The following is a 56,538-nucleotide window of genomic DNA, read 5'->3' as shown; positions in this document are numbered from 1 at the left end:
GCCGGCGGCGCGGGATCAAGCGGGTCGGCCGTGGGCGCAGGGCCGGGTGCGTCGGCAGGAGACACGGCGGCGATGCTCGCCACGGACCTGTCGTCGCTGCTCGACCGGTTCCTGCCGTTGGCGCTGCTCGTGGCGCTGGTGGCAGGCGCGGCCCACGCCTGCGCCCCTGGCCACGGCAAGACGCTGACGGCCGGCTACCTCCTCGCCGGCCACGCCCGTCCCCTGGACGCCGTCCGGCTGGGCGGCGTGGTGGCACTCATGCACACGGTGTCGGTGGCCGCACTGGCACTGGTGTGGTGGGTAGCCATGGAAAACGCCCCCGACCTGGGGATGGTGACCCGATGGCTACAACTGGCCGGAGCCGTCGCCGTACTGGCGGTCGGCGCCACCCTGGCCTACCGCCACCTCACCAACCGAGGCCACGGCCACGGCCACGGCCACGGCCACGGCCACGGCCACGGCCACGGCCACGGCCACGGCCACGGTCACGGTCACGGTCACGGTCACGGACACGAGCATGGCCACGGACACGGCCACGCACCTGGCCATGGCCTTGGAGGTGACCACAGCCAGATACGCGAACAAGGCCACACCTCTGACCAGGGCCACACCCTTGACCACAGCCACGGACCTGACCAGGGTCACATCTCTGACCAGGGTCACACCCCTGACCACAGCCACACCCCTGACCACGGCCACACCCCTGACCACGGCCACACCCCTGACCACGGCCACACCCCTGACCACGGCCACACCCCTGACCACGGCCACACCCCTGAGCACGGCCACACCCCTGAGCACGGCCACACCCCTGAGCACGGCCACACCCCTGAGCACGGCCACACCCCTGAGCACGGTCACATACGTGAACACGGCCACGGACCTGGCCGCGACGCCGACAGCTCAACCCACCCCAGCTCTGCTCCCCAGGGCACCCTCCTGTCCAGACGCGGCCTGGTCGTGCTCGGGATGTCCGGTGGGCTGCTGCCGTCCCCGTCCGCGTTCCTGCTGCTCCTGGCCGGGCTGTTGTCCGGGCGGGCGGTGACCGCGCTGGTCCTGGTGGGGGCGTTCGGGGTGGGGATGGCCGTGACCTTGTCGGTCGTGGGCCTGGCGGTGATGCGTGGGCGCGACCTGCTGGGAGTCGTGACGAAGCGCCGCTGGACCAGGCATCTGCCGCTCGTGGCGGCGATGACCGTGGTGGCCGGTGGCGTGTGCACGACCGGCCTCGCCGTACTCGATCTTGTCAGGGGCGGGTGACGTCCAGGGGCGGGAGGGCGGCGGTGGCCTCGTCGTGGTCGATGCCGGTGGCCTGGAGGAGATCGACCACGATCGAACGGAGCTGGGCCAGGATGACCTCGGCGGAGAAGCCGAGCCGCTCGGGACGCTGGCGGGCGGCCACCGCCGTCAGCGCCTGCCTGGCCAGTTGGGGTTCGCGGCCGGCGCCGAGTTCGAGCTGGAGCAGGAGGGCCGCTTCCGACACCTCGCGCAGGGAGGTGGCCAGCGTCGTGGGGGGTGTGGCCGTCTCGCCCAGGGCGGCGAGGGTACGGCGGGCCAGGACGCGGGCGTTGCGCAGCGCGTGGTCCACGGGGACGGCGGCCGTTTCGTAGCGGGCCAGCCGGGTTCGCCGGTGCCAGTGCAGGGGTGAGATGGTGGCGATCTCCCGGCTGGTCTCCAGCGCCTGCTCGAACTCCTCGATGACGTCCTGGGTGCCGCGGGCCTCTTCCAGGGCCTCGGCGGCGAGGTCGGCGTCCCGCGTCTCGATCGCGACGGCGCACTTCTCGAGGACGGTGGACAGGGCGTCCAGTACGCCGGAGGCATGCTTGGCCGCGATGGCGAACGGGCTCGCGGGCAGCAACGCCACGGCGGCGATGCCGACGAGGCCGCCGGTGAGCGCGTCGAGCATGCGGTCCAGGCCGCCGGTGTCCCCGGGCGGCAGCAGGGTGGCGACGAGGACGGCGGAGGATCCGGCCTGGGCGACGAAGAGGGTGCCGCTGTCCAGGAGCACCGCCGCGGACATGGCCAGGCCGACGACCAGCGCGATCTGCCAGGGTCCCGAGCCGATCCAGGACACGAGCAGGTCCCCGACCCCGACGCCGAGGCTGACACCGACGACCAGTTCGGCGACCCGGCGCAGTCGTTGCCCGAGGCCGACGCCGACGCAGATGATCACCGCGATCGGGGCGAAGAACGGGCGTGCATGGCCCAGAAGCTGGGTGGCGATGAGCCAGGCCAGGGCGGCGCCGACCGCGCACTGGGCGACAGAGGGGGCCGTCAGCCCGAACGTGCGCAGCCGCTCCCGCATGTGCTCGCCGAGCTTCGTACCCACTTTCCCTACCTTGGCGGATCTTTGTGACATTCCGGTCACATGCTCCCCAAGTCCCCACAGTGGTCGTCAAGGGCATGACAACGGCACCGGAAACCGGAAGGCGGCACCCCGAAGGCAAGAGGGGAGGGAAGCGGTAGGAGCGGGGACCGGGAGGCGGAGGCCGAAGGGGGAGCCGAAAGGCGGAGAAGGAAGCCGGAAGGCGGGAGGAGAATCCCGAGGGCGAAGGGGAGAAGAGGCAGGAGACTGAGGCGGGGCCGGGGGAACTCGAAGGCGGCAACCGGAAGGCGGGGCGGGACCCGGAGGCGGAAGCCGGAGGGGCGGGAAATCGGAGGGGCGGAAATCGGAGGCGGAAGCCGGAGGGGCGGGGAATCGGAGGCCGGAGGGGAAACCGGGAGGCCGGGAGGCGGGTCAGGAGGGCAGGAAGGCGTCGACCGTCCTCAGGAACTCCGCTCGCGCGTCCATGTGGATCAGGTGGCCGACGTCGATCGTGGCCAGGTGGGCGCCGGGGATCATGCCGGCCAGCGGTTCCGCCCTGATGGCGCTGCTGGGCCCGCCCGAGATCACCAGCGTGGGTACGGCGATGCGGGCGAGCCCCTCGGCCCAGGCGGGGTCGGGGTCGACGAGCTGACGCTCGGTCTGCACGATCATCTCCCAGTCGAACCCGGTCGAGTCATCACGCACCGGCGCCGGCCGTCCCGTCATGGGCAGGGGCGCCGCCGGGTCCTCCAGCACGAGGCGTTCCACCAGCTCCGGATGCCCCATGGCCAGGTGGTAGGCCACCACTCCGCCGAGCGAGTGGCCGACCACGGTGGCCCGCCGCCCGTCGAGCAGCGCGGCTATGTCCGCGGCCATGTCGGGCACGGCGTAGTGGCCGGGGTAGTCGCTGGCCCCATGCCCGCGCAGGTCGGGGGCGAGCACGTGGTAGCGCCGGGCGAAGTGCTGGGTGATGCCGTTCCAGTCGTTGTGGTTGGCGGTCCTGCCGTGGAGCAAGACCAGGAGCGGGGCGTCGGGGGAGCCTTCCTCCCGGTAGTGGATTTTCAACCCGTTCGCGGTGGTGTCATGAAGCATGAGGTGACTTTACGCGGCGGAGAATGCCGTACATCTTGGTTCGCCGTAGGCAGACATTGCCCATGAATGCCGCTGATCGGCTCGGCTAGCGTCGCCTGCGTGGGGGAACGCCTGCTCATCGCCCTCGGCGGCAACGCCATGACCGCTCCGGACGGCAGCGCCGCGCCCGGGCACCAGCGCGCCGCGGTCGAGGAGGCGATGCGCCACGTGCGCACGCTGCTCGAGGCCGGCCACCGGGTGATCCTCACGCACGGCAACGGCCCCCAGGTGGGCAATCTGCTGCTGAAGAACCAGCTCGCCGCCGCGGTGGTGCCGCCGGTGCCCCTCGACTGGTGCGGCGCCCAGACGCAGGCCACGATCGGCACCCTGATCATGAACGCGCTCGGCCCCCGCGTGGCGACCGTGGTCACCCGCACCCGGGTCGACCCGGACGACGCGGCCTTCACCGATCCGGTCAAGCCGATCGGCCGCTACTTCACCGAGCAGGAGGCGCGCCGCTTCGAGAAGCTGGGCCAGACCTGGCGGAGCTTCGGCCAGGGCTGGCGCCGGGTGGTGGCCTCGCCGGACCCGCTGGAGATCCTCGACGCGGACGCGGTGACCACGCTCATGGACGCCGGCTTCACGGTCGTGGCCGCGGGCGGCGGGGGAGTCCCGGTGGTACGGCAGGCCGACGGCGCCCTGATCGGCGTCGAAGCGGTGATCGACAAGGATCTGGCGGCGGCTCTGCTGGGCCGTGCCGTACATGCGAACGTTTTAATCATCGCGACGAACGTTTCCAACGCCATGGTCGGGTACGGCGGGCCGGCTCCTCGCCCGATCGGCCGGATTTCCGTGCCCGAGCTGCGTGTCCTGCACGCCGCCGGGCACTTCGCCGGGGGGAGCATGGGACCGAAGGTGGAGGCTGCGCTGCGTTTCGTCGCGGCGGGCGGGGAACGGGCGGTGATCACCTCGCTCCCCGAGATCGCCGCCGCCCTCGACGGAGATGTCGGTACACAAGTGGAGAAGAGGCTGTAGATGCCGGACCCGATCGAGGTACGCAAGGTGCCGATCGAGAGCGTGACGGATGCCTCCGGGCTCGAACGGCTGATCGCGGACGGGGTCATCGAGGCCCGCCGGGTGCTCGCCGTCGTCGGCAAGACCGAGGGCAACGGCGGCGTGAACGACTACACCCGAATCCTGGCCGACCGCGCCTTCCGCGAGGTGCTGGACAAGTACGGGCATCCGGCGCCCGAGTCGGTGCCGCTGGTGTGGTCCGGCGGCACGGACGGCGTCCTGAGCCCTCATGCCACGATCTTCGCCACGACCGCGGACGCGCCCGCCTCCGACGAGCCGCGCCTGTCGGTGGGCGTGGCCATGAGCGAGGTCATCCTGCCGGAGGACATCGGCCGCCCGGCCATGGTGGAGAAGGTCGCCGCCGGCGTCCGCGAGGCCATGAAGATCGCCGGCATCGACGACCCGGCGGACGTGCACTACGTCCAGACCAAGACGCCGCTGCTCACGCTGGCCACGATCACCGAGGCCAAGAGCCGCGGCCAGGACACCGCGATCGAGGAGACGGGCCCGTCGATGGACCTGTCGAACGCGACCACGGCCCTGGGCATCGCGGTGGCGCTGGGAGAGATCGCGATGCCGTCGGAGGAGCAGATCTTCCGCGACCTGTCGCTGTACAGCAGCGTCGCCTCCTGCTCGTCGGGAGTGGAGCTGGACCGGGCCCAGATCGTGCTGGTGGGCAACGTGCGCGGCATCGGCGGGCGCTACCGCATCGGGCACAGCGTCATGAAGGACGCCCTGGACGCCGACGGCATCTGGGCCGCCATCCGCGACAGCGGCCTCGGCCTGCCCGAGCGCCCTCACCACTCGGACCTGGGCGAGCGCCTGGTCAACGTGTTCATGAAGTGCGAGGCCGACCCGTCGGGCCGGGTGCGCGGACGGCGCAACATCATGCTGGATGACTCCGACGTCCACTGGCATCGCCAGATCAAGGCGACCGTGGGCGGCGTGGCCGCGTCGGTGACCGGTGACCCGGCGGTCTTCGTCTCGGTCGCGGCGGTCCACCAGGGCCCCGCGGGCGGCGGCCCGGTGGCGGCGATCGCCGACCTGGCCTGACGCCAGGCCCGATGGCTGACCTGGCCTGACGCCAGGCCCGATGGCCGACCTGGTCTGACGTCAGGTTCGTAGGGAGGGATGGCCAACCATCCCTCCTTTGGGCCTTCTCCTCTGAAAAATCGGCATTTATGGTGCAGGGTTGGGCGCCCTTCCCTCAACCGACTCGGACCGGCGACGCCGCCGGCGACGGGAGGACCCATGCGCCATTCACGTGCCTTAGGCATGCTCGCGGCAACGAGCCTGGTGCTGGTCGCCTTCGCGGTGCCCGCACAGGGCGCCGGGTTCGGCTACGACGACCTCACCCCTCTGCAGAAGAGGCTGGCCTCCGGAACGTTCACCGAAGCCCTGGCCGGCCACCAGGCCGCCCGGATCGCCGCCGGGCACCGTCCGGCGGCCGACGACTGCGACGGCAGGATCGGCGGCAACATCAAGGTCAACCAGAACTGTCAGAACCCCACCGACACCGCCCTGCACGGCCGCGGCCAGGCGCAGAACGAGACCTGGATCGCCGCCAACCCCTTCGACGCCCGCACACTCGTGGCCGCCTACAACGACTACCGCCGCGGCGACGGCACCTGCGGCCTGTCCTACTCCCGCGACGGCGGCCATCGCTGGACCGACGCCACCGTGCCCTCGCAGTTCGTGACCGGGACCGCGTTCGGCAAGCCCCGCCAGTACTGGCAGGGCGGGGGCGACCCGTCGGTGGCCTGGGACAGCCGGGGCAACGCCTACCTGTCCTGCCTCCACTTCAACCGGGGCGCGGCGATCTCCCCGAACCCGGACGCCTCCAGCGGCCTCTACCTGTACCGCTCCACGACCGGCGGCGCTTCCTGGACCTTCTCCGGCCGCCCGACCGTCGAGCACGCCGACCCCGAGGGCGACGACGGCTTCCTGCACGACAAGCAGCTGATGGCCGTGGACGCCTCGGTCACGAGCCGCTTCCGCGACCGGATCTACGTCACCTGGACCAAGTTCGACTCCGACGGCACCGCCTACATCATGGAGTCGCACTCGGCCGACTTCGGCGAGACGTTCAGCCCGGCCAAGGTGATCAGCACCGGCTCGCCGCTGTGCACCAACACCTTCGGCCTGCCCACACCGGCGGGCACGTGCAACGTCAACCAGTTCTCCCAGCCGGTCACCGCGCCCGACGGCAGTGTCTACGTGGTCTGGGACAACTACAACAACACGGTCACCGGCGCCGACAACCGCAACCAGATCCTGCTCGCCAAGTCCGCCGACGGCGGCGTCACCTGGGGCGCGCCGGTCAAGGTCGGTGACTTCTACGACCTGCCGGACTGCCTGACCTACCAGAACGCCAACGCGGGCCGCGCCTGCGTCCCCGAGAAGGGCGCCACCCAGAACTCGGTCTTCCGGGCCGCCAACTATCCCTACGTCGCGGTCAATCCCAAGAGCCCCGCCAAGGTCAGCGTGGGCTACGGGTCGTACATCAGCCGCAACTCCCGCGAGAGCAAAGGCTGCACGCCCGCGGGCTTCTCCGCGACGACCGGCATCAACCTGTACGACGGGGTCAAGTCGGGCGGCTGCAACAACGACATCGTGCTGTCGGAGTCCACGGACGGCGGGGCCACGTTCACCGGCGGCGCGGCCGACGTGCGCACCCTGCCGAGCCTGACCGACCGGCCCGGCCAGCGCACCACCGACCAGTACTTCCACGGCCTCGACTACAGCCCGACCGGCAAGCTGGTGGCGGCCTACTACGACCGCCAGTACGGCACGGCCAACGCGACCGGCTTCTCCGACGTCTCGCTGACCGTGGCCGGTTCGTTCACCCGCCGGGTGACCACCTCCAGCATGCCGCCGGCCAGCCAGTTCGCCGGAGGGTTCTTCGGCGACTACATCTTCGTGGACGCCACCGCCACGCACGCGTTCCCGATCTGGTCGGACACCAGGCCCAAGGCGTTGTTCATCTGCGCCCCCGCGGTCTGCACGGCCCCTGCCCCCAACGCCGACCCGGCCAACGACCAGGAGATCGCGGTCGCCCGGGAGGCTCTGTCCTGACGCGGTAGCTTGCGGTGCCGGGCAGCGATCCGGATTTCGATGGTCAGCACCGCAAGCGTTCACGAATCTTGGGGTCTTCGGTCCTTCTGGTCAGCATTCCTTCACACCTGACCGGAAGGAGCACCCCCCATGTTCGGACGCAGCCGGATCGGCCCCGTCCTCTGCGCGCTCGGCCTGGTCCTCGCCGCCCCAGCCGCGCCCGCGGGCGCGGTTTCCACGGGCGCGGGGACCGTCGCCGCCGAGCCCGCGGCGGCGCCGGCCACCACGCTCCGCGCCGCCATGGAAGGGTCCGGCGTCGACACGCTCAACCCGTTCCTGGCCTTCTTCAACGGCGCCCTCGACGTGTTCGGCCTGGTCTATCCGGCGCTGAACTCCCTCGACCCCAGCGGCGCCCCCGGCCCCTACCTGGCCACCGCATGGGAGCCTTCCACGGACAAGCTCACCTGGACCTTCACGATCCGGGAGGGGCTCACCTGGAGTGACGGCAAGCCGATCACCGCCGAGGACGCGGCCTGGACGCTGAACCTCATCAGGACCGACGCGGTCGCCGGCACCGCCAACGGCTCGCTGGTCTCGAACTTCGCCGAGGTCAGCGCGCCCAGCCCGACCACCCTGGTGATCCGGACGAAGGCGCCCCAGGCGAGCGTGCCGTACACGAGCATCCCGACGACCGGCATCCCGATCGTTCCCAAGCACGTGTGGGAGCCGCTGGCCAAGAACCTGAAGGACGCCAAGAACGACGCGTTCCCGCTGGTCGGCTACGGGCCGTGGACGCTGACGGAGTACAAGCACGAGCAGTACGCCCGGTTCAGCGCGAACAAGAAGTTCGTCCTCGGCGCCCCGGGGTTCGACAACCTGGTGCTGCAGAGCTTCAAGTCGGGTGACGCGGCCGTGGCGGCGTTGCGCAGCGGGCAGATCGACTACAAGGCGGGCGTGAACCCGACCCAGTTCAAGGCGCTGCAGGCGGATCCGGCCATCGCCGCGGTCCAGACCGTGGGCAACGGCTGGATGGGGCTGGAGATCAACCACAACGCCCGCACCCGCTCCGGCAAGAAGATCGGCACCGGCCACCCGGCGCTGGGCGACCCGGCGCTGCGCCGGGCGATCGCGCTGGCCACCGACAAGCAGACGCTGGTCACCAAGGTGATCGACGGCGTGGGGCAGCTCGGGCACGGGTACCTGCCGCCGGCCTGGCCGCAGTGGTTCTGGAAGCCGGCCGAGGTCACGCCGTACGACCCGGCGCAGGCCAACAAGGTGCTGGACGAGGCGGGCTACACCAAGGGCGCGGACGGCGTCAGGATCGACCCGAAGAGCGGGCGCCCGCTCGCCTTCCGGTTCGGGATCCACTCCGACGACTCGGCCGACGCCGCCATCTCCGGCTACGTGGTCGGCTGGATGAAGGAGATCGGCATCAAGCTGACCATCCAGTCGCTCAGCATGAGCGCGCTCAACAGCGACCTGGCCAAGGGCGACTGGGACCTGCTGATGGACGCCTGGACCACCGGCCCCGACCCGACCTACCTGCTGGGCATCCAGAGCTGCGGCACCCTGCCGAAGGACGACGGCACCGGCGGCAACACCGACTCCTTCTTCTGCGACGCCGCCTACGACGAGTTGTTCAAGAAGCAGCTGACCACGTTCGACCAGGCCGAGCGGGCCAAGGTCATCGGCCAGATGCAGGACATCCTCTACAAGGCCAACGTCAACCAGATCTACTACTACGCCAACGGGCTGGACGTGGCGCGCAAGGACACCGTGACGGGCCTGACCCTGGGCGCGCCCGACGCGAACGGGGTCTATCCCTCGCAGACCGCCTTCTGGAGCTACCTCAAGGCCACCCCACCCCAAGTCACGAAAAAAGCGGAAAAGTCGAGCAATGTGTGGCTCTACGTGGTCATCGCCCTCGTCGTCGTCGCAGGCGGCGCGGTGATCGTCTGGCGCCGCCGTACCGCCGGGGACGACCGTGAGTAGATACCTCGGCAAGAAGGCCGCCGCCGCCCTGGTGAGCTTCCTGGTCACGCTGGTCATCGGGTTCGTGATCTTCAGCCTGATGCCCGCCGACCCGGTCCGCACGCTCACCAGGGGCCGGCCCACCAGTGAGGAGCAACTCGCCCAGATCCGGATCCAGCTCGGCCTGGACGAGCCGATCTGGTACCGCTTCCTCACCTTCGCCGGCGACACCCTGCGCGGCGAGCTGGGCTTCTCCTGGCAGTTCCAGCAGTCGGTCTCCTCCCTGGTGGCCGAGCGCATCGGGCCGACGCTGCTGCTCATGGGCACCGCCGCGGCGATCTCCATCGCGCTCGGCCTCTGGCTCGGCGTGCACAGCGGCTGGCGGCACGGCAGCCTCTTCGACAAGGTCTCCTCCGGCGCCTCGCTCACGCTGTGGTCGGTACCGACGTTCTGGCTCGGCATGATCCTGCTGGTCCTGCTCAGCGGCTGGTTCCCCAGTGGCGGCATGAGCGACCCGGCACTGGCCGCCTCCGGCCTCGACCACGTTGTGGACGTCGCCCGCCACCTGGTGCTGCCCGCGCTGACGATGGTCCTGGTGGTCTTCGCCCAGTACGTCACCGTCATGCGCGCCTCCGTCATCGACGAGCTCGGCAGCCCCTACCTGCTCACCGCCCGCGCCAAGGGCCTGACCGACGCCGAGGTGCGCAGGAGGCACGCCGTCCCCAACGCGCTCCTGCCCTCCGTGACGATGATCTTCATGCACCTCGGCACGCTCGTGACCGGGGCCATCACCGTCGAGGCCGTCTACTCCTGGCCGGGGCTCGGCTACCTCACCTACGAAGCCCTCAAGATCCCCGACCTGCCCCTGCTCCAGGGCACCTTCATCATCTTCAGCGCGAGTGTGATCATCATGAACCTGCTGGCGGACGTGGCCTACCGCTTCCTCGACCCGAGGGTGCGCGCCCAATGAAGCGCTCCGGCCTCTGGGGCGCCGCCGTCCTGGCCGCCTTCGCCCTGCTCGCCCTGACCGCCCCGCTCTACATCGGCGCCGACCAGCTCGACGTGGTCCGGGTGGACGGCCCGCGCCTGGCCCCGCCCAGCGGCGCCTACCCGCTGGGCACCGACCTGGCCGGCCGTTCCATCCTCCATCTGGTCATCTGGGGCAGCCGCGAATCCCTCGGCATCGGCCTCATCGCCACCGCGCTGACCGTCCTGCTCGGCACCGCCGTCGGCCTGCTCGCCGGGCACTTCCAGGGGCGCGTCGGCCAGGCCCTCATGCACGTCACCGACTGGTTCATCGCCCTGCCCAGCCTGCCGCTGGCCATCTCGCTGTCGGCCGTGCTCGGCCAGGGCGCCGCCTCGATCACCATCGCCATCGCCGTCACCTCCTGGACCGCCACCGCCCGCCTCGTGCGCGCTCAGACCCTCGCCGTCACGGCCCGCCCGTTCATCGAACGCGCCAGAGCCCTCGGCGCCGGCGACCGCCAGGTCATGCTGCGCCACGTGCTGCCCAACGTGATGCCGCTCGTCCTGGTCTCCAGCACCCTCACCGTCGCCTCGGCCATCCTGTCCGAAGCCACCCTGACCTTCCTCGGCCTCGGCGACCCCACCAGCGTCACCTGGGGCTCGATGCTCCAGACCGCCTTCTCCGGCGGCGCCGTCACCGCGGGCGCCTGGTGGTACCTCATGCCGCCCGGCCTCGCGATCCTGCTCGTCGTCCTCGGCTTCACCCTCACCGGGCGCGCCGTGGAACACCTGCTCAACCCCCGGATGGTGCAGCATGCTTGAGGTCCGCGACCTGCGTGTGTCGTACGGCGCGGCGCCCGCCGTACGCGGCGTCAGCTTCACCCTCGACCCCGGCAGCACCCTCGGCGTCGCCGGCGAGTCCGGCTGCGGCAAGTCCACCATGGCGCTCAGCCTGCTGCGCCTCCTGCCCGCGACCGCCAGGATCACCGGCGAGGTGCTGTTCAAGGGCGAGAACCTGCTGAGCGCCCGCTGGTCCCGCCTGCGCGCCGTGCGCTGGTCGGCCGCCTCGGTCGTCTTCCAGGGCGCCATGAGCGCGCTCAACCCCGTGCGCACCGTCGGCGACCAGCTCACCGAGCCCGTCCTGCTCCACGACGGGACCACGCCGAAGCAGGCCAGGCAACGCGCCGCCGACCTCATGGAAAGCGTCGGCCTCTCGCCGGAACGCCTGCGCTCCTACCCCCACGAGTTCTCCGGCGGCCAGCGCCAGCGCATCATGATCGCGATGGCCCTCGCCTGCCGCCCCGACCTGATCATCGCCGACGAGCCCACCACCGCCCTCGACGTGATGGTCCAGGCCCAGGTCATGGACCTGCTCGCGCGCCTCGTGCGCGAATCCGGCAGCGCCGTCATCATGATCAGCCACGACCTGTCCGTCCTGGCCCGGCTCTGCGACACCCTCGCCATCATGTACGGCGGGCGGATCGTCGAACACGGGCCCGCCCGCGACCTCCTCACCGACCCCCGCCACCCCTACACCAGGGCCCTGGCCGGCGCCTTCCCCGCCATCGGCGACCCCGCCTCCCGCCGCAACCCCACCGGCCTGCCCGGCGACCCGCCCCGCGCGATCGGTGACGGATGCGCGTTCGCGCCCCGGTGCCCGGACGCCGGCGACGCCTGCCGTACCGGAGAGGTCCTGTTGCGGCCGAGCGGACCCGCACGCAGCGCGGCCTGCGTCCGCGTCCCGGAGCCCCGCGACGTCCGCGTGCCGGAGGGAGAGGTTCGTGCTTGAGGCCCGCGACCTGCGCGTCGTCTACCCCGCCCGCGGCGGACGCGCGCCCGCCCTCGCCGTGGACGGCGTCAACCTCCAGGTACGGCCCGGCGAGATCGTCGCCCTCATCGGCGAGTCGGGCTGCGGCAAGAGCACCCTCGCCAGGGCGTTGACCGGCCTGGTCACCCCCACCTCCGGGCAGGTGCGCTACCAGGGCGAACCCCTCGACCCGCGCCGCATGCGCGCCTACCGCAAACAGGTGCAACTCGTCCTCCAGGACCCCGGAGGCGCGCTCAACCCCCGCCAGAACGTCTTCGACGCCGTCGCCGAAGGCCCGCGCCTGCACGGCGAACGCGCCGGCCTGCGCGACCGCGTCCACACCGCGCTGGCCCGCGCCGGACTGCGCCCGCCGGAGGACTACGTCCGCCGCCACCCGCACGAGCTCTCCGGCGGCCAGCAGCAGCGCGTCGTCATCGCCGGAGCGCTCGCCATGAACCCGGCGGTGATCGTCGCCGACGAGCCGGTCGCCTCGCTCGACGCCTCCGTCCGCGGCGAGATCCTGAAACTGCTGCTGTCCCTGCGCGACCAGCTCGGCCTGTCCGCGCTCGTCGTCAGCCACGACCTCGGCCTGGCCTGGAACATCGCCGACCGCGTCGCGGTGATGTACCTGGGCCGCATCGTCGAGACCGGCACCGTCGAGGACGTCCTGCTGCGCCCCCGCCACCCCTATACCCGCGCCCTGCTGTCGGTGCTGCCCGAATCCGGGGAACGCATCGTCCTCACCGGCGAGCCCCCCGACCCCACCCGGGTGCCCGGAGGCTGCCGCTTCCACCCCAGGTGTCCCGTCCGGACCACCGGATGCGACACCATCGACCTGCCCATCCTGCCCGCCGCCGACTCCGTGGCCTGTCCGGAGGTAACTCTGTGAACCCGCTCCTTCCGCCGCCCGCCCTCCGCCCCGGCGACCGCGTCGCCGTCATCGTCGCCTCGAGCCCCTGCAACCAGGCCAAACTCGACGGCGGCGTCCGGGCCCTGAAGGCATACGGCCTGGAGGTCGAGGTCTTCGCCTCCGCCCGAGCCGGCGAGACGGACTTCGACTACCTGGCCGGCGACGACACCCTGCGCGCCGCCGACCTCACCACCGCCCTGGCCGACCCCGCCTACGCCGCCGTCTTCACCGCCGGCGGCGGCTACGGCGCCCAGCGTACGCTCGAACGCGTCGACTGGTCCCGGATCGACCCCGCCCGCCCCAAGGTGGTGGTCGGCTACTCCGACGTGACGGCCCTGCTGGAGGCGATAGCCGTGAAGCTCGGCTGGGCCAGCTTCTTCGGCCCCATGGTCGCCTGCGACGCCTTCCACGAAGGGGCCGGCTCCTACGCCTTCGACACGCTCATGACCATGGTCACCCAGCCCGTCACCGAACTGCGCTTCGCCGACGCCCGCACGATCACCCCCGGCGTGGCCGAGGGCGTCACCGTGGGCGGCAACGCCAGCCTCCTGGCCGCCGGCCTCGGCACCGACACCTCCCTGCCCGCCGCCGGAGCGATCCTCTTCCTCGAGGACGTCGACGAGTTCACCTTCCGCCTGGACCGCATCCTGACCCAGCTCCGCCGCTCGACCTACACCGACGGCGTCGCGGGCATCCTGCTGGGCACCTTCACCGAATGCGGCGACCCGCGGGACGTCGAACGCCTCCTGTCCGACCGGTTCGCCGACCTCGGCGTCCCCGTGCTCGCCGGCGCCGACATCGGCCACAACATCCCCATGCAGACCTACCCCATCGGCGTCCCCGCCCGCCTCGACACCGAAGCCGGCACCCTGACCCTGCTGAAACCCGCCGTGTCCTGGACAGCCTGACGCCTGCCGTACGCTCGGACGTTGTGCCGAGCATTCCGCAACCCCTCGTACCCGGCGACGACGGCAGCGCCGACCCCGCCGTCGCCGCCGCCCTGGCCGCCTACGACGCCGGCGGCGCCGACGCCACCGAGGTGCTGTCGGCGCTGAGCGGAGCCCGGCTGCTGGTGCCCGTCGTCGCCCTCCTGACCTCCTCCGAAGTGGGCTCACACGGCCTCAAGCAGGAGAAGGAGAGCGAGATGGCCCTGCCCAAACTCGTCGGCAGGGACGGCAGGGAAGCCGTGCTGGCCTTCACCGGCGCGGCCGCCCTGACCCGATGGCGCCCCGACGCCCGCCCCATCCAGTCGAGCACCCTCCAGGTCTGCCGCGCCGCCGCCGCCGAACAGGCCGCCGCCGTGGTCATCGACGTGGCCGGCCCCGTGTCCTTCGTCATCGAAGGCGACGTCCTGACCGCCCTGGCCGCCGTGGCCACCGGCACCACCCCAGAAGGCGTCACCGTCGCCCGCCTGGCCCCCACCCCGCCCAAACGCCGCTGGCCCTGGCGCCGCTCCTAACCCCTTTTCCGGTACGGCGCCGCGGTGCCACCCCGGCACAACCACCCGGTCGGTGGGTGCCCGCCCGCTCTCCGGTCACCAGAAGCCCAAGGACAGCCCCCTAAAACCCAACCGGTTTCCCCCGTGGGAGAAGGAAGACGTGGTTACCCTCAAAGCATGGGCCTAGTGGTCGCGGTTGGTGTGGTGGCCGGGCTGCTCTGGGGTGGGTATGTCCGGGCGATGGCGGCCGGGTTCGAGGTGGAGCCGGTCGATCGGAAGGCCGAGGCGAAGCGCGCGCTGTTGCGGTGGCCGCGGTACCGGTGGCCGCCCTCCTACGAGGTCGCGTGTGCCCTCGTGTGCGGGCTGGTGGTGTGGCGGGCGGGCCTGCCGTACCTGTTCTTCACGCTGGTCGGCACGGCTCTGGCGGTCATCGACTGGCGCACCACGCGCCTGCCCGACGTGCTCACCCTCCCGGCCTACCCGATTCTGGCCCTCACCCTCGTCCCCACCGGCGAGCTGGCGCAGGGCGTCCTGGGCGGGGTGGCGCTGGTCTTCCTCTACGGGGTTCTGTGGTTCATCAAGCCCAGCGACATGGGCCTGGGCGACGTCAAGCTGGCGGGGCTGATCGGGATGGCGGTGGCCACGCTCGGGTGGGAGCACTGGGTGGCCGCGGCTCTCGGGGGGCAACTGCTCGGGGCCGCGTACGCCGTCTGGCTGCTGGTCACGAAGCGGGGCGGGCGGGACACCCAGTTCCCGTTTGGGCCGTTCATGCTGTTCGGGGCGTTTGGGACGCTCTGTCTCGGCAGCTGAACACCGACGTCAGCACACTGCCGCGCATGGAAGACTTGGGGGCATGTTGCGCTGGTTGACCGCCGGAGAGTCCCACGGCCCCGAACTCGTCGCCATCATGGAGGGCCTGCCGGCCGGGGTCGAGGTGACCACGGCCGCCATCGACGAGGCGCTGCGCCGCCGCCGGCTCGGTTATGGGCGCGGGGCGCGGATGAAGTTCGAGCAGGACGAGGTGACGATCGCCGGCGGCGTCCGCCACGGGCGCACGATGGGCAGCCCGGTCGCGATCCGGGTCGGCAACACCGAGTGGCCCAAGTGGGAGAAGGTCATGGCGGCCGATCCGGTCGACGCGGCAGAGCTCGAGGGGCTGGCGCGCAACGCGCCGCGCTCGCGGCCCCGTCCCGGGCACGCCGACCTGGCGGGCATGCAGAAGTACGGCTTCGACGACGCCCGCAACGTCCTCGACCGGGCCAGCGCCCGGGAGACGGCGGCGCGGGTGGCGCTGGGCGAGGTGGCCAGGCGCTTCCTCAAGCAGGCGCTGGGCGTGGACATCGTCAGCCACGTGACCGAGATCGGCGGAGCCCGCACCCCGGCCGAGAACCTCCCCGGCCCGGGCGACCTGCAGCGCATCGACGACGACCCGGTCCGCTGCTACGACCCCGAAGGCAGCGCCGCCATGGTGGCCGTCATCGACAAGGCGCACAAGGACGGCGACACGCTCGGCGGCGTGGTCGAGGTGCTCGCGTACGGCCTGCCGCCCGGCCTGGGCAGCTACACACACTGGGACCGGCGCCTCGACTCCCGCCTCGCGGCGGCCCTCATGGGCATCCAGGCGATCAAGGGCGTGGCGGTCGGCGACGGGTTCGAGACGGCCCGCCGTCCCGGATCGCGCGCCCACGACGAGATCGAGTACACCACCGCCGACGGCGTGCGGCGCATCACCAACCGCGCCGGCGGCGTCGAGGGCGGCATGACCAACGGCGAGGTGCTGCGCGTCAGCGCCGCGATGAAGCCGATCTCCACGGTCCCGAGGGCGCTGGCCACGATCGACGTCAAGACCGGTGAGGCGGCCAAGGCGCACCACGAGCGCTCCGACGTCTGCGCGGTCCCGGCCGCCGGCATCGTGGCCGAGGCGATGGTCGCGCTGGTGCTGGCCGACACGGCGCTGGAGAAGTTCGGCGGCGACTCGGTCGAGGAGGTCGCCCGCAACCTGTCCGGCTACCTGTCGTCGATGGTGATCAAGTGAGCACGGAGCGAGCCATGACCACAGCGGTACTCATCGGGCCGCCCGGATCGGGCAAGTCCACGCTCGGCCGCCTGCTGGCCGACCGGCTCGGCGTCGCCTACCGCGACACCGACGCCGACGTCGAGTCCGTGGCGGGCAAGCCCGTCAGCGACATCTTCGTCGAGGACGGCGAGGAGCGCTTCCGCGAGCTGGAGTCCGAGGCGGTGCGCACCGCGCTGGCCGAGCACGACGGCGTCCTGTCGCTGGGCGGCGGCGCCATCCTGCGCGAGGACACCCAGGCGCTGCTCGCCGGGCACCCGGTCGTCTACCTGCAGGTGGGGCTGGCCGACGCGGTGCAGCGGGTGGGGCTGGCCTCGGCCCGGCCGCTGCTCGTGCTCAACCCGCGCAGCCAGCTGAAGAAGCTCATGGAGCAGCGGCGCCCCATCTACGAGCGGCTGGCCGTACTGACCGTGGCGACGGACGGCCGCGAGCCGGGCGACCTCGTCGAGGAGATCGTGAAGGGACTCGGGGCATGAGCGTCACCCGGATCACGGTCAAGGGCGACAGCCCGTACGACGTGGTCGTCGGCACCGGCGTGCTGGGGGAGCTGCCCGGGCTGCTCGGCGACGGGGTGCGGACGGTCGCGGTGATCCATCCGGCCACGCTGCCCGAGATCTCCCGCCCGGTCTGCGACGCGCTGGCCAAGAGCGGCTACGACGTCGTCGACCTGCCGGTGCCCGACGGCGAGCAGGCCAAGTCCGTCGAGGTGGCCGCCGGGCTGTGGTCGGCGCTCGGCCGCTACGGCGTCACCCGCTCCGACGCGGTCGTCGGCGTGGGCGGCGGCGCGACCACCGATCTGGCCGGGTTCGTCGCCGGCACCTGGCTGCGCGGCATCAAGGTCGTGCTCGTGCCGACGACGCTGCTGGCCATGGTGGACGCGGCGGTCGGGGGCAAGAACGGCATCGACACCCCTGAGGGCAAGAACCTCGTGGGCACCTTCCTGCCGCCCGCGGGCGTGCTGTGCGACCTGGCGACGCTGCCGTCGATGCCGCGCGAGGACTACGTGGCCGGCCTGGCCGAGGTCATCAAGGGCGGGTTCATCGCCGACCCGACGATCCTCATGCTGATCGAGGACGACCCGGAGGCGGCCACCCGCCCGGAGGGCGAGCACACCCGTGAGCTGATCGAGCGCAAGATCCAGGTGAAGGCCGACGTGGTCGGCGCCGACCTGCGCGAGGCGGGCCTGCGCGAGATCCTCAACTACGGCCACACGCTGGCCCACGCGATCGAACGCCACGAGGGCTACCGCATGCGCCACGGCGAGGCCGTGGCCATCGGCATGGTCTACGCCGCCGAGCTGTCGCGCCTGTCGGGGCGGGCCAACCTGGTCGAGCGCACCCGGAGCATCCTGCGCGCCGTGGGCCTGCCCACCTCCTACCGCGCCGACGCCTGGCCGGAGCTGCGCGAGCACATGCGCCTGGACAAGAAGAACCGCGGCGCCAAGCAGCGCTTCGTCGTCCTGGACGACCTGGCCAAGCCGGCCCGTCTGGAGGACCCGGCCGAGGAGCTCCTGGAGGCCGCCTACAAGGAGACAGCACGATGATCTACGTGCTCAACGGCCCCAACCTGCGCCGTCTCGGCACCCGCGAGCCCGACGTCTACGGGGCCGAGACGTTCGCCGACCTCGCCGAGCTCTGCCGGGAGACCGGCCGCGAGCTGGGGGTCGAGGTCGTGGTCCGGCAGACCGACGACGAGGCCACGATGGTCGGCTGGATCCACGAGGCCGCCGACCACAAGATCCCCGTCGTGCTCAACCCGGCCGCCTTCACCCACTACTCCTACGCCCTGCGCGACGCGATAGCCCAGCGCACGGCGCCGCTGGTCGAGGTGCACATCTCGAACCCGGCGGCGCGCGAGGAGTTCCGCCACACCTCGGTCGTGGCCGGGGTGGCGACCGGCACGATCGCCGGGTTCGGGCTGCGCTCGTACGTCCTGGCCCTGCAGGCGATCGTGGAGATGGCAAGCGAGTAATGCGGCACTACGGCTCATTCGTCGCCCTGGGCGACAGTTTTACCGAGGGATTGAACGACCCGGGCGTCAACGGCCGCTACCGGGGCTGGGCCGACCGGGTGGCCGAACGCCTGGCCGTCGAGAACCCGTCCTTCCGCTACGCGAACCTGGCCGTGCGCGGCAAGCTGATCGACCAGATCGTCGGCGAGCAGGTGCCCGCCGCCGTCGAGATGGCCCCCGAACTGGTCAGCCTCTGCGCGGGCGGCAACGACCTGCTGCGCCCCGGCAGCGACCCGGACGCGATGGCCAAGCTGCTCGCCCACGCCGCCCGCGACCTGCGGGCCACGGGCGCCGACGTGCTGTTGTTCACCGGCGTGGACCCGCGCGACACCCCGCTGATGCGCCGCATGCGCGGGAAGTTCGCCGTCTTCTACCTTCACGTCCGCTCGATCGCCGACCTGTACGGCTGCCGCTTGGTCGACCAGTGGTCCATGCAGGGCCTGCGCGACTGGCGAGCCTGGAGCGAGGACCGCCTGCACATGAACGAGGACGGGCACCGCCTGGTCGCCGCCCGGGTCCTGGACGTGCTCGAGGTGCCCTTCGACGAGTCGTGGCAGAAGGCGTGGCCGGAGCGCGTGGTGGACCCGCGGGCCAAGCGGCGCGAGGACGCCCAGTGGATCCGCGAGCACCTGGTGCCGTGGGTGACCCGCCGGCTGCGCGGCACCAGCTCCGGCGACGGCGTCCTGCCCAAGCGCCCCGATCTGGCGCCGTGGCTGTGACCTGCGTATAAAGCGAATCGAAAGCGGGTCTCACTAGCCTCGCTCCGGTGGCGGCGTCGGGGCGGGCGCCGCCACCGCCATCCTGTCAGGTGGACGCCAGCCGTTTGAGCGCGGCTCGCGGCACGGCCGGGTCGGTGGTGCGCCAGAACGGCGGCAGGCTGCCGAGGAGGAAGCCGCTGTAGCGGGCGGTGGCCAGGCGCGGGTCGAGGACCGCCACCACGCCCTTGTCGTCCATCGAGCGCAGCAGCCGGCCGGTTCCCTGGGCCAGGAGGAGGGCGGCGTGGGTGGCCGCCACCGTCATGAAGCCGTTGCCGCCCCGTGCCTGCACGTGGCGCTGGCGGGCCGAGGTGAGCGGGTCGTCGGGGCGGGGGAACGGCACCCGGTCGATGATGACCAGCCGCAGCGACGGCCCGGGCACGTCCACCCCCTGCCACAGGGAGAGCGTGCCGAACAGGCAGGTCGGCTCATCCTCGGCGAACTGCTTGACGAGCAGCATCGTGGAGTCGTCGCCCTGGCACAGCAGCGGCACGTCCAGCCGGTCGCGCAGGGCCTCGGTGGCGGCCTTGGCGGCGCGCATCGAGGAGAACAGGCCCAGCGTGCGGCCACCGGCCGCCTCGATCAGCTCGGTGATCTCGTCGAGGTACTGCTGGGGCAGGCCGTCGCGGCCGGGCTGCGGCAGGTGCTTGGCGACGTACAGGATGCCCGCGCGCGGATGGTCGAAGGGGGAGCCGACGTCCAGGCCGGTCCAGGTGGGCTTGTCCTCGGGGCCGCCGAGGCCCCACTGGCGGGCCATGCCGTCGAAGGCGCCGCCCAGCGCGAGCGTGGCGGAGGTGAGGACGACCGTGCGCTCGCCGAAGAGCTTGTCGCGCAGCATGCCGCCGACGTTGAGCGGCGCCACGCGCAGGACGGGCGGGCGGCGGTCGGTGCCGGCCTCCAGCCAGACGACCTCGGCGCGGTCCTCCTCGCCCGCGTGGCCGAACGCCTCCAGCATGCGCACGGCGGTGTCGTGCACCTCGTCGAGCGTGGTGAAGGCGGCCTTGCGCTGGCCGGCGCGCTCCGGGTCGTCCTTGTCGGCGCCGCGGGGGCCCATGGCCGTGACGCAGCGGGCGGCGGCGTCGCGGACCAGGGCGAGGGTCAGCCCGAGCACCTCGGGGATCTCGTCGATCCTGCCGGCGGGGGCGGCGGCGAGCAGGGCCTTCAGATCTTCGCCCGCCTCCATGAGCTGGTCGGCGATCGGCTGGTCGATGAGGCGGGCCACGCGGCGCACGGCCAGTGAGACCGTGGCCTCCGACAGCTCGGCGGTCACCACCGAGGTGACCCGGTCGACGAGTTCGTGGGCCTCGTCCACGACGACGACCTTGTGCTCGGGCAGCACCGGCAGCTCGCCCATGGCGTCGATGGCCAGCAGCGCGTGGTTGGTGACGACGACGTCCACCTCGCCGGCGCGGGCCCTGGCCATCTCGGCGAAGCACTCGGCGCCGCTGGGGCAGCGCTGGGCGCCGAGGCACTCCTGCGCGCTGACCGAGAACTGCCGCCATGCCTGCTCGCTGACGCCGGGCACGAGCTCGTCGCGGTCGCCGGTCTCGGTCTCCTCGGCCCACTCCTGGATGCGCTGGACCATGCGGCCGGTGGCGCTGACGTCGCGGGCGTCGAAGAGCTGGTCCTGCTCGTCCTCTTCCGGCCAGCCCGCGGTGGCCTTGTAGCGGCAGAGGTAGTTGCGCCGGCCCTTGAGGATCGCGAACGACGGCTCGTGGGGCAGCTCCTTGGCCAGCGTCTCGGCCAGCCGGGGCAGGTCGCGATCGACGAGCTGGCGCTGCAGCGCGATGGTGGCGGTGGAGACGACGACGGGGGCGTCGGTGTCCATGGCGTGCCGGACGGAGGGGACCAGGTAGGCCAGCGACTTCCCGGTGCCGGTGCCGGCCTGGACGGCTACGTGCTCCTCTTTGTCGATGGCGTGTTGGACGGCCTTCACCATCTGGATCTGACCGGGCCGCTCGCTCCCTCCGAGAGCGGTGACGGCGGCGTGGAGTAGCTCTTCGACTGGGGGGAGGTGGGAGTCCGGCACCCCACAAAGCTACCGGCATTTCCGAGGTAGTCGGGGAGTGATCGAGTGGACGCATCCCGGCGTTCCCGAACCGGTCGGGCATCTTGCGTGGCACACTTGCGGACGGAATCCCAGCCGGTCAACAAAGATCTACCCGGCGTGATCAGACGGGGTTGCGTGGGGTTTGGGACGGCCGGTTCAGTAGGGTTTTCCGGGGTTGAGTGGACGAATAAAGGCTGGTTAAAGCAGTATGTCTGCCATGTCGGAAGTTGTCCCGTTGCCGTCGTTCGGCGAGGTGTTCTTCGATGCGCGAGGTCAGGAGCGCTGTCTCCGGGTCACCTGGCACGAGGGCACACTCGTGCTCAGCCTGTGGCGTGGGGAGATGTGCACGGCCTCCTTCCGCATGCCGATGGACGACGTCGGCAGGCTCCTCGACACCCTCGACGAGGGCTTCGCGGAGGCCACCGGCGAGCAGGCGGCCGTCACGGACGGCGGCCCCGCGCCCGAGGTGATCCCCGGCACCGGCCAGTACCACCGGCCGCCCGACAGCGGGCTGCCCCAGCCGCCGCACTACTCCCAGCCGTCCCAGGCCGACGAGCGCCCGACCGCCGCGCTGTCGCCCAACGACGTCCTGGTCGCCAGGGGCACGCCCGCACCGCCGGACAAACTGGTCGCCTCCTACGAGACGACCATGCCGCGCGAGGCGCCCCTCCCGGCGTACGGCGAGCAGCCGCAACCGCAGCCCACCTACGCCGAGCAGCCCTCCTACGCCTCTGAACAGCCCGTCTACACCGAGCAGCCCGCTTACACCGAGCAGCACGTCTACCCGGATCAGCCCGTCTACACCGAGCAGCCTGTCTACACCGAGCAGCAGCAGTACGGCCAGCAGCCCGCATACGGCGATCAGCCGGTCTACGGCCGGCCCGCCTACGGGGAGCAGCCCAGCTACGAGCAGACGCAGCCGGTCAAGCAGCCCTTCACCGGCCCGCAGTACGTGGACGAGCCCGTCTACCAGCTGCCCGGCTCCGACCCCCGGCACCGCCAGGCGCCGCTGAGCACCGACCCGCTGGGCTTCCCGTCCCAGGCGGCCGAGCCGTACCAGCAGCAGCGTGACGTCTTCCAGCCGCAGCAGCAGTACCCCCAGCAGCCGGACCCGTACACCACCGGCCAGCACGCCTACCAGGCCCAGGCCCAGGCCCCGACTCAGGCGCAGCCGCAGCCGCCCCGCGAGCGACCGCAGCGGGCCCAGGGCAGCGCCGGCCTCGGCACGCCCATGCACGGCATCCCCGGCGCCGGCCGCCGGCACCAGCAGGACTACCACTCCGGCGACCACCAGGCATACCAGCCGCCGCCCAACCCGGTGGACCCGCTGCTGGCCCTGAGCACTCCGGCCCAGCCGCCGCAGCGCCCCGAGCCCGACGTCACCCGCCCGTACGTGGGCGATCCGATGTTCAGCACCGGCGAGCGGCTGCGGCCCGAGCAGCAGTACGACGACCGGGGCGAACGCCGGGAGTGGTGAGGCTGGTCAACGCTTGGCGGTCGCCTGCCGCGAGCGTGACCGTTCCAGGTTGTTCTGCGGCGTAGCCTGCGGGCGTGCGCCAGGGATCCTCGTGTGCGGGGTCCCCGGCTGAGGAGGCTCCACGTGAACCCGGAGACGGCTCTGCGCCTGCTGCTCGTCGCCGCGGGCGCCCTTCTGGTGGCGGGCGTCGCCCGGCGCCGCGGGTGGCCCGCGCCGCTGCTGCTGGTGCTGGCCGGGCTGATCGCCTCCCCGCTGGTGCCGCAGGTGGAGCTCGACTCGCACGTCGTGCTGCTGGTGCTGCTGCCGCCGCTGTTGTACTCGGCCGCGCTCGACAGCTCCTACCTGCGCCTGCGCGAGGTCACCCGGCCGGTGGCGCTGCTGTCGATCGGGCTGGTGCTGTTCACCATGGTCGTCGTCGGGTACGTGGTGCATCTGCTGGTCCCCGGGCTGCCGATGGCCGCCGCCTTCGCGCTGGGCGCCATCGTGGCCCCGCCGGACGCGGTGGCCGCCGTGGCGGTGGGGCGCCGGCTGGGGCTGCCCCGCCGTACGCTGACGATCTTGATCGGGGAGAGCCTGTTCAACGACGCGACCGCGCTGACCGCCTACCGGGTGGCGCTGGGCGCGGTCACGGGGAGCGCGTTCGAGTTCGCCGGCGCGGCGGGGCAGTTCCTGTTCGCCGCGGTGGGGGGCGTCGTCATCGGCGTGGCGCTGGCGCTGGTGTTCGGGTGGCTGCTGCCGCGGTTGCGCGATCCGCTGGTCGAGAACACGGTCATGCTGCTCATCCCGTTCGGCGCCTACCTGGCGGCCGAGCAGGTGCACGCCTCGGGCGTGATCTCGGTGGTGATCGTCGGTCTCTACCTGGGCGGCCGGATGCACCGGCAGGGGTTCGGCACCCGCCTGGTGGCCGACGGGGTGTGGAAGGTGACCGACTTCGTCCTGGAGACGATCGTCTTCGCGCTCATCGGGCTGCAGCTCACCTACGTGATCCCGCGGGAGTACTCCGCCTGGCAGCTGGCCGGGTACGCGGCGGCGGTGCTGGCGGCCGCGGTGCTGGCGCGCTTCGCCTGGGTGTTTCCCACGTCGTACCTGCAGAAGACGCGCCCACCCGTGCAGAACGTGGTGATCGTGGGGTGGGCGGGGATGCGCGGGGTGGTCTCGCTGGCCGCCGCCTTCGCCATCCCGGCGGGCTTTGCGGGCCGGGATCTGCTGTTGTTCCTGACGTTCACCACGGTCATCGGGACCCTGCTGCTGCAGGGGCTGACCTTCCCCGCGCTCATCCGGCGGCTGAAGGTCACCAGCGAGCAGGAGGTCTACGAGGACAATCTCGCGGAGGCCGCCGCCAAGCAGGCCGCCATCCAGGCCGGGCTGGACCGGCTCAACGAGATCCTGCCTCCGGAGGAGGAGCTCGACGAGATCACCAGGGACGTGGTGGGGCAGCTGCGGCAGAAGACCGAGCGGCGGGCCATGTCGGCATGGGAGCGCCTGGGCGGCGGCACCGGGCAGGGCGGCTCCGAGACGCCCAGCGTGCTCTACCGGCGGCTGCGCGGGGAGATGCTGGAGGCCGAGCGCGGCGTGATGGTGCGCCTGCGGGACGAACGGCGCATCGACGACGAGGTGCTGCGCCGGGTGATGGCCGAGCTCGACTTCGAAGAGGCCATCCTGGAGCGTTAGGCCCCGGCCGCCCGTGCCCGGGCGGCCGGTGAACGCCGGTTCAGCCCATCCGGTTGTCGACGAAGCACCAGCGCCACGTCTCGCCGGGCTCGAACGACTGGATCACCGGGTGGGCCTCGGCGGCGGCGTGCTTGCTGGCGTGCCGGGCCGGCGAGGAGTCGCAGCACCCGATGTGCCCGCAGTCGAGACAGCGGCGCAGGTGCACCCAGCGGCCGCCTTCGGCCAGGCACTCCTCGCAGCCTTCTGGAGTGCGCGCGGGCGGGTCGCCCGCGTTGGAAAGATGTTCGCAGATTGCCATAAACGAAATCGTAGGACTAGAAGCACGTTCCAATTTCGGCGGCACCTATTGATCGAGCGCTTGGTTCCGTGGACTCTGTGCTAATCGGGGGCGGTGAAGGGAGCCCTCGTGCTTGAGGTCCGCAATCTCGAGGTGGTCTACGACGATGTGATGCTCGTGCTGCGCGGGGTCAGCCTGAGCGTGCCGCCGGGCGCGATCGTGGCGCTGCTGGGCGCCAACGGCGCGGGCAAGACGACCCTGCTGCGCGCGCTGTCGGGCCTGCTCGACGTGCACGACGGCGAGATCACCAAGGGTACGGTCACCCTCGAGGGCGAGCCGATCCACCACCTCAAACCCGCCCAGATCGTACGGCGCGGCCTCAGCCAGGTCATGGAGGGCCGGCGCATCCTCGCCGAGCTGACCGTGGAGGAGAACCTCAAGGTCGGCGGCCATACGGCCGGGGAATCCCACCTGGACCGGGTCTACGGCCTGTTCCCCGTGCTGGCCGAGCGGCGCAGAAGCGTCTCGGGCTACCTGTCCGGCGGCGAGCAGCAGATGCTGGCCGTCGGCCGCGCCCTGATGGCCGGGCCGAAGTACCTCCTGCTCGACGAGCCCAGCCTCGGCCTGGCCCCCGCCCTCGTGGCCCAGATCCGCGACCTCATCGTCGAGATCAACAAGCAGGGGACCACCGTCCTGCTGGTCGAGCAGAACGCCACGATGGCGCTGTCGATCGCCGCCCACGGCTACGTCATGGAGACCGGCACGATCGTGATGGACAAGCCGGCGGCCGACCTGCTGGCCGACGAGGACATCAAGGAGTTCTACCTCGGGCTCGGCGCCGAGGGCGCCGCCAGGTCCTTCCGCGAGGTCAAGCACTACAAACGGAGGAAACGATGGCTGTCCTGACCGTCGAGGACGTCGGCCTGTCCTTCGCCGGCGTGCGCGCCATCGACGGCGTCTCCTTCGAGGTCGGCGCCGCCGAGCTGTTCGCCGTCATCGGCCCCAACGGCGCGGGCAAGACCTCGATCTTCAACGTGCTGTCCGGCGTCTACCGGCCCCAGCGCGGCCGGGTCACCTTCCTGGAGGCCGACCTGCTGGGCCGCCGCCCGCACGAGATCGCCGCCATGGGCCTGGCCAGGACCTTCCAGAACGTTGAGCTCTTCCACAACCTCACCGTCCTGGACAACCTCATGCTCGGCCGCCACTGCCACTTCCGCTACGGCACGCTGTCGGCCATCGCCTGGTACGGCCGGGCCAGACGGCAGGAACTGGCGGCCAGGGCGCGGGTCGAGGACATCATCGACTTCCTGGAACTGGCCGCCTGGCGCCGGCATCCCGTGCGGCTGCTGCCGTACGGGATCCAGAAGCGCGTCGAACTGGGCCGGGCGCTGGCGATGGAGCCCAGGCTGCTGCTGCTCGACGAGCCGGTCGCCGGGATGAACCTGGAGGAGACCGAGGACATGGCCAGGTTCGTCCTGGACATCCGCGACGAGCTCGGCATCCCGATCGTGCTCGTCGACCACGACATGGGCCTGGTCATGGACCTGGCCGACCGGGTGCTCGTGCTCGACTTCGGCCGCCCGGTCGCCCTCGGCACCCCGGCCGAGGTACAGCGCGACCCCAAGGTCATCGAGGCGTACTTGGGAGGGAGCCCCTCGTGACGGTCACCGCACAACGCCTGGAAACCATCGTCACCCGCGTCAGGCGCCGGGCCGAGCGGCGGCCGGACGCCGTGGCCATGCGGCACAAGGACTTCGGCGTCTGGCAGGAGATCACCTGGTCGGCCTACTGGGAGCGGGTCGAGCTGGTCGCGCACGCCCTGCTCGCCCTCGGCGCCGAGCCGGGCGACCGGATCGCCGTCCACTCCGAGAACCGGCCAGAATGGCTCTACGCCGACCTGGCCACGGTCGCCGTCAGGGGCATCACGGTCGGCCTGTACCCGACCAATCCGCCCGCCGAGGTCGCCTACCTGCTGGCCGACTCCGGCGCCCGCATCCTCATCGCCGAGGACCAGGAACAGCTCGACAAGGCCCTGGACATCGCCGCCCTGGACCACATCGTCTACCTCGAGCCACGCGGCATCCGGGGCCGCTACCCCGACCCGCGCCTGATCTGCTGGCCGGACCTGCTGTCCCTCGGCGCCGCCCACCGCGAGGAACACCCGGAGGCGCTGGAGCGCCGCATGGCCGGGACCGCCGCCGACGACGTGGTCACGCTCATCTACACCTCCGGCACCACGGGGCCGCCCAAGGGCGTCATGCTGACCGTCGGCAACGTCGAGTTCGCGATCAAGACGCTGGTCGAGGCGGGCGGCTTCACCTCCCCGCCCCCATCGGAGCGCGACCTCGTCCTGTCCTACCTGCCGCTCTGCCACGTGGCCGAGCGCGCCTTCACCGTCTGGTTCAACGCGGCCGCCGGGGTCCAGGTGAACTTCGCCGAATCCATCGAGACCGTCCAGGCCAACCTGCGCGAGGTGCAGCCCACGATCCTGTTCGGGGTGCCGCGCATCTGGGAGAAGGTGCTGGCCCAGGTCAACACCAAGCTCGAGGCGGCCTCCCCGCTCAAGCGGGCGGTCACCCGGTTCTGGCTGCGCACCGCCGACCGCATCGGTGACCGGCTGGTGCGCACCGGCGGCGTCCACACGTTCGCCACCCGCCTGCCGTACGCGGCCGGGTGGGTGTTCTGCTACCGGGCGCTGCGCGAACGGCTCGGCATGCGCCGGGTCCGGTACGCCGCCTCCGGGGCCGCGCCCATCGCGCCCGGTGTGCTCAAGTTCTACATGGGCATCGGCGTGGCCATGCACGAGGTGTACGGCATGAGCGAGAACACCGCCATCGCCACCGCCAACCGCCCGGGCCGCGTCAAACTGGGCACGGTCGGCGAGCCGCACCCCGGCATCGAGCTGAAGATCGACGAGGCCACCGGCGAGATCATGACCCGGCACCCCGGCACCTTCGCCGGGTACTGGCGCAACCCGCGCGCCACCGCCGACGTGCTCGACCCCGACGGCTGGCTGCACACCGGCGACGTGGGCGCATGGGTGGACGCCTCGCACCTCCGCATCACCGACCGGATGAAGGACATCATCATCACCGGCGGCGGCAAGAACATCGCGCCCTCGGAGATCGAGAACGCGCTGAAGGTCTCGCCGTACGTCAAGGAGGCCGTCGTCATCGGCGACCAGCGGCCCTACCTCGTCGCGCTGATCGGCATCGAGCCGGACACGGTGGGGGAGTGGGCGCGGCGGCGCGGCATCGCCTACACCACCTACCGCGACCTGTCGGAGCGGCCGGAGACGCGGGCGCTGGTGCAGGAGATCGTGCTGGCGGTGAACGAGCGGTTCGCCCGGGTGGAGCAGGTCAAGAAGTTCGCGTTCCTGCCCAAGGAGCTCGACCACGAGGACGGCGAGCTGACCGCGACCCAGAAGGTCAAGCGCGGCGCGATCGCCAAGCTCTTCGAGGATCTCGTCGAAGGGATGTACCGCCCGTGATCGGCGTCCTCGAATCGGTCATCAGGGGCCTCGGCAACGGCTCGGTCTACGCGCTGCTGGCCCTCGGCTTCGTGATCATCTACAAGGCGACGCGGGTCATCAGCTTCGCCCAGCCCGCGCTCATGCTGGCCGGGGCGGTGGCCGTCAGCTACCTGTCCGAGGTGACCGGCTTCTACCCGGCCGTCCTGCTGGCCGCGCTGCTCATCGCCGGGGTCGCGCTCGGCATCGAGCGGGTGGCCATCAGGCCCATGGTCGGCCGCCCGGTCTTCGTCGTGTCCATCATCACGCTCGGCGTCGACGTGGTCGTGCGGGTCGTGGTCAACGGCTTCATCGGCCGCGACGTGCGCCAGATGGGCGACCCGTGGGGGTTCGCCCAGGTCTCGCTCGGGCCGCTGGTCGTGCAGCAGCGCTGGCTGGCCATGCTCGCCGTGACGGCGGTGCTGGTCGGGCTGCTGTTCGCGTTCTTCCGCCACACCAGGTACGGCCTGGCCATGCGGGCCGCCGCCTTCGACCAGGAGACGGCGCTGGCCCAGGGCGTCTCGGTCGGCGCGGTGTTCGCCCTGTCGTGGGCGCTGGCGGGGTTCCTGGCGGCCGTCGCCGGGATGTTCGTCGGCACCGGCCAGGGCGTGGAGCAGCTGACCTGGATCATCGCGCTCAAGGCGCTGCCGGCCATCATCGTCGGCGGCCTCGACTCGCTCGGCGGCGCCGTCGCGGGCGGGCTGACGATCGGGGTGGTCGAGTCGCTGTTCCAGACCTACCAGGGCGAGTTCGCGCCGTGGCTGGGACAGAACTTCGCGGTGGTCACGCCGTACGTGGTGATGTTGATCGTGCTGCTCGTGCGGCCCTACGGGCTGTTCGGCACCCGGGAGGTCGAGCGGGTATGACCGAGACCAGAGCCACGCGCACGGCGGCCGTTCCCGGCATACCGACCGGACGGTCTCGGCGGCCACGCGGCCGGCCGCTGCTCTACACCAGCTACGGCCAGGACATGGCGTTGCTCGACACCCCGGCCAAGAAGGCGGGGACCGTGCTGCTGGTGCTGCTCGCGCTGGCGCTGACCGTGGTGCTGGCCGACCGGTCGCTGGAGGTGCTGGCCGGGGCGTACGTGCTGGCCATCGGGGCGATCGGGCTCAACATCGTCACCGGATACGCCGGGCAGGTCTCGCTCGGGCACGCCTTCTTCGTCGCCATCGGCGCCTACACCGCGGCCGCGCTGTCGGGGCCGCCCGGCGGGGAGCGCATCGGGTTCGGGGTGAGCGAGATCTGGATCTGGCTGCCGGCGGCCGGGCTGGTCGCGGCGGCCTTCGGCGTGCTGGTGGCGCCGCTGGCCTCGCGGCTGCGCGGGCTCTACCTGGCGGTGGTCACCCTCGGGCTGGTGTTCCTGGGCGAGCACGTCTTCAAGGAATGGGACCACCTGACCGGCGGGCCCGGCGTGGGGCGGGAGGCGGCGGTGCCCACGTTGTTCGGGTACCCGCTCAACGAGACCGGGGCCGGGACCAAGGAGCAGCAGCTCTACGTGCTCATGCTGGTGCTGCTGATCGCCTTCGCGGTGGCCGCCCGCAACCTCGCCCGCTCACGCATCGGGCGGGCCTTCGCCGCCATCCGGGACCGGGACATCGCCGCCGCGGTGATCGGGGTGCCGCTGGCGCGCTACAAGGTCATGGCCTTCGGCATCTCCTCCTTCTACGCCGGATGCGCGGGGGCGCTGTTCTACTCCATCTCCGGGTACGTGGATCCCGGGTCGTTCAACCTGCTGCTGTCGGTGCAGTTCATCGCGATGGTGCTGATCGGCGGGGTGGCCACGGTCTCCGGGGCGATCGCGGGGGCGTTGTTCATCTCGCTGCTGCAGCCGATCACCCGGGCGCTGCCCGACCTGCTGCCGATCGTCAGCGCGGACACGACCGTGACGCCCAACGTCTTCCAGGTCGAAACCGTGCTCTACGGGCTGCTCATCATCCTGTTCCTCGTCTTCGAGCCGCGCGGGCTGTTCGGCGTCTGGATCCGCGTGCGCGCCTACTGGAAATCGTGGCCGTTCTCCTACTAGCGAGAGAGGAAGAAGCATGAAGGTGCGCTATGGCTTGGCGTTCGTCGCGATAGTGGCCCTTCTGCCCGCGTGCGGCGTCATCCGGGGGGACGACGAGGGCAGCAAGGGCGCCGTGACCACCGGCGTCACCCGGGAACCGTGCCCGCTGGCCGTCGACAAGAAGAAGGGCTGCATCTACCTGGGCACGATCTCCGACCTGACCCAGGGGCCGTTCGCGGCGCTGGCCGTACCGATCACCGACGCGCAGAAGGCGTTCTGGAAACGCGTCAACGCCGCGGGCGGGATCGGCGGCAGGTACGAGGTGGACGTGCAGGCATATGTGCGCGACAACAAGTACAACCCCGAGGTGCACCGGCAGGTCTACAACGAGATCAAGGACAAGGTGCTGGGCCTGGCGCAGACGCTCGGCTCACCCACCACCGCCGCGATCATCGGCGACCTGAAGGCCAACAGCATCGTCTCCGCGCCGGCCTCCTGGACCTCGGCGTGGGAGTTCGAGGACGTCATCGTCGAGAGCGGCGCCAGCTACTGCGTCGAGGCGATGAACTCCGTGGACTACGCCATCGAGACGTACAAGATCAAGAAGGTCATGGCCGTCCACCTGGCCGGCGACTACGGCGCCGACGCGGCGGCCGGGGCGAAGATCGCGGCGGAGAAGAACGGGCTGGAGTTCACCGCCGTCGAGACGCCGCCGGGCGCCACCGAGCAGGGCCGGGCCATCACCGAGATCACCAAGAACAAACCCGACCTGGTCATCCTCACCACCGGCCCCGCCGACGCCGCCGCGATCGTCGGGCAGTCGGCCGCCGCCGGCTACAAGGGCCGCTTCATCGGCACCGGACCCACCTGGAACCCGGCGCTGCTCAAGTCGCCCGCCGCCCCCGCGCTGAAGGCGTTGTACGAGCAGTCGGCGCCCGGCAAGCCGTTCGCCGCCGACACGCCCGGGCACAAGGCCATGCGCGACGCGCTGCCCGGCGTCACCCCGAACGACGGCTACACCTCCGGCTGGTCGTGGTCGTACCCGATGAAGGCGGCGCTGGAGAAGATGGTGGCCGGCGGCGACATCAGCCGCAAGGGCCTGCTGGCCGCGGTCAAGACCCTCTCGACCGTCGACTACGAGGGCATGCTGCCGCCGGAGGCGGGCAACTTCGCCGGTGACCCGAACGCCGCGGCCTTCCGCCAGACGCTCGTCAACAAGCTCGACGACGCCTCACCCACCGGCGTCACCACGGTCAAGGACTTCTTCACCGGCCCGACCGCCCAGGGATTCACCCTGGACGGGCCGTGCTTCGCCAAGCTCTGAGACTTTCGTACCGCTCCGACACGACCATCGGCCGACGTCAGGGGCGCGAACCGTTGGGTAGGGTCCGACATATGCGACTCCGGTTTGTGCCCCTGGCTCTCTTCGCCTCCGCTGTCTTCCTCGCAGGATGCGGGGAGGTCAACAGCACCATCGACAAGGCCCAGGCTTGCCTCGAAGCACCGAAGATCGTCGCCGACCTGGTGGCCGAGGTGGGCAAGCTGACCAACGACCCGCAGGCGATGGACAAGGCCATCGACGACGCCAGCAAACGACTCACCGACGTGGCCGACAAGGCATCCAACACCACCCTGAAGGAAGCCACCGACAACCTCGCCGGCGCGCTGGGCAACATCAGCGTGAAGAACGTCAACGACGCGGTCGACTCCGCGCAGAAGGTGACCAGCGAGACCGCCGCCTACCTCGACAAGATCGCCAAAGCCTGCACCTGACGCAGGGAGTCTCCGCCGCCAAACGGCCAGGCACCACCCCGGCCCAGGGGCGGCGGAGCACCACACGACCGCGGCCGCACGGATTCCCGTCTTCCTCTGAGCCGCCTCTCCGGTCAGCCCGTCCGCTAGCCACGCGGATTCCCGTCTTCGCCTGCACCCCCTTCCAGGTCGTCCCGCCCGCCTGGTATGCGGATTCCCGCCTTCTCTAGGGGTTGTATGTGCGAATTACGGTGAAATGTATGGAGCCGGACCCGCGATTCACGCTTGCTAACGAACGCACGTTTCTGACGTGGCTGAGCACCGCCCTGGCGCTCAGCGCCGGTGGTGTGGCCATGGCCGCGGTGCCCGCCGAGGTGTTCGTGCCCTGGATCCGCACCACGCTGGCCATCATGCTGGTCGCGTTGTCCGCGCTCGCCGCCGGCATGGCCTACCCGCGCTGGCGCAACATCCAGCGCGCCCTGCGCAACCAGGCGCCCCTCCCGCCGCCCGCCCTCGCCGCCGTCTTCGGGTACGGCGTGGCCGCCGTGGCCGTCATCGCCCTGGTCCTCATCGTGCTGGCCATCTAGGTGTCCCAGGAGATCTGGGACCCGGGACTCCAGAGCGAACGCACCCGCCTGGCCTGGGTCCGCACGGCCGTCGCGCTGTCGACCGGCGGCCTCGGCGCCGCCGGGCTGACCCTGCGCGCCGGGTCGCCTCCGGCGGCGGTCGCCGGGTTCGCGCTGGCCGCGCTCTGTGGCGGGGTGCTGCTGGCCAGGACCGGGGTCCGGTTCCGCCGCTACCAGCGTGCCCTGCACGGCGGCCGTCCCCTCGACGCCGGGCTCGACGCGCTGGTGGCCTGGCTGGGCACGCTGTTCGTGGTCGGCGGGGCCGCCTTCTTCGTGCTGACCTACTGAAGCGGGCGCCCCGGTGCCGACGCACTGAGCGGGCGCCCCGGCTTGCACCTGCGCCGGAGCCGGGCGGACACTCGAAGTGAGGGGGGTGACCTCATGGAAGAGCAGCGCAAGAGCGTGCCGTTCGAGTGCCGCGGTTGCTGGCACGTGTGGGAAGAGGACTACCTCGTGCGGTCGGCCGACGACCGCCACGGCAACGAGAAGCAGGTCTGGCTGGTGGCGGGGGTGCCCGTGCCGCCGCCCTCGACCTACGCGGTGTGCCCGCAGTGCGGGGGCGGGCAGATCACCACGTTCCCGGAGGGCTATCTGGCCCGCCATCCCGAGGCGCGGCTCGCGGCCTCGCCCACTGCCATCGCGGAGGCGGCGCTGCTGAGTCCGGTGCCGCCGCGGCCGATCGTCTAAACGATGACGGGAGGTGAGCTTTTGCTGACCTTCCGTGGTGTACAACCCGTCTTGTGCGGGAGTGTGCCCCGGCGGACACTCGGTAACGGCCGGGGTACGGCGCCGCCGTACCCCCGAAAACCGCACTCCCCAAGACCGCGTTCGCAGCCCGCCTCACATCCGGGCCCCGCCGCGAAGGGGGTTTCCCGGAGGGGCCGCCTCCCCTCCGGGAAACACGGGTGTCAGCTCAGGCTCTCCAGCCAGGCGCGGTGCAGCCCGGCGAAGCGGCCCGAGGCGGCGATCAGCTCGTCGGGGCGGCCGTCCTCGACGATCTCGCCCCGCTCCATGACCAGGACCCGGTCGGCGATCTCCACGGTCGACAGGCGGTGCGCGATGATCAGCGCGGTCCGGTCGGCCAGGATCGTGCGCAGCGCGCGCTGGACCAGGCGCTCGCTCGGCACGTCCAGCGACGAGGTGGCCTCGTCCAGGATGAGCACCGCCGGGTCGGCCAGGAACGCCCGTGCGAAGGCGACGAGCTGCCGCTGTCCGGCCGACATGCGGCCGCCGCGTTTGCCGACCTCGGTGTCGTAGCCGTCGGGCAGCGCGCTGATGAACTCGTGCGCGCCGATGGCCTTGGCCGCCTCCTGCACCTGCCGGTCGGTGGCGCCGGGGCGGCCGAAGCGGATGTTGTCGGCGACCGTGCCGGAGAACAGGAAGTTCTCCTGCGTGACCATGACGACCGCGCGGCGCAGCGTGGGCTCGTCCAGCGCGGTCAGGTCCACGCCGTCGAGCAGCACCCGCCCCTCGGCCGGGTCGTAGAAGCGGGAGATGAGCTTGGCCAGCGTCGTCTTGCCCGCGCCGGTCGCCCCGACCAGTGCCACGCTCTGCCCGGCCGGGATGGTCAGGTCCAGCCGTGGCAGGACCGGCATCTCCTCGGTGTAGGCGAAGCGCACGTCCTCGAAGCGCACCCGGCCGCGCGGGCTCTCCAGGGCGGACGGCTTGCGCGGCTCGGGCACGGCCGGCTCCTCCTCCAGCACGCCGGACAGCTTCTCCAGCGCCGCGCCGGCCGACTGCAGCGTGTTGTAGAACTGGCTGATCTCCTGCATCGGCTCGTAGAACTGGCGCAGGTAGAGCAGGAACGCCGCCAGCACGCCGACGCTGACCTGCTGCTGGAGGGCCAGCCAGCCGCCGTAGAACAACACGCCGGCGACGGTCACGTTGCCGAGGAGCTTGATGCCGGGCATGAACACCGCGATCAGCTGCATGCTGCCGGCGTTGGCGTCGCGGTAGTCGGCGTTGAGCTGCTTGAAGATCTCCTGGTTGCGCCGGTCGCGGCGGAACGCCTGCACCGCGCGGATGCCGGTCATCGACTCCACGAAGTGCACGATGACCAGCGCCACCGTCTCCCGGGTGCGCCGGTAGACGATCGCCGACTGGCGGCGGAACCAGCGGGTGAACAGCAGCAGGAACGGCAGCGGGATCAGCGCCAGCAGGCCCAGGTGCAGGTCGAGCACGATCAGCACCACCGCGGTGCCGAACAGCGTCAGCACCGCCGTCACCAGGCCGTCGAAGCCCGACTGCAGCAGCTCGGCGATGGCCTCGATGTCTGAGGTCAGCCGGGAGATGACCCGTCCCGAGGTGTACTTCTCGTGGAAGGACAGCGACAGCCGCTGGAAGTGGTCGAAGACCCGGCGGCGCAGCTCCAGCAGGATGTCCTGGCCGATGCGGCCCGAGAGCTGGAGGAAGATCTGCCGGGTCAGCGCCTGGGTGGCCGCAGCGGCCAGGATCACGCCCACCACGGTCAGCAGCGTGCCGGCCCCGGTGCCCTTGAGCATCGGCGGGATGCCCTCGTCGATGCCCACCTTGACCAGGTAGGGGATGGCCAGCCCGGCCAGGTTCGAGAGGATGATGATCGCGGTCAGCACCGCGATCTGCTTCCGGTGCGGCTTGAGGAGGTCGCCGAGCAGCCTGCGGGAGCGCTCCCGCAGCAGCACGGAGACCTTCTCGTCGAGCTCGTCCTGTTCCTCGGAGGCCACGCCTCGCCATGAGCGGGTCTTCACCGTCATCGCAGCGCTCCTTCCGAGGGGTCGAGGTCGGCGTCCTGGGCCAGCAGCTCGCGGTACTCGGGCACGTCCCGCAGCAGCTCCTGGTGGGTGCCGACGTGGGTGATCGTGCCGCCGCGCAGCAGAGCGACCTTGTCGGCCAGCAGCACCGTGGAGGCGCGGTGCGCCACGACGATGCCGGTGGCCTCGCGCAGCACCCGCCGCAGCGCCTCCTCCACCAGCGCCTCGGTCTCCACGTCCAGCGCGGACAGGGTGTCGTCCAGGACGAGGATCTTCGGCTTGCTGAGGACGGCCCGCGCCAGGGCCAGCCGCTGCCGCTGCCCGCCGGACAGCGACATGCCCTGCTCGCCGATCCGGGTGTCCAGCCCCCACGGCAGGTCGTAGACGAACTGGGCCTGTGCCGTGCGGATCGCCGCGTCCAGTTCCTCGTCGGTGGACTCGTGGTGGCCGAGCGTGAGGTTCTCCCTGACGCTCATGGAGAACAGCGTCGGCTCCTCGAAGGCCGTCGCCACGATCTTGCGGAGCGAGGCCAGCTCCATGTCGCGGATGTCGTGCCCGTCGATTGTGACCCGGCCCCTGGTCGGGTCGAGCAGCCGGGGCACCAGCGCGGTCAGCGTGGTCTTGCCCGATCCGGTGGCGCCCACGATGGCGACCGTTTCGCCGGGCCGTACCTCGAGCCAGAGGTCGTCGAGGACCGGCGACTCCGCGTCCGGGAAGCGGAAGCCCACGCCCTCGAGGCGCAGATGCCCGCGCGCGTCGGTCACCACCTGCGGGCCGTCCTGGATGGCCGGGACGGTGTCCATGACCTCCATGACGCGGTCGGCCGAGGTCATCGCCTCCTGGGCCATGGCCAGGATGTAGCCGAGGCTGGCGATGGGCCAGACGAGCTGCAGCATCAGCGTGGTGAAGGCGACCAGCGTGCCGAGCGACAGCTCGCCGGAGCCCACGGCGAGGGCGCCGAGCAGCAGCACGAGGGCGAGCGTGAAGTTGGGGATGACCTCCAGGAAGGTGAAGAAGCGCGCGGCGTTGCGCACCTTGTCCATGGAGGTCCGGTAGATCTTCAGCGCGGAGACGTCGAAGCTGTCGTAGACGTGGTGCCGGCGGCCGAACGCCTTGATCGTCCGGATGCCGATCGCCGACTCCTCGACCAGGGTGGCCAGGTCGCCCTGCTCGTCCTGCACCTGGCGGGAGATGCGGATGTAGCGCTTCTCGAAGCGCAGCGACACCAGCACGATCGGCACGGCGGAGGCGGCCACCAGCAGTCCCAGCGGCCAGTACATGTTGAGCAGGACGATCGTGACGACCGACAGCTGCAGGATGTTCATGACGAGGAAGAGCATCCCGAAGCCGAGGAAGCGCCGGATCGTCGACAGGTCCGTGGTCGCGCGGGAGAGGAGCTGCCCGGACTGCCATTCGTTGTGGAAGGCCATCGGCAGCCGCTGCAGGTGCCGGTAGAGGTCGTCGCGGATCCTGGTTTCCAGCCCGAGGACCGGCCCGATCTGGGCCCAGCGGCGCAGGAAGATGAGCAGCGCTTCGACGACCCCGACGCCGAGCGCGAGCAGCCCGAGCGGCAGGAGTGCTCCGGAGTCGCCGTGGGTGACGGGCCCATCGACGACCTCCTTGCCGATGAGCGGGAGGACGATGCTGGCCCCGATGCCCAGGGTTGCGGCCAGCCAGATGAAGACGAGTTTGCCGATGTAGGGGCGCAGATACCCCTTCATCCGCCAGAGGGAGTTGGAGGACAGCGGGGAACGGCGGGAGGTTGTGGTATCGGGAGGCACTCAATCTATGCTAATGCGCCCGATCAACCGATTTTTTGGGACGTATTATCGGACGGGCCCTAAATCGGGTGTGGTCCAATGGCAGCATGAGTGTGATCTTGAGACTTGACCCGGCCGTCGTCTTGCGTACCTTCCGGCCGGACGACCGTGACGCGATCGTCGCGGCCTACGCGGATCCGGTGCTGCGCCACTACAGCGCCCACCCGCTCGACACGGCCGAGAAGTCCGCCGAATGGCTGGAGATCACGCGCAAGGGCTGGGAGTCGGGGGAGCGGATGAGCTTCGCCGTGGAGGAAGAGGAGACGGGCGCGCTGCTGGGCACGGTGGTGCTCAAACGCCCCGACCCGGGTGGCGCCGTGGGCGAGGTGGGCTACTGGACCGCCGCCTCCGCCCGGGGCAAGGGCCTGGCGCCCAGGGCGGTGGAACTGCTGACCGGCTGGACGTTCGCCACCTATCCCGAGATCGAGTACCTCGAACTGCTTCACCAGCTGAGCAACGCCGCCTCCTGCCGTGTGGCGGAGAAGACCGGCTACCGCCTGCTGGAGGTCGTCCCGGCCGAGCCGCCCTACCCGGAGGACGGGCACCGCCACATTCGGTACCGACCCGGCATTTAACCAGGTCCGGAATCGGTCAAGGCGGGGCGTGGCGCACATGTCCGGCGGGCTGGGAGGCGGCACAGTGGCCCCTCATGGAGGGGCTGCTGATCTTGCACGCCGTGGCGGCCGTATGCGCGCCCGCCCTGGTCGGCAGGCTGAGCACCCGAGGGTTCACCGTGCTCGCCGCGGTCCCGGCCGCCGGGCTGGTCTTCACCGCGATGGCCACCCCGGGCGAGTGGGTGCGCCCGTGGGCACCGGCGCTCGGCCTGGAGCTCGCCTTCCGCGCCGACGCGCTGTCGGTGCTCATGATGGTCCTGGTGACCGGGATCGGGGCGCTGATCCTGTGGTACTGCTCGCGCTACTTCTCCCCTGACGACCAGGGGCTCGGCCGCTTCGCCGGGGTGCTGGTGGCGTTCGCGGGCGCGATGCTGGGCCTGGTGGTCGCCGACGACCTCCTGCTGCTGTACGTCTTCTGGGAGCTGACCACCGTCTTCTCCTACCTGCTGATCGGCTACGACCCCGAGAGCCGGGCCAGCCGGGGCGCGGCGATGCAGGCCCTCACCGTCACCACCCTCGGCGGCCTGGCCATGCTGGCCGGGCTGGTCGTCATCGGGGAGACGGCCGGCACCTACCGGATCTCCGCGATCCTCGCCGACCCGCCCCGCGGCGGGCTGATCCCGGCCGGGCTGGTCCTGGTCCTGGCGGGCGCGCTGGCCAAGTCGGCGATCTTCCCGTTCAGCCTCTGGCTGCCCGGCGCGATGGCCGCACCGACCCCCGTCTCCGCTTACCTGCACGCCGCCGCCATGGTCAAGGCCGGCGTCTACCTCCTGGCCCGGCTCGGCCCCGCCTTCGGCGACCTGGCCGTCTGGCGGCTGATCGCGCTACCGCTCGGCCTGCTCACGATGGTGACGGCCGGCTGGCGGGCCCTGCGCGAGAACGACCTCAAGAAGCTGCTCGCCTACGGAACCGTCAGCCAGCTCGGCTTCCTGACCGTCCTGTTCGGCGCGGGCACCGGCGCCGCCGCACTCGCCGGGGTGGCGATGCTGCTCGCCCACGCGCTGTTCAAGGCCGCGCTCTTCCTCGTCGTCGGTGTCATCGACCACGCCACCGGCACCCGAGACCTGCGCGTGCTCAGCGGCCTGCGCACCTCGATGCCGTGGGTGTGCGCCGCCGCCGTCCTGGCTGCCGCCTCGATGGCCGGGCTGCCGCCGCTGCTCGGCTTCTCCGCCAAGGAGGCCGCCTTCGAGGCGCTCCTGGACGACGTGCCCGTGCTGGCGGGCGTCGTGCTCGGCTCGCTGCTGACCGTCGCCTACACCGCCCGCCTCGTGTGGGGCGCCTTCGCCGGCAAGCCCGGCCTCGAGCCGACCCCCGTGCACGCCACCCCGGCGCCGATGTTCGTCCCGCCCGCGCTGCTGTCGGTGCTCGGCCTGGGCGCCTTCGCCGCGAGCTGGTACGGCGCCGCCATGGCGCCCTATGCGGCGACCTTCACCGACCCCGGCCACCCGGTGCACCTGGCCCTCTGGTCGGGCGCGCCGATCCCCCTCGCCCTGTCGGCCACCGCGCTGGCCGGCGGCCTGGCGCTCTTCGTGATCCGTGAACCGGTCGCCCGGCTCGGCGCCGCCCTCCACCTGCTCGACGCCCCCCAGCTCTACTGGGCGCTCATGCGGGCCATGGACCGCTACGCCACCATCCTCACCGGCCTGCTCCAGCGCGGCTCCCTGCCCGGCTACCTCACCCTGGCCCTCGCGGTCATGGCCGCCACCGGCGTCTTCTCCTTCCTGTACGGCGGAGCGCCCGTGCTCGACCTGCGCCTGACCGGCTGGGACCGCCCCGAGCAGCCGGTGATCGGCGCCGTGCTGGTCGCCGCGGCCGTCATCCTGCTCCGGGTGCGCAGCCACATCCTGCTCGCGCTCATCGCCGGCGTCACCGGGTACGGCGCGGCCCTGCTCTTCCTGGTGCACGGGTCGCCGGACCTGGCGCTGACCCAGTTCCTCGCCGAGACGCTGAGCCTGGTCATGTTCGCCCTCGTGCTCAGGCGGCTGCCGGTCAGCCCGCAGCGGGACTCGGCCCGGGTGCCGTTCCGGATGCGGCTCGGGCTGGGCGTGGTCACCGGCGTCGTGGCCGCGGGCGCCGGCCTGATCGCCCTGCACGAGCGGCGGGCCGTACCGGTGGGGACCCAGCTGGCCGGGGCGGCGGAGGAGGCCGGGGCGCGCAACATCGTCAGCGCCCTCCTGGTCGACCTGCGCGCCTGGGACACGCTGGGCGAGAGCTCGGTGATCGTCGTGCTCACCCTGGGCGTGACGAGCCTGGTCTTCCTGCGCCGCCGTACCTTCAGCCTGGAGCGCGAGGACGCGGTCGGCGTGCCCGACGGCGGCTCGCACTGGTTGTCGGCCACGCTGCCCGAGGGACAGCGGTCGGTCATCTTCGAGATCGTGGCCAGGCTGACCTTCCACTCGATGGTGTTGCTGTCGGTGTTCCTGCTGCTCACCGGGCACGGCAACGTCGGCGGCGGCTTCGCGGGGGGCATCGTGGCGGGGCTGGCGGTGACCGTGCGGTACCTGGCCGGCGGGCGCTACGAGCTGGCCAGGGCGCTGCCGGTCAACGCGGGCGTGCTGATCGGGGTGGGGCTGACGCTGTCGCTGGCCGCCGCGGTGATCGGGACGGTCCTCGGCGGGCAGGCGCTGGACATGCTGGCGGCCGACGTGCCGATCCCGCTGATCGGGGCCGTGCACGTCTCGACGGTGCTGCTGTTCGACCTCGGGATCTACCTGTCGGTGGTCGGGATGGTCCAGGACCTCCTGCGCAGCCTCGGCGCCGAGCTGGACCGGCAGATGGAGGCGTCGTGAACCTGCCCCTGGTGCCGTTCGCGCTGTCGGCCGTGCTGGTCGCCGCCGGGGTGACGCTGCTGCTGGAGCGGAGCCTGGTGCGGATCCTGGTCGGCGTCATCGTGCTGTCGAACGGCGTCAACCTGCTCATCGTCACCGCGGGCGGGCCGGCCGGGACGCCGCCGTTCCTCGGCAACCGGGGGATGGCCGACCCGCTGCCGCAGGCCATGGTGCTCACCTCCATCGTGATCACGCTCGGAGTGACCGGGTTCCTGCTGGCCATGGCGCACCGGTCGTGGCAGCTGACCGGGGACGACGCGGTACAGGACGACACCGAGGACCGCCGGGTGCGGCTGCGGGCCACGGCCGGGGAACTGGGCGAGGCGCTGCGGGCGCGGGAGGAGTCCTATCGGCGGCTCGTCGCCGATCAGCGGACCGAGCTGGCCCGGCTGGACGCCGAACGGGTCGAGCGGGAGCGGCGGGAGGCGGCCGAGCTGGAGGCCCGGGTGCTGGAGATCAACGTGGACCTCGGGCGGTGGATGGAGGAGCACAAGGACGCCGACCTGCCCTCCGAGACCCTGCTGCGCCGCTTCGACGAAGCCAGGCAACTGGAGGAGGAGCAGGCGCGCACCCGCGACGAGCGGGTCCGGGAACTGCGCAGGGAATCGGCCCGGCGCCAGCGTGAACAGGCCGCGTCCGAGCAGGAGCTGCGACGGAAGCTGGAGGCCAGGCAGCGGGAGGCCCGCCGCACCCTGCGCGCGGCCATCCGCGAGGAAATGCGCCGCCAGGCCCTCGCCCTCGACCCCGAGCTGGAAGGGGAGGAGTGAGATGGAAGCGCTGATTCCGGTGCCGGTGCTGCTGCCGTTGCTGGCCGCCGCGCTCAAGCTGGCCATCGGGGCGCGGCTGCGGCGGCTGCACGCGCTGATCAGCCTGGCGACGCTGGCCGCCATGCTCGTGGTCTCGGTGATCCTGCTGGTCGCGGCCGACTCCGGCGGGCCGCTGGTCGCCTGCGTCGGCGGGTGGCCGGCGCCGACGGGCATCTGCCTGGTCGCCGACCGCCTGTCCACGCTCATGCTCGTGGTGTCGTCGGCCGTGACGCTGTGCGTCATGCTCTACTCGCAGGCCAACGCCTACGCCGACCAGGAGCACCTGGCCCCGCTGTCGATCTTCCACCCGGCCTACCTGATCATGGTGGCGGGCGTGGCCGACGCGTTCCTGTCGGGCGATCTGTTCAACCTGTTCGTCGCCTTCGAGATGCTGCTCGGCGGCTCGTACGTGCTGCTCACCTTCGGCGGCACCCTGCCCAGGATCCGCGCCGGGGCGACCTACACGGTCATGGGGCTGGCCTCGTCCATGCTCTTCCTGATCGCGCTGGCCATCGCCTACGCCGCCACCGGCACCCTGTCGATGGCCCAGCTCGCCGAGCGCTTCGCCGGCCTGCCCGAGCACCTCAAACTCCTGGTCGAGCTGACGCTGCTGCTGGTCTTCGCGATCAAGGCGGCCGTCTTCCCGATGTCGGCCTGGCTGCCCGACTCCTACCCCACCGCCCCCGCCCCGGCCACGGCGGTCTTCGCCGGCCTGCTGACCAAGGTCGGCATCTACGCCATCATCCGCCTGGAGGCGCTCCTGTTCCCCGGCGGCCCCGTCTCCACGATCCTCATGTGGGCCGCGCTGGCCACCATGCTCGTCGGCGTCGCGGGCGCCGTCGCCCAGACCGACATCAAACGGATGTTGTCGTTCACCCTGGTCAGCCACATCGGCTACATGGTGTACGGCGTGGCGTTGTCGTCCGTGCCCGGGATGGCCGGCGCGGTCATGTACGTGGTGCACCACATCACCGTCCAGACCAGCCTCTTCCTGGTGACCGGCCTGATCGAGCGGCGCACCGGCACCACCTCGATCGACCGGCTGGGCGGGCTGATGCGGCTGGCGCCCCTGATCGCCGTGCTCTTCTTCATCCCCGCGATGAACCTGTCCGGCATCCCGCCCATGTCCGGCTTCCTGGGCAAGCTGCTGCTCATCCAGGCGGGCGTGGCCGACGGAGGGCCGCTCGCGCTCACCCTCGTCGCCGGGAGCCTGCTGACCAGCCTGCTCACCTTGTACGCGGTCGCCAAGACGTGGGGCAAGGCGTTCTGGCGGGCGCCCCAGACGGCCCCGGCCGAGGTGACCGTGCTGGAGAGCGAGGAATCGTCGGAGGAGGGCGCCATCCGCACCTCGGCCCGCCTGCCCGGCCCCATGGTCGGCGCGACGGCGGCGCTGGTCGCCCTGGCGCTGTCCTACACCGTGCTGGCCGGGCCCCTGTCCGCGCTGGCCGGCCGGGCCGCCGGCGAGCTGATGGCCCGCCGGCCGTACCTCGACGCGGTCGCGGGGAGCAGCCGATGAAGATCAACGTGATCGCGCCCAGGATCTTCGGGCGGCGGGTGCCGTTGCCGCTCGTGGGGTGGCTGGCGCTCATCTGGGTCCTGCTCTGGGGCGACCTCAGCCTCGGCAACGCCGTGGCCGGGCTGCTGGCCGGGGCGATCATCACCTGGCTGATCCCGCTGCCGCTGCTCGACCCCGGCATCCGGGTCAGGCCGCTGGCGCTGCTGGCCTTCCTGCCCCGGTACGCCGCCGACATGGCGCTGTCCAGCGTGCGCGTGGCCTGGTGGGCGCTGCGGCCCGGGGCCTGCGACCCGCCGGTGACGCTGACGACCGCGGCCCTGCGCACCTCCTCCGAGCCGATGACCACGCTGATCATCGTGACGCTCTCGTCGCTGCCGGGCAGCCTGGTCGTCGAGGCGTACACCGGCCGCAAGGAACTGGTCGTCCACGCGCTCGGCACCACCGACGCCGGCGCGGTCCAGGCGGACGTCACCCGGCTCGAAAGCCGGGTGATCGCCGCCTTCGGCACCAAGGCCGACAGAGAGGAACTCCGATGAACCTCGTGTACGCCCTGTCCTGGGTCCTGCTGGGCAGCGCGGCGGCGATGACCGTCTACCGCATGGCCCGCGGCCCCTCGATGCTGGACCGGGCCGTCGCCCTCGACGTGCTGACGGCCGTAGCCATGTGCGCCGTCGGCATCGCCGCCGCCGTCCACCGCGACTACTCGGCCATGCCGATCCTGCTGGCCCTGTCGCTGCTCGGCTTCGTCGGCTCGGTCAGCCTGGCCAGGTTCTTCGCCAGGAGCGGCCGATGAGCGACATCCTGGCCGGGGCCTGCCTCCTGCTCGGCGCCACGCTGACCTTCGTGGCCGGAGTCGGCCTGCTCCGCTTCCCCGGCACGCTGGCCCGCATGCACGCCGGCAGCAAACCTCAGGTGCCCGGCATCCTGCTCATCCTGCTCGGCATGTGGCTCCGCGAGCCGGTCGCGGCCACCGGCGGCCCGCTGCTGGTCGTCGGCTGCGCCCAGATCGTCACCGTGGCCGTGGCCACCTACGTGGTCGGCCGCGCCGCCTACCTCTCGGAGTGAAGGGCGGCCGCGATCTGCTCCGCGGCCGCCATCGCCCCGAAGGCCAGCAGGTAGACGGTGCAGTGGTCGGAGAAACGGCGGTCGGTGGCCCGCCAGGCGGCCACGTCCTCGTCGGTCAGCTCATCCGGGGCCAGCCCGGCCAGCACGACGACCCGCGCGCCCTTGCGCTCGTCCTCCGGCAGCGGCGCCAGCGCCTCGTCCAGCCACGCGCCCACCGGCCGCAACAGCCCGCCGTACGCGGCGATCGTCTCCACGGCCAGCTCGGCGGCGCCAGGCGAGAGCAACGCGGCGCCCTGCCGCGCGCACGCCGACAACGCGGCGAACGCGGCCCCGATCGGCGAGCCCTCCGCCCACCCGGGCTCCTCCCCGGCAGGAAGCCCCTTGAGCAGCGGCAACGTGGCGCCCGGCGCGAGATTCCGCACCGGCTCACGCAGCACCGGCGCGTCCTCGAACGCCGGCGGCTCATCCTCGCTCAGACTGCCCGGCGTCAGCCCCGGCGGCAGCATCGCCGCCGCCACCCGGTTGATGAAGTGCGTGAACACCACCGTGCCGATGATCTCCGCCCGCTCGCCGTCACCGAAGGGCGCCTCGACCGGCTCCTCGGACCCGGTCGAGACGGCCCAGGCCAGCAACGCGCCCAGCCGCCCGTCACCCGGGGCCACGGTGTGTTCCACGGCGTCGGCGATGTCCGGGCCGCCCAGCCGCCGCACCACCTCCCGCATCGTGTGCACCTCGTACGGCAGGCCGATGGCGAGCGCGACCCCCAGCGCCACGACCGCCTTGTCCAGCAACGGCACCCCCGCGGCCAGTTGGGACTCGCGCATGAGCGACCACCCGGCCGCCATCAGCTCGTCGGACGGCGACATCATCATCACCGCCGGCCCGATGCTGCTGTACTCGGCGTTCACCTGGGCATACACCTCGGCAACCAGCCCCCGGGCGCGCTCCGGCCGGACAGGGCGAATATGACGGATCAGCGCAGACATCCCCGATGCTCCTCATGACTCGTGTGGCAGGAGCCTCGATCCTCGCCCGAGCCACCCGTGCCGGTCGTCGCCCGGGGGAAGGCATCCTCGGGCAGTAGGCCGGCCACGGCCGGCTACGTCCCTCGGTGTAGCTGCTCGTGCAGCAGCCGGGCCGCGCGCACGAACCCGTTGACCTTCGCCCGCCCCGCGATCTCCGCCACGACGGGCAGCGTCTCCCGCGCCCCGGCCCAGCGCGCCGCCTCGGCGGCGAAGGCGAGCGCCCGGGTGTGGCTCTGCGTGGACCGCTCGCCGGGACCGGGCAGGAACGCCGGCAGCATTCCGGCCATGATCTCCCAGACCTCCCGATGAGCGCCCTGCCTGGCGCAGCTCTCCAATGTCAGGAGCACCTCGCTCATCTTGGCCAGGTCGCCACGCACCGCGAACGCGAGCTGCCTGCCGCACTCCGCCGCGGGAAGGGCGCCCGCGGCGACGGCCTCCAGCAGCAGGCGCTCGCCCGCTCCGTCCGGCATGATCCAGCCACGCTCCGCGGCCAGCACGCCGATCAGGGCGGCCATCGCCGTACCCGGCGGGCCGTCCTGGTGGAGCAGCGCCCGCAGGAGGTCGGGGAGCGCCGCCGGCCACCCCCAGCGGTTGGCCAGGTGCGGGATCAGGTACATCGCCACCACCTCGCGGTCGGAGGGCAGCACCAGCCGCCAGTGGTTCATCGCGTCCATGTGGGTCAGCGCCTGCAGCGCGCCGAGCAGCTCGTCCACCAGCTCCAGCCCGGTCGCCTCCACCTGGAAGGAGGCGTAGGGAGCGTGGTTGCGCCATTCCACCCGCGGGTTCGCCTCGGGGCGCGCCGCCAGCCAGTGCACCAGGCTCGCCCCTGCCGCCGACGTGAGCCGCCAGGCTCGATCGGCCACCTCCGCCGGGACCTCCCGTGGCAGCCGCAACAGCGCCTGCTGCAGGTCCGCGGGCATCGCCGGCACATTCTTGGCCGCGTATCCCTCCAGCCGCGCCACCAGCTCCGCCGGGTCGATCTGCCCCGAGGTGCACGTCGGCGTGGCCAGCAGGTACGGCGGAGGCGTCCCGTGCTTCAGCGCGTCCAGGACCTCGGCGCAGCGCAACAACGTCACCCGATGCGGCACGGCCACCTGATGAGGCGCGGGCACGAGATCGTGCGGCGAAACCCTCGACCGGGGATCGCCCGGAGCCGCCCCGCCGACGGCCGCCCGGCGGAGCGCGTCGGCCCACTGCGCGAGATCGGGCCAGCACCGAAGCGCGTAGACGTCCCCGCCGAACCACCGCAAAGCGGGCACGTCCTTCGGCAGCTTCCGCCCCGCCGCCGGGTCGCGGACCAGCGCGTCCAGCCACAGCTCGAACCGCAGCCCGTGATCCTCCGGCACGCTCCCGCCGTCGAGCCGTTCCCGGCGGGGAGCCTCGAAGGCCGGTAGCGGCACCGCCCTGAAGTCTTCGGCCGCCGCCTCCACCCGGCCATACGCCTCGGTCAGCCCGGCCAGCAGGTCGGCGGGCAGCACCGCCGCCGCCTCCCGCACCGCCTCGGCTCCCGCCGGGGTGAACCGGCCCGCATACCGTACGGCCAGCCGTACCGTGCGCTCGCGGACGTCGTGGGCCGTGCACAGAAACGCCGAGGCCAGGGCGGGCGCCAGGTGGTCGAGATCGCCCTCCGCCGCCTTCGCCGCCTGCTCCAGGAGGCTCAGTCCCGCGCGCACCAGCTTGGCCTCCGGGCGGAACAGCAGCGCCCCGACCGCCTCGGTGAGCTCTTCTCCGGACAGGGCTCCGCGCACCTGCTTGACCGCCAGCTCGGCCACCGGGCCCGGCGCGGCGGGCAGCAGGCGCAGGTAGTCATGGGTGCGCGCCGGATCCGGCGCCGGGTCGAGCAGGTCGTGCAGGCGGACGAAGAAGCGCAGGTCGGGGCCGGTGCCGCCGCGCAGGAACCGGCGCACGCAGCCGTCCACGAGCAGGTCACGGTCGAGCTCGCCCGAGCGGGCCAGGTCGCTCAGCCTGCGCAGCCACGACTGCTCCGGGGACCAGTCCGGCCGGTCGTCGCGCAGCGCACAGCCCACGCCCTCGGCCTCGAACAGACGGGGGAGCAGGTGGCCGGCCAGCGGATCCTTCGGCAGCCGGGGCGGAGCGGATACCCACGCGACCACCAGCGGCTCGTGGTCCGGTGGGACGATCTTGGTGTGGCGGAGCATCGCCAGGGCCAGTTCCACACTGTCGTCGGCGCGCTGGGCCCGGGTGCCGCGCAGGCGCAGGGCCAGACGGGCGGCCAGATCCGCCTGCCACTCGGGCGGACGGGCCTTGAGGACCCGCACCAACACCGCCAGATCGGCGCCTGAGGTCCATGGGCCGAGCTCGCGGCGGTACAGCCAGGTCGCGACCGCGGCGGCGCCGCCGAAGGTGCCCGCGCCGGCCACCCGCATCGGGGCGATCCAGCGCTGGCTGACGGACCAGTCCCAGGTGTGCCGCTCCTGCGCGCGGCGGTGCTGCGCCTCTCTCGCGGGGGCGATGTGCCCGGGCAGCTCCCTCGCCACCGCGCGACGACCGGCCTCGTCCAGCGCCAGGACCCGCCTGGCCACCTCGTGCGCATCCGCGCCGGCGATCGCCTCGCGCACGTGCTCCCACGCGCCCGCGGCGGAGCTCATGCCGGGACCTCGAGCTCCACACGGGCCGCGATGCGGGCGGCCAGCACGTGCTTGCAGGGGCCGCGGGAGCCGCGGTGGTCCCACCACCACTCACAGGTGCACGAGCCGTCCTTCACGTTCACCCGGCGCACGCCACCCGAGGTGGTGACCTCGGCCTGGTCGCCGTCCAGGCGTACGGCGCCGCCCGCCACGAGGGCCCGGGCGGAGGTCAGGCGCGGGTTCAGCTCGGCCACCTGGTCGCGGTCGTAGGGGAGCTCGCGGTGGAAGTACGCGGCCTCATGCAGGTCGTAGCCGACGCGGCCCGCGGTGCCCAGCTGGGTGAGCGCGGCGCGGACCCGGGCCGGGGACAGGCCGGACGCGTCGGCCAGCGCGCCGACCTCGATGGCCGGGTCGAAGGCGAGCAGCGGGCCGAGCAGGTCGGCGTCGCCGGCGGCCTCGTCGGTGGCCAGGTGGTCCAGGACCGCGCCTTCTCCGGAGAACCCGCGCGACGGCCCGGGGGAGACGGCCAGGGTGTAGCGCATGCCGGGAAGTTCCAGCTCCCAGACGCTCGCGGTCGAGTCGCCGGCCGGGCCGTACACGCGCAGGGCCTTCGCGAAGCGCAGCAGGGGCAGCAGCGTCGCGACGCGGCCCGCGCCCGCCAGGCACACGCCGCCCGGCGCCGGTGAGGACTGGACGCGCAGGTCGCGGCCGGAGGGGACGGCCCAGACGGTCGCGCCGGCGGCACGGGGTAGCGAGCGCAGGAACCGGACCGCGTGCATGCCCGTGAGCTCGGCGCGCAGGTCGAACCCGGAGGCGATCACCTGGACCTCGGCGAAGCCGCGCAGCCAGCGGGCCGGGAGCGGCACCTTCTTCTCCACGACCGCGCCGTCGAGGGTGGTGACCGTCATCTCGTCGGCGCCGACGCCGAGGTGGAGCGGGTCCTTGCCGCCGACCCTGGCCAGCGCCTCGCGCAGGGGGCCGTTGACGTCCACGTTCGTGGTGCCGCGGTCGAGGACGTCGCCGTCGAGCGCGGCCAGGTCGAGGCGGGCGTAGACGCCGCCGCAGGCCGAGAACGACTCCATCCGCAGCCGGGTGCCGTCGCAGGTGACCACCGGGTCGCGGGTCCAGCCCGGGCGGGGCTGGTGGTAGCGGGTCATGGCCACGTCGGACAGCGCCAGCAGGCCGGCGGCGGCCGGGGCGGCCTCGGTGACCAGTCCGCTGAAGAAGCGCGGGCGGGCCTGGGGGCCGGACAGCGCCCGGCCGCCGGAGGTGGACAGGCCCAGGCGAGAGCCGTCGAGCGTGGAGGGGGAGGCGTAGGAGTACGCCTGCACGGCAGTCATGGCGGTGAAGGTAGAGATCGTCTCCGACAAAATCCAGCCTTCGTGGTCGCGACCGTTTTCGCGGTCGCCTTCGCGGGCGTCCGTGCCAAGACGCCCGCGGGGCGCGCCCCAAGCGTCAGGCCGTGACGCCGCCGTCGATGACCAGGTCGTGGCCTACGGCGAAGCCCGCCTCGTCCGAGGCCAGCCAGAGGACGGCGGCGCTGACCTCGTCCAGCGTGCCGATGCGGCCGAGCGGGATCAGGCTGGCGTAGCGGGCGGCCCGCTCCTCGTGGCTCTCGCCGGGCAGCGCCGACATGGGGCCCTCGTTGGCGCCGGGGCTGACGGCGTTGATGCGGATCCCGTCGGCGATGTGGTCGATGGCGGCGGCCCTGGTCAGCAGGCTGACGGCGCCCTTGGAGGTGCCGTAGGCGGAGAAGCCGGGGCGGCGGCCGTGCGCGCCGATGTTGGAGGAGGTGTTGACGATGGCGCCGCCGCCGTGGGCGCGCATGTGCGCGATCTCGTGCTTCATCGACAGGAACACGCCGGTCAGGTTGACGTCCAGGACGTGCCGCCAGGTGTCGGTGCCGAGGTCGGCGAGGGGCGTCGGCGGGGTGAGGACCCCGGCGTTGTTGATGGCGACGTGCAGCCCGCCGTACCGCCGGACGGTCTCCTGGACCATGGCCGCCACGTCCTCTTCACGCGTCACGTCGGCGATCACATAGCCGGCCTGCCCGCCGCCGGCGTCGATGAGCCCGACGGTCTCCTTCAGCGCACCCTCGTTGCGCCCGGTGACCACGACGGCGGCGCCCTCGGCCGCGAACGCCCGGGCGGTGGCCCGCCCGATCCCACTGCCGCCACCCGTGACCAGCGCGACCTTGCCGGAGAACCTCATGACCCACATCCTTACTTGTTTAGAACAATCAGTCTTGAAAAAGCCGCTGAAATCAACCGAGCAGCGCCAGCGCCTGCCCGGCGGCGTCGTCCAGCCGGTCACGGTCGTTCGACGCCTTGCCGATCACCCGCAGGCCCTGCAGCACGACCAGCAGCAGCCGCGCGATGGCCCGCGGATCCTTGTCCGCGGCCAGCTCACCCTGCTCCTGCGCCCGGACCAGGGCCGTCGCGAGGCAGTCCTCGACGAAGTCCCAGTTGCGGGCGACCTCGCGGGCCAGTTCGCCGTCGTGCGGGGCGAGCTCGACCGCGGTGTTGACCAGCAGGCACCCGCGATGCAGGGTGTCGTGCGCGGCCTCGTCGGCGTACTGCCGCACCAGCTCACGTACGGCGGGCAGCACCGGGCCCGGCCGGGTGAGCCGGCCGGTGAAGTCGATCCCGTTCTCCAGGTAACGCCCGAGCGACTTGAGGTACAGCTCCCTCTTGCCGCCGAACGTCGCGTAGATGCTGGCCCGGGCCACACCCAGGTGCTCGACCAGGTCGGCCATGGAGGTGGCCTCGTAGCCCTTGCGCCAGAAGAGCTCCATGGCCCGGTCGAGCGCCAGGTCCGGGTCGAACTCCTTCGTCCTTGCCATGTCCGGAAACCTAGCCTATTCGAGAACGATCGGTCAAATATCGAGCCGGCTCGCCCATCCGGACCCGTCGATCCAGGTGCCGACGACGGCGCCGGAGCCGCCTGGGCCTGCCCAGCGCCCGCGAGCTCGCGGTGGCGCACGGCGGCACCCTGACCGTGGCCGGTTCCGCCGAAGGCGCACATCTGGCGCTCCGGTTGCCGCCGGCGGGAGAAGGAGTTTCCCCCGGCGGCTGACCCCTTCCCCTCAGGGGAGGAATCCCGCACTACCAGGGCGTTCCCGATCTTGCCCTGCTTGCGGAAGAGTGCGGCGAATGGATAATGCTCCAGGCGGAGGCCCGACGGGCGGGCCGCTTTCCGCCATCCCTCCGGGGCGTCCCCCGGTGAGCAGCGCCCGGCTGGACGCCGCGCACGCCGACCTGGTCAGCGTCGTGCGCGGGCACCACAACGGCGTCCTCACCTTCCTCCTGCTGTGCGGCGCCGGGCTGGAGGAGGCCGGAGCCGCCGTGCGGGTCGCCTATGCCGAGGCCAACGAGTTGGTCGTCCGTGACCAGAAGGCGTGGAAGAAGCTGCCCGACCCCGGACTGTGGCTGCGCAAGGCGGCCTTCAACGCCTGGCGGTACCCGCTGGGCAGCGTCCCGCGCGGCGTCGCCGCCTCGGTGCCCGCCGTCATGCCGGCCGGCATCGAACTGGCCGAGGTGATCGGGCCGGCGCTCACCGTCGCGGTGGCCGGGCTGCACGGTGCCCAGCGGGTGGCCATGGCGCTCGAGCTCGGCGGCTACCGGCCCGAGGAGATCGGGGAATTCCTCGGCCTGCGCGCCGGCGAGGTGGACGACCTGATGGCCAAGGCGTGGGCCGCGCTCAAGGACGGCTGGGCCGCCTACCGGGCGCCGGGAGGGGAGATGTGATGGCCGACGACGACCTGCGCGCGATTCTGGCGCAGGCGCACCGGGACGTCATGGACTACGTCGAGGCGCACACCTCCGACGAGGACCTGCTCGACGCGCTGCCCGATCCCGCGCCCTGCCCGCCGCCCGTCCACCTCGTGGAGGCGGTGGTCCAGGCCCGGATGCGGCTGCGCGGGATCGCCCGCGAGCTGGTCCGCGCCGAACTGCACGCCCAGGCCGCGGCCACGACCCTGGGCGACAAACGGGCGCGGACCTTACACCGGGCCGTGCTGGCGGCCCACGACGCCGCGGCCAAGGACCTGGCCGGCCTGCCCGGCCTGAACCGCGCGCTGACCGTCGCCCTGGCCCAGGCGCTGGCCAGGCTGGTGCGGCTCCACTCCCCGGAGGACGCGCCCCGCAACGAGATCGTGGCCGAGAACCTCGGCTGCGTGGTCGAGGCGCTGGCCCAGGCGATCGGCGACGCGGGCGAGCTGGCCGGCGAACTCGCCCGCGTCAACGACCTGGAGGGCGTCGACGCCTCCGGCGTGGACCTGTCCGGCCTCAACGTGCCCTCGGTCGAGCTCCTGCGCGGCATCCTCTGGGACAACCGGACGATCTGGCCGCCGAAGGTGACCGCGCTGGTGCGCGCCTGCTCGGAGGAGGTACGCGCAGGGGTGTTCCGCGTGGAAGCCTAGGACTCGCGGCCCAGCTCGATGGTCTCGGCCACCTCGGCGTGCCGTTCGGCCTCCTCCTCGGCGAAGCGGAGCTCGTCCAGCTTCTCGGCGATCTCCTCGTCCTGGCGCATCAGCGTGTCCAGGGACTGCCCGGCCATGTCCAGCACGCCCATCTCGGCGTACGCCTGCTGCAGGCGCGGGCTCCACAGGCCGATGTCCTTGACGCAGGGCACGATGCGGCTGAACAGCAGCGAGCGGAACAGCCTGAGGTAGTCGGACTTGTCGACGGCCTCCATCGCCTCCTGTCTCTCCTGCCTCGACAGGCCGATGGTCTCCCAGGTCTCCTGGCCGCGCAGGCGGTCGCGCATCAGGTAGCACCCCTCGATGACGAAGTCCTCGCGCTCGCGCAGCTCCGTCTCCGTCAGGTTCTTGTAGTAGTCGCGCAGCGCCATCCGGCCGAAGGCGACGTGCCGGGCCTCGTCCTGCATGACGTAGGCGAGGATCTGCTTGGGCAGCGGCTTGGTGGTGATGTCGCGCATGACGCCGAACGCGGCCAGCGCCAGGCCCTCGATGAGCACCTGCATGCCGAGGTAGGGCATGTCCCAGCGCGAGTCGGTCAGGGTGCTGTCCAGCAGGGACTTGAGGTGCTCGTTGATCGGGTAGGCCAGGCCGACCTTCTCCTGCAGGAAGCGGGCGTAGGTCTCGGCGTGGCGGGCCTCGTCCATGGTCTGGGTGGCGGCGTAGAACTTCGAGTCGAGGTCGGGCACCGACTCCACGATCCTGGCCGAGCAGATCATGGCGCCCTGCTCGCCGTGCAGGAACTGGGAGAACTGCCAGGCGGCGCCGTGCAGGCGCACGTCGTTGCGCTGTTCGGCGTCCATCCGGTCCCAGAGCGGCGTGCCGTAGATGGCGATGGTCTGGTCGGGGATGCCGAGCACGTTGTACGGGTCGACCTCGAGGTCCCAGTCGATGCGCTTGGCGGAGTCCCACTGCTTGTCCTTGCCCTTCTGGTACAGGGCGAGCATGCGGTCGCGGCCGTCATCGTATTCCCAGGTGAACCTGCTCGAACCGGCCATCTCCACGTTCCAGGTGGAGAGCTCCGCGGGGATGGTGTACAGATCGTGCGTCGACATGCGGCCTCCAGGGGGACGTACACCGTACGTATAAGTGGAGACTTGCATGGCGGAGGGTGTCCGTCAATGTCCGTTCCGGCCGCCCTAGAATGAGCCATGCCCTCCGAGCCGCTGTCCAGGAAGCGCATCGTCGCCGCGGCGATCGGCCTCATCGAGCGCGAGGGCGCCGACGCGATCTCCATGCGCAGGATCGCGGCCGAGCTGGGTGTCGGCGTGATGTCGCTCTACAACCACGTGCCCAACAAGGACGCCCTGCTGTCCGAGGTGGCCGAGAGCGTGCTGAGCGAGATCGAGTTCACCGACGACCCCGGCGCCGACTGGACCGAGCGCGTGCGCATCCAGGCCCGCGCCTTCCGGCAGATCGCCCGCCACTACCCGCGCTCGACCATGCTCGTGGTCAGCCGGCAACTGCACTCCACCGCCGGGCTGCTGCCGGTGGAGCGGGCGCTGGCCACGCTGCGTAGCGCCGGGTTCGACGGACCCGAGGCGGTGAAGGTGCTGCGCATGTTCATCGCCTTCATCGTCGGCACGCTGCTGCGCGAGGTCGGGGTGACGCCGTCGTTCGCGCCGCTGCCGGCCAGGGTGCGGGCCGAGCACGTCGACTCCGGGATGTTCCCCAACGTCGCCGAGCTGGCGCCGCTGCTCGACGCCTGCGATCCGGCCGAGGAGTTCGACTTCGGCGTCGAGCTGCTCATCCAGGCGATAGCCGTGCACAGGAAAAGGGCACCCGGCACGCCGGATGCCCTTACCGGGGCAGCCGCCCCTTCCCCTGAGCGGCTGCCTTAGTACCAGTTGTAGGACCTGAAGTGGCCCCAAGCGCCGCACGGCTTGCCGTACCTGCCCTTGATGTACTTCAGGCCCCAGCGGATCTGGGTCGCCGGGTTGTAGCGCCAGTCGCGACCGGCTCCCCGCATCTTGCCGGCGGGCAGCGCCTGCGGGATGCCGTAGGCGCCCGACGAGCGGTTGTATGCCCGGTGATTCCAGTTGCTCTCCCGGGTCCACAGGGAGTCCAGGCACCGGAACTGCCGGATCGACCACGCCCGCTGAACCACCAGGTCGAGCGCGATCCTCTTGTTCCAGTCCTTGGGTCTCTTGGGTGTGGCCTTGGGCCTGGCGCTGGTTGTCCAGGTTCCTTGCCTGACGTCCGGTGTCTCCACACTGGTACGCCAGGAACCCCGGTGATCCACCTCGGTGTCGGCCGAGGCGACGGCGACACTCCCGCCGCCGGCTCCCGCGAGCGAGAGCACGGTGACGAGCGTGTTGCGCAGAGCGCGTTTGCTGTCCAAATCAATCCTTGCTGCCGGGCCGTGTGCGAGCGGTTACTCAGCGTGACTGCCTTGAACCTGCCGATCCCGCGTCCGTGGCTCGGATGGGGATGGTTCGCGCGGCTATCCGGGCTTTGGTTCCGCCTCGCGCGGTGCGTGAGGCGGCCCGGAAGCACCACGACGTGTCCTAGCCCGTTTTCTAGTGCGCGGGCTCGGCGCGGGTCAGGGATCTCGGGTGCGCACAGGACAGGACTTTGCGGCCCTGCTGCACCGGGTTGACCGGCCTCGTGACACGGTTGGCCGGGAGCTTTCGAACACGCGAGCCCGGCTTGGGGATCGGGCCGTTTCCCGGCGCCTCCGGGCGGGGGTGACCAGGCAGGACACGGCGCGCCGCCGTACCGGCCGGGTTGGGGGATATGGGCGGTCTGCGGCTTTTTGGGGAGGGTAGTGTGGGGATCATGAGCCTTCGTGACATCCCCGTCCGCACCCTGGCGGATGCCCCCACCACGCTCGCCGAACTCGCCGGTGACAAGGCGATGCTCATCGTCAACGTGGCCTCCCGTTGCGGACTGACCCCGCAGTACCACGGCCTGGTCAAACTTCAGCAGGAGTACGGCCCGCGGGGGTTCACCGTCGTCGGCGTGCCCTGCAACCAGTTCATGGGCCAGGAACCCGGCTCGGCCGAGGAGATCCAGGAATTCTGCTCCACCACCTACGGCGTCGACTTCCCCCTGCTGGAGAAGGCCGAGGTCAACGGCGACGGGCGGCACGCCCTCTACGGTGAGCTGACCAAGGCCGCCGACGCCTCCGGCGAGAGCGGCGACATCCAGTGGAACTTCGAGAAGTTCCTGGTCACCCGTGACGGCCGGGTCGCCGGCCGGTTCCGCCCGCGCACCGAGCCGGACGCGCCCGAGCTCGCCGCCGCCATCGAGGGCGTGCTCTAGAGGCGGGGCCCGCAGCTGCCGCGGATCACCAGCTCCGTCGGCAGCAGCACGCTCCTGGGACGGCGCGGGCCCGTCCGCAACACCAGCTCGGCGGCCCGATACCCCATGTCGCGGGCCGGTTGGGCGATCACGGTCAGCGGCGGGAAGCACAACTCGGCCCACGGCACGTCATCGAACATGATCACCGACAGGTCGCGCGGAACCCGCAGGTCCAGCTCACGTGCCGCCAGCACCGCCGCCTCGCCCAGCATGTTGCCGCCGGCCACCACGGCGGTCAGGTCGGGGCGGGTCTGGAACAACCCCGAGGCGGCCGCGTAGGCCGAGTCGCGGCTGCCGTCGGAGAACACGATCAGCTCCTCGTCCGGGACGCCGCCCACCGCCTGCCGGAACGCCTCCACCCGGCGCTCGCGCCCCGGCCCGCCCAGGTAGGCGACGCGGCGGTGGCCCAGCCCTCTCAAGTACTGCACCGCCGTACGGACGCCCGAGCGGTCGTCGGTGAGGACGGCGGGGACGTCGAGCGGGCGCGCGCGAACGGCGGGCCGTGAGGCGGGCGTGGCCGGCACGCCGTCGAGCAGCATCAGCTCGTCCACCGCGGCCGTGGCCGGCTCCTCCGGCTCCGTCGCGCCGGGCTCGTACGGCAGGCGGTCGGCGAACACCACGCCCATCCCCGCCTTGAGCGCGGGCCGCCAGGTGTCGGCGTCACCGGCGGGGACCGCGATGACCCGGTCCACGCTCTGCTCCAGCAGCATGCCGATCAGCTCGGCCTCCTGCTCCGGGTCGTCGCCGGTGGAGCCGATCACCACCGGCTCGCCCGCCGAGCGGGCGCAGGCGAGCACGCCTTCGGCCAGCCGGCCGTGGAAGCTGTCGGTCAGATCGGGCAGCAGCAGCCCGATGCCGCCGGTGCGCCGCTGGCGCAGGTTGCGCCCGAGGGCGCTGGGGCGGTAGTCGAGCTGCGCGGCGACGGCCAGGACCCGCTCGCGCGTCTCCGGGCTGGCCGAGCCGCCGGAC

At 71.8% G+C, this 56,538-nt stretch carries 54 protein-coding genes (2 of these 54 cut by a window edge); 40 read left to right on the top strand and 14 right to left on the bottom strand.

What is annotated here, in order from left to right:
* Positions 1-1,257: the 3' portion of a hypothetical protein gene (locus tag FVE25_RS08565; RefSeq protein ID WP_157245888.1), read on the top strand. Its footprint begins 765 nt before the window's first position; 1,257 of the gene's 2,022 nt are visible here — the last part of the coding sequence; its start codon lies off the left edge, out of view; it ends in the stop codon at positions 1,255-1,257.
* Here the strand turns inward: FVE25_RS08565 and FVE25_RS08560 are convergent.
* Entirely contained in the window at positions 1,244-2,326 is a 1,083-nt protein-coding gene (locus FVE25_RS08560; protein ID WP_219825390.1) for an FUSC family protein, read from the bottom strand. The genes FVE25_RS08565 and FVE25_RS08560 overlap by 14 nt on opposite strands.
* A gap of 408 nt (positions 2,327-2,734) precedes the next feature.
* On the bottom strand, positions 2,735-3,394 hold the full coding sequence (locus FVE25_RS56205; RefSeq protein ID WP_157245887.1) for an alpha/beta fold hydrolase: 660 nt from the start codon (positions 3,392-3,394) through the stop codon (positions 2,735-2,737).
* Between the two features lie 99 nt (positions 3,395-3,493).
* On the opposite strand from FVE25_RS56205, the gene FVE25_RS08550 reads away from it, so the two are divergent.
* The 16 genes from FVE25_RS08550 (at position 3,494) to FVE25_RS08475 (ending at position 19,396) form a co-directional block, all read left to right on the top strand.
* Positions 3,494-4,408, top strand: coding sequence for a carbamate kinase (locus FVE25_RS08550; RefSeq protein ID WP_246266801.1), 915 nt, complete (start codon positions 3,494-3,496; stop codon positions 4,406-4,408).
* The gene (bar, locus tag FVE25_RS08545) at positions 4,409-5,500 is read left to right on the top strand and encodes a barbiturase (protein WP_157245885.1); all 1,092 of its coding nucleotides are present in this window, start codon (positions 4,409-4,411) and stop codon (positions 5,498-5,500) included.
* Positions 5,501-5,698: 198 nt separating this feature from the next.
* Positions 5,699-7,522, top strand: coding sequence for a sialidase family protein (locus FVE25_RS08540; RefSeq protein WP_157245884.1), 1,824 nt, complete (start codon positions 5,699-5,701; stop codon positions 7,520-7,522).
* Between the two features lie 129 nt (positions 7,523-7,651).
* Complete coding sequence (locus FVE25_RS08535; protein WP_157245883.1) at positions 7,652-9,493, top strand: ABC transporter substrate-binding protein; 1,842 nt, start codon at positions 7,652-7,654, stop codon at positions 9,491-9,493.
* Complete coding sequence (locus FVE25_RS08530) at positions 9,486-10,442, top strand: ABC transporter permease (protein WP_181019502.1); 957 nt, start codon at positions 9,486-9,488, stop codon at positions 10,440-10,442. Before FVE25_RS08535 ends, FVE25_RS08530 begins: the two co-directional genes overlap by 8 nt.
* Positions 10,439-11,260, top strand: a complete 822-nt coding sequence (locus FVE25_RS08525; RefSeq protein WP_157245882.1) for an ABC transporter permease — start codon at positions 10,439-10,441, stop codon at positions 11,258-11,260. Before FVE25_RS08530 ends, FVE25_RS08525 begins: the two co-directional genes overlap by 4 nt.
* Positions 11,253-12,227, top strand: coding sequence for an ABC transporter ATP-binding protein (locus FVE25_RS08520; RefSeq protein WP_157245881.1), 975 nt, complete (start codon positions 11,253-11,255; stop codon positions 12,225-12,227). The genes FVE25_RS08525 and FVE25_RS08520 overlap by 8 nt, the downstream gene beginning before the upstream one ends.
* Positions 12,220-13,134, top strand: a complete 915-nt coding sequence (locus FVE25_RS08515; RefSeq protein ID WP_157245880.1) for an ABC transporter ATP-binding protein — start codon at positions 12,220-12,222, stop codon at positions 13,132-13,134. Before FVE25_RS08520 ends, FVE25_RS08515 begins: the two co-directional genes overlap by 8 nt.
* Entirely contained in the window at positions 13,131-14,063 is a 933-nt protein-coding gene (locus tag FVE25_RS08510; protein WP_157245879.1) for a S66 peptidase family protein, read from the top strand. The genes FVE25_RS08515 and FVE25_RS08510 overlap by 4 nt, the downstream gene beginning before the upstream one ends.
* Before the next feature lie 23 nt (positions 14,064-14,086).
* A complete protein-coding gene (locus FVE25_RS08505) occupies positions 14,087-14,614 on the top strand; it encodes an SseB family protein (RefSeq protein ID WP_157245878.1) in 528 nt (175 codons plus the stop codon).
* Between the two features lie 156 nt (positions 14,615-14,770).
* A complete protein-coding gene (locus tag FVE25_RS08500; RefSeq protein ID WP_157245877.1) occupies positions 14,771-15,403 on the top strand; it encodes a prepilin peptidase in 633 nt (210 codons plus the stop codon).
* Between the two features lie 43 nt (positions 15,404-15,446).
* Positions 15,447-16,628: a chorismate synthase gene (gene aroC, locus FVE25_RS08495; RefSeq protein ID WP_219825389.1), complete on the top strand. Its 1,182-nt coding sequence runs from the start codon at positions 15,447-15,449 to the stop codon at positions 16,626-16,628.
* Positions 16,629-16,642: 14 nt separating this feature from the next.
* A complete protein-coding gene (locus tag FVE25_RS08490) occupies positions 16,643-17,143 on the top strand; it encodes a shikimate kinase (protein WP_157245876.1) in 501 nt (166 codons plus the stop codon).
* Positions 17,140-18,210, top strand: a complete 1,071-nt coding sequence (gene aroB, locus FVE25_RS08485; RefSeq protein ID WP_157245875.1) for a 3-dehydroquinate synthase — start codon at positions 17,140-17,142, stop codon at positions 18,208-18,210. Before FVE25_RS08490 ends, aroB begins: the two co-directional genes overlap by 4 nt.
* Positions 18,207-18,638 carry a type II 3-dehydroquinate dehydratase gene (gene aroQ / locus FVE25_RS08480; RefSeq protein WP_157245874.1) on the top strand — a complete coding sequence of 144 codons (432 nt, stop codon included), beginning with the start codon at positions 18,207-18,209 and terminating at the stop codon, positions 18,636-18,638. Before aroB ends, aroQ begins: the two co-directional genes overlap by 4 nt.
* On the top strand, positions 18,638-19,396 hold the full coding sequence (locus FVE25_RS08475) for an SGNH/GDSL hydrolase family protein (RefSeq protein WP_157245873.1): 759 nt from the start codon (positions 18,638-18,640) through the stop codon (positions 19,394-19,396). Before aroQ ends, FVE25_RS08475 begins: the two co-directional genes overlap by 1 nt.
* Before the next feature lie 85 nt (positions 19,397-19,481).
* On the opposite strand, the gene FVE25_RS08470 is transcribed toward FVE25_RS08475, so the two are convergent.
* Complete coding sequence (locus tag FVE25_RS08470; RefSeq protein WP_157245872.1) at positions 19,482-21,461, bottom strand: ATP-dependent DNA helicase; 1,980 nt, start codon at positions 21,459-21,461, stop codon at positions 19,482-19,484.
* A 238-nt stretch (positions 21,462-21,699) separates the two neighbouring features.
* Here FVE25_RS08470 and FVE25_RS08465 point away from each other — a divergent pair, with 238 nt between their 5' ends.
* The gene (locus FVE25_RS08465) at positions 21,700-22,959 is read left to right on the top strand and encodes a hypothetical protein (RefSeq protein WP_157245871.1); all 1,260 of its coding nucleotides are present in this window, start codon (positions 21,700-21,702) and stop codon (positions 22,957-22,959) included.
* Between the two features lie 123 nt (positions 22,960-23,082).
* Positions 23,083-24,630 (top strand): Na+/H+ antiporter, encoded by a 1,548-nt coding sequence (locus FVE25_RS08460; protein WP_157245870.1) that lies wholly within the window; start codon positions 23,083-23,085, stop codon positions 24,628-24,630.
* A gap of 40 nt (positions 24,631-24,670) precedes the next feature.
* On the opposite strand, the gene FVE25_RS08455 is transcribed toward FVE25_RS08460, so the two are convergent.
* Positions 24,671-24,928 carry a UBP-type zinc finger domain-containing protein gene (locus tag FVE25_RS08455; RefSeq protein ID WP_157245869.1) on the bottom strand — a complete coding sequence of 86 codons (258 nt, stop codon included), beginning with the start codon at positions 24,926-24,928 and terminating at the stop codon, positions 24,671-24,673.
* Positions 24,929-25,036: 108 nt separating this feature from the next.
* Between FVE25_RS08455 and FVE25_RS08450 the strand changes: the two genes are divergently transcribed.
* From FVE25_RS08450 to FVE25_RS08405, 10 genes are all read left to right on the top strand, one after another.
* A complete protein-coding gene (locus FVE25_RS08450) occupies positions 25,037-25,813 on the top strand; it encodes an ABC transporter ATP-binding protein (protein ID WP_157245868.1) in 777 nt (258 codons plus the stop codon).
* On the top strand, positions 25,801-26,568 hold the full coding sequence (locus FVE25_RS08445) for an ABC transporter ATP-binding protein (protein ID WP_157245867.1): 768 nt from the start codon (positions 25,801-25,803) through the stop codon (positions 26,566-26,568). The genes FVE25_RS08450 and FVE25_RS08445 overlap by 13 nt, the downstream gene beginning before the upstream one ends.
* On the top strand, positions 26,565-28,397 hold the full coding sequence (locus tag FVE25_RS08440) for an AMP-dependent synthetase/ligase (RefSeq protein WP_219825388.1): 1,833 nt from the start codon (positions 26,565-26,567) through the stop codon (positions 28,395-28,397). Before FVE25_RS08445 ends, FVE25_RS08440 begins: the two co-directional genes overlap by 4 nt.
* Positions 28,394-29,281, top strand: coding sequence for a branched-chain amino acid ABC transporter permease (locus FVE25_RS08435; RefSeq protein ID WP_157245866.1), 888 nt, complete (start codon positions 28,394-28,396; stop codon positions 29,279-29,281). The genes FVE25_RS08440 and FVE25_RS08435 overlap by 4 nt, the downstream gene beginning before the upstream one ends.
* On the top strand, positions 29,278-30,441 hold the full coding sequence (locus tag FVE25_RS08430) for a branched-chain amino acid ABC transporter permease (RefSeq protein WP_157245865.1): 1,164 nt from the start codon (positions 29,278-29,280) through the stop codon (positions 30,439-30,441). Before FVE25_RS08435 ends, FVE25_RS08430 begins: the two co-directional genes overlap by 4 nt.
* Positions 30,442-30,457: 16 nt before the next feature.
* Positions 30,458-31,744, top strand: a complete 1,287-nt coding sequence (locus FVE25_RS08425; RefSeq protein WP_157245864.1) for an ABC transporter substrate-binding protein — start codon at positions 30,458-30,460, stop codon at positions 31,742-31,744.
* Positions 31,745-31,815: 71 nt separating this feature from the next.
* A complete protein-coding gene (locus tag FVE25_RS08420; protein ID WP_157245863.1) occupies positions 31,816-32,193 on the top strand; it encodes a hypothetical protein in 378 nt (125 codons plus the stop codon).
* 239 nt (positions 32,194-32,432) lie between these two features.
* Positions 32,433-32,759 carry a YidH family protein gene (locus tag FVE25_RS08415; RefSeq protein WP_157245862.1) on the top strand — a complete coding sequence of 109 codons (327 nt, stop codon included), beginning with the start codon at positions 32,433-32,435 and terminating at the stop codon, positions 32,757-32,759.
* Positions 32,760-33,086, top strand: a complete 327-nt coding sequence (locus tag FVE25_RS08410; protein WP_181019501.1) for a DUF202 domain-containing protein — start codon at positions 32,760-32,762, stop codon at positions 33,084-33,086. It begins immediately after the preceding gene.
* 93 nt (positions 33,087-33,179) lie between these two features.
* Positions 33,180-33,485 (top strand): hypothetical protein, encoded by a 306-nt coding sequence (locus FVE25_RS08405; protein ID WP_157245861.1) that lies wholly within the window; start codon positions 33,180-33,182, stop codon positions 33,483-33,485.
* Positions 33,486-33,706: 221 nt separating this feature from the next.
* On the opposite strand, the gene FVE25_RS08400 is transcribed toward FVE25_RS08405, so the two are convergent.
* Together FVE25_RS08400 and FVE25_RS08395 are read right to left on the bottom strand one after the other, a co-directional pair.
* Entirely contained in the window at positions 33,707-35,530 is a 1,824-nt protein-coding gene (locus tag FVE25_RS08400; RefSeq protein ID WP_157245860.1) for an ABC transporter ATP-binding protein, read from the bottom strand.
* Positions 35,527-37,308, bottom strand: coding sequence for an ABC transporter ATP-binding protein (locus tag FVE25_RS08395; protein ID WP_246266800.1), 1,782 nt, complete (start codon positions 37,306-37,308; stop codon positions 35,527-35,529). Before FVE25_RS08395 ends, FVE25_RS08400 begins: the two co-directional genes overlap by 4 nt.
* Positions 37,309-37,394: 86 nt before the next feature.
* Here FVE25_RS08395 and FVE25_RS08390 point away from each other — a divergent pair, with 86 nt between their 5' ends.
* The 7 genes from FVE25_RS08390 to FVE25_RS08360 all read left to right on the top strand — a co-directional run bounded on the left by FVE25_RS08390 (position 37,395) and on the right by FVE25_RS08360 (position 44,176).
* Complete coding sequence (locus tag FVE25_RS08390; RefSeq protein WP_157245859.1) at positions 37,395-37,922, top strand: GNAT family N-acetyltransferase; 528 nt, start codon at positions 37,395-37,397, stop codon at positions 37,920-37,922.
* A 74-nt stretch (positions 37,923-37,996) separates the two neighbouring features.
* Positions 37,997-40,750, top strand: a complete 2,754-nt coding sequence (locus FVE25_RS08385) for a Na+/H+ antiporter subunit A (RefSeq protein WP_157245858.1) — start codon at positions 37,997-37,999, stop codon at positions 40,748-40,750.
* The gene (locus FVE25_RS08380; RefSeq protein WP_157245857.1) at positions 40,747-41,556 is read left to right on the top strand and encodes a Na(+)/H(+) antiporter subunit C; all 810 of its coding nucleotides are present in this window, start codon (positions 40,747-40,749) and stop codon (positions 41,554-41,556) included. Before FVE25_RS08385 ends, FVE25_RS08380 begins: the two co-directional genes overlap by 4 nt.
* A gap of 1 nt (position 41,557) precedes the next feature.
* The gene (locus tag FVE25_RS08375; protein WP_157245856.1) at positions 41,558-43,111 is read left to right on the top strand and encodes a Na+/H+ antiporter subunit D; all 1,554 of its coding nucleotides are present in this window, start codon (positions 41,558-41,560) and stop codon (positions 43,109-43,111) included.
* Positions 43,108-43,647, top strand: a complete 540-nt coding sequence (locus FVE25_RS08370; RefSeq protein ID WP_157245855.1) for a Na+/H+ antiporter subunit E — start codon at positions 43,108-43,110, stop codon at positions 43,645-43,647. The genes FVE25_RS08375 and FVE25_RS08370 overlap by 4 nt, the downstream gene beginning before the upstream one ends.
* The gene (locus tag FVE25_RS08365) at positions 43,644-43,904 is read left to right on the top strand and encodes a monovalent cation/H+ antiporter complex subunit F (protein WP_157245854.1); all 261 of its coding nucleotides are present in this window, start codon (positions 43,644-43,646) and stop codon (positions 43,902-43,904) included. Before FVE25_RS08370 ends, FVE25_RS08365 begins: the two co-directional genes overlap by 4 nt.
* The gene (locus tag FVE25_RS08360; RefSeq protein ID WP_157245853.1) at positions 43,901-44,176 is read left to right on the top strand and encodes a cation:proton antiporter; all 276 of its coding nucleotides are present in this window, start codon (positions 43,901-43,903) and stop codon (positions 44,174-44,176) included. Before FVE25_RS08365 ends, FVE25_RS08360 begins: the two co-directional genes overlap by 4 nt.
* Here the strand turns inward: FVE25_RS08360 and FVE25_RS08355 are convergent.
* The 5 genes from FVE25_RS08355 to FVE25_RS08335 all read right to left on the bottom strand — a co-directional run bounded on the left by FVE25_RS08355 (position 44,161) and on the right by FVE25_RS08335 (position 50,631).
* Positions 44,161-45,162, bottom strand: a complete 1,002-nt coding sequence (locus tag FVE25_RS08355; protein ID WP_157245852.1) for a carboxymuconolactone decarboxylase family protein — start codon at positions 45,160-45,162, stop codon at positions 44,161-44,163. The two genes, FVE25_RS08360 and FVE25_RS08355, sit on opposite strands and share 16 nt — an antisense overlap.
* A gap of 113 nt (positions 45,163-45,275) precedes the next feature.
* Positions 45,276-47,810 carry a DUF7824 domain-containing protein gene (locus tag FVE25_RS08350; RefSeq protein ID WP_157245851.1) on the bottom strand — a complete coding sequence of 845 codons (2,535 nt, stop codon included), beginning with the start codon at positions 47,808-47,810 and terminating at the stop codon, positions 45,276-45,278.
* The gene (locus FVE25_RS08345; RefSeq protein ID WP_157245850.1) at positions 47,807-49,129 is read right to left on the bottom strand and encodes an SWIM zinc finger family protein; all 1,323 of its coding nucleotides are present in this window, start codon (positions 49,127-49,129) and stop codon (positions 47,807-47,809) included. The genes FVE25_RS08350 and FVE25_RS08345 overlap by 4 nt, the downstream gene beginning before the upstream one ends.
* Positions 49,130-49,244: 115 nt before the next feature.
* A complete protein-coding gene (locus FVE25_RS08340; RefSeq protein WP_219825387.1) occupies positions 49,245-50,000 on the bottom strand; it encodes an SDR family NAD(P)-dependent oxidoreductase in 756 nt (251 codons plus the stop codon).
* A 52-nt stretch (positions 50,001-50,052) separates the two neighbouring features.
* The gene (locus tag FVE25_RS08335; RefSeq protein WP_157245848.1) at positions 50,053-50,631 is read right to left on the bottom strand and encodes a TetR/AcrR family transcriptional regulator; all 579 of its coding nucleotides are present in this window, start codon (positions 50,629-50,631) and stop codon (positions 50,053-50,055) included.
* A gap of 379 nt (positions 50,632-51,010) precedes the next feature.
* Between FVE25_RS08335 and FVE25_RS08330 the strand changes: the two genes are divergently transcribed.
* A complete protein-coding gene (locus tag FVE25_RS08330; protein ID WP_157245847.1) occupies positions 51,011-51,535 on the top strand; it encodes a hypothetical protein in 525 nt (174 codons plus the stop codon).
* Positions 51,535-52,209: a hypothetical protein gene (locus tag FVE25_RS08325; protein WP_157245846.1), complete on the top strand. Its 675-nt coding sequence runs from the start codon at positions 51,535-51,537 to the stop codon at positions 52,207-52,209. Before FVE25_RS08330 ends, FVE25_RS08325 begins: the two co-directional genes overlap by 1 nt.
* Here the strand turns inward: FVE25_RS08325 and FVE25_RS08320 are convergent.
* Positions 52,206-53,321, bottom strand: a complete 1,116-nt coding sequence (locus tag FVE25_RS08320; protein WP_157245845.1) for a ferritin-like domain-containing protein — start codon at positions 53,319-53,321, stop codon at positions 52,206-52,208. The two genes, FVE25_RS08325 and FVE25_RS08320, sit on opposite strands and share 4 nt — an antisense overlap.
* Before the next feature lie 96 nt (positions 53,322-53,417).
* Between FVE25_RS08320 and FVE25_RS08315 the strand changes: the two genes are divergently transcribed.
* Positions 53,418-54,107: a TetR/AcrR family transcriptional regulator gene (locus FVE25_RS08315; RefSeq protein WP_157245844.1), complete on the top strand. Its 690-nt coding sequence runs from the start codon at positions 53,418-53,420 to the stop codon at positions 54,105-54,107.
* Here the strand turns inward: FVE25_RS08315 and FVE25_RS56800 are convergent.
* Entirely contained in the window at positions 54,104-54,607 is a 504-nt protein-coding gene (locus FVE25_RS56800; protein ID WP_343046131.1) for an aggregation-promoting factor C-terminal-like domain-containing protein, read from the bottom strand. The genes FVE25_RS08315 and FVE25_RS56800 overlap by 4 nt on opposite strands.
* 437 nt (positions 54,608-55,044) lie before the next feature.
* Between FVE25_RS56800 and FVE25_RS08305 the strand changes: the two genes are divergently transcribed.
* Positions 55,045-55,530 (top strand): glutathione peroxidase, encoded by a 486-nt coding sequence (locus FVE25_RS08305; RefSeq protein ID WP_157245843.1) that lies wholly within the window; start codon positions 55,045-55,047, stop codon positions 55,528-55,530.
* Here FVE25_RS08305 and FVE25_RS08300 read toward each other — a convergent pair.
* Positions 55,527-56,538, bottom strand: partial view of a LacI family DNA-binding transcriptional regulator gene (locus FVE25_RS08300; RefSeq protein ID WP_157245842.1) — the 3' portion only. The gene runs 71 nt beyond the window's last position; 1,012 of the gene's 1,083 nt are visible here — the last part of the coding sequence; the start codon falls outside the window, past its right edge; its stop codon occupies positions 55,527-55,529. The two genes, FVE25_RS08305 and FVE25_RS08300, sit on opposite strands and share 4 nt — an antisense overlap.

It is taken from the genome of Nonomuraea typhae, assembly GCF_009760925.1.
Lineage (GTDB): Bacteria > Actinomycetota > Actinomycetes > Streptosporangiales > Streptosporangiaceae > Nonomuraea > Nonomuraea typhae.
The sequence above is the reverse complement of the archived record's forward strand: the minus strand, read 5'-3'. Positions and strand labels throughout refer to the sequence as shown.

Coding starts and splice junctions, on each gene's coding strand:
- FVE25_RS08390 (WP_157245859.1), top strand. CDS start 37,395: ATGAGTGTGATCTTGAGACTTGACCCGGCCGTCGTCTTGCGTACCTTC.
- FVE25_RS08535 (WP_157245883.1), top strand. CDS start 7,652: ATGTTCGGACGCAGCCGGATCGGCCCCGTCCTCTGCGCGCTCGGCCTG.
- FVE25_RS08420 (WP_157245863.1), top strand. CDS start 31,816: ATGCGACTCCGGTTTGTGCCCCTGGCTCTCTTCGCCTCCGCTGTCTTC.
- FVE25_RS08325 (WP_157245846.1), top strand. CDS start 51,535: ATGGCCGACGACGACCTGCGCGCGATTCTGGCGCAGGCGCACCGGGAC.
- FVE25_RS08475 (WP_157245873.1), top strand. CDS start 18,638: ATGCGGCACTACGGCTCATTCGTCGCCCTGGGCGACAGTTTTACCGAG.
- FVE25_RS08335 (WP_157245848.1), bottom strand. CDS start 50,631: ATGGCAAGGACGAAGGAGTTCGACCCGGACCTGGCGCTCGACCGGGCC.
- FVE25_RS08525 (WP_157245882.1), top strand. CDS start 10,439: ATGAAGCGCTCCGGCCTCTGGGGCGCCGCCGTCCTGGCCGCCTTCGCC.
- aroC (WP_219825389.1), top strand. CDS start 15,447: ATGTTGCGCTGGTTGACCGCCGGAGAGTCCCACGGCCCCGAACTCGTC.
- FVE25_RS08345 (WP_157245850.1), bottom strand. CDS start 49,129: ATGACTGCCGTGCAGGCGTACTCCTACGCCTCCCCCTCCACGCTCGAC.
- FVE25_RS08385 (WP_157245858.1), top strand. CDS start 37,997: ATGGAGGGGCTGCTGATCTTGCACGCCGTGGCGGCCGTATGCGCGCCC.
- FVE25_RS08370 (WP_157245855.1), top strand. CDS start 43,108: ATGAAGATCAACGTGATCGCGCCCAGGATCTTCGGGCGGCGGGTGCCG.
- FVE25_RS08465 (WP_157245871.1), top strand. CDS start 21,700: ATGTCGGAAGTTGTCCCGTTGCCGTCGTTCGGCGAGGTGTTCTTCGAT.
- FVE25_RS08360 (WP_157245853.1), top strand. CDS start 43,901: ATGAGCGACATCCTGGCCGGGGCCTGCCTCCTGCTCGGCGCCACGCTG.
- FVE25_RS08320 (WP_157245845.1), bottom strand. CDS start 53,321: ATGTCGACGCACGATCTGTACACCATCCCCGCGGAGCTCTCCACCTGG.
- FVE25_RS08455 (WP_157245869.1), bottom strand. CDS start 24,928: ATGGCAATCTGCGAACATCTTTCCAACGCGGGCGACCCGCCCGCGCGC.
- FVE25_RS08315 (WP_157245844.1), top strand. CDS start 53,418: ATGCCCTCCGAGCCGCTGTCCAGGAAGCGCATCGTCGCCGCGGCGATC.
- FVE25_RS08540 (WP_157245884.1), top strand. CDS start 5,699: ATGCGCCATTCACGTGCCTTAGGCATGCTCGCGGCAACGAGCCTGGTG.
- FVE25_RS08365 (WP_157245854.1), top strand. CDS start 43,644: ATGAACCTCGTGTACGCCCTGTCCTGGGTCCTGCTGGGCAGCGCGGCG.
- FVE25_RS08375 (WP_157245856.1), top strand. CDS start 41,558: ATGGAAGCGCTGATTCCGGTGCCGGTGCTGCTGCCGTTGCTGGCCGCC.
- FVE25_RS08305 (WP_157245843.1), top strand. CDS start 55,045: ATGAGCCTTCGTGACATCCCCGTCCGCACCCTGGCGGATGCCCCCACC.
- FVE25_RS08490 (WP_157245876.1), top strand. CDS start 16,643: ATGACCACAGCGGTACTCATCGGGCCGCCCGGATCGGGCAAGTCCACG.
- FVE25_RS08355 (WP_157245852.1), bottom strand. CDS start 45,162: ATGTCTGCGCTGATCCGTCATATTCGCCCTGTCCGGCCGGAGCGCGCC.
- aroB (WP_157245875.1), top strand. CDS start 17,140: ATGAGCGTCACCCGGATCACGGTCAAGGGCGACAGCCCGTACGACGTG.
- FVE25_RS08350 (WP_157245851.1), bottom strand. CDS start 47,810: ATGAGCTCCGCCGCGGGCGCGTGGGAGCACGTGCGCGAGGCGATCGCC.
- FVE25_RS08445 (WP_157245867.1), top strand. CDS start 25,801: ATGGCTGTCCTGACCGTCGAGGACGTCGGCCTGTCCTTCGCCGGCGTG.
- FVE25_RS08405 (WP_157245861.1), top strand. CDS start 33,180: ATGGAAGAGCAGCGCAAGAGCGTGCCGTTCGAGTGCCGCGGTTGCTGG.
- FVE25_RS08340 (WP_219825387.1), bottom strand. CDS start 50,000: ATGAGGTTCTCCGGCAAGGTCGCGCTGGTCACGGGTGGCGGCAGTGGG.
- FVE25_RS08430 (WP_157245865.1), top strand. CDS start 29,278: ATGACCGAGACCAGAGCCACGCGCACGGCGGCCGTTCCCGGCATACCG.
- FVE25_RS08500 (WP_157245877.1), top strand. CDS start 14,771: ATGGGCCTAGTGGTCGCGGTTGGTGTGGTGGCCGGGCTGCTCTGGGGT.
- FVE25_RS08400 (WP_157245860.1), bottom strand. CDS start 35,530: ATGACGGTGAAGACCCGCTCATGGCGAGGCGTGGCCTCCGAGGAACAG.
- FVE25_RS08425 (WP_157245864.1), top strand. CDS start 30,458: ATGAAGGTGCGCTATGGCTTGGCGTTCGTCGCGATAGTGGCCCTTCTG.
- FVE25_RS08520 (WP_157245881.1), top strand. CDS start 11,253: ATGCTTGAGGTCCGCGACCTGCGTGTGTCGTACGGCGCGGCGCCCGCC.
- bar (WP_157245885.1), top strand. CDS start 4,409: ATGCCGGACCCGATCGAGGTACGCAAGGTGCCGATCGAGAGCGTGACG.
- FVE25_RS08415 (WP_157245862.1), top strand. CDS start 32,433: ATGGAGCCGGACCCGCGATTCACGCTTGCTAACGAACGCACGTTTCTG.
- FVE25_RS56205 (WP_157245887.1), bottom strand. CDS start 3,394: ATGCTTCATGACACCACCGCGAACGGGTTGAAAATCCACTACCGGGAG.
- aroQ (WP_157245874.1), top strand. CDS start 18,207: ATGATCTACGTGCTCAACGGCCCCAACCTGCGCCGTCTCGGCACCCGC.